At 70.7% G+C, this 55,953-nt stretch carries 52 protein-coding genes and 1 tRNA gene (2 of these 53 only partly in view); 21 read left to right on the plus strand and 32 right to left on the minus strand.

What is annotated here, in order from left to right; translation table 11 throughout:
- Positions 1 to 841, plus strand: the 3' portion of a protein-coding gene (locus tag FB563_RS19580; RefSeq protein ID WP_055709464.1) for a spermidine synthase. 29 nt of this gene lie to the left of the window's left edge; the window shows 841 of its 870 coding nt (coding positions 30-870); its start codon lies beyond the left edge, outside the window; it ends in the stop codon at positions 839 to 841.
- A 24-nt stretch (positions 842 to 865) separates the two neighbouring features.
- Here FB563_RS19580 and FB563_RS19585 read toward each other — a convergent pair whose 3' ends face one another.
- Complete coding sequence (locus FB563_RS19585; protein ID WP_055709463.1) at positions 866 to 1,372, minus strand: superantigen-like protein SSL4; 507 nt, start codon at positions 1,370 to 1,372, stop codon at positions 866 to 868.
- 100 nt (positions 1,373 to 1,472) lie between these two features.
- Here FB563_RS19585 and FB563_RS19590 point away from each other — a divergent pair, with 100 nt between their 5' ends.
- The 3 genes from FB563_RS19590 (at position 1,473) to FB563_RS19600 (ending at position 5,170) form a co-directional block, all read left to right on the plus strand.
- Positions 1,473 to 2,192, plus strand: coding sequence for a response regulator transcription factor (locus tag FB563_RS19590; protein ID WP_055709462.1), 720 nt, complete (start codon positions 1,473 to 1,475; stop codon positions 2,190 to 2,192).
- Entirely contained in the window at positions 2,189 to 3,571 is a 1,383-nt protein-coding gene (locus tag FB563_RS19595) for a sensor histidine kinase (protein WP_055709461.1), read from the plus strand. Before FB563_RS19590 ends, FB563_RS19595 begins: the two co-directional genes overlap by 4 nt.
- 132 nt (positions 3,572 to 3,703) lie before the next feature.
- Entirely contained in the window at positions 3,704 to 5,170 is a 1,467-nt protein-coding gene (locus tag FB563_RS19600) for a glycoside hydrolase family 18 protein (protein ID WP_142218820.1), read from the plus strand.
- 75 nt (positions 5,171 to 5,245) lie between these two features.
- Here FB563_RS19600 and FB563_RS19605 read toward each other — a convergent pair whose 3' ends face one another.
- The 4 genes from FB563_RS19605 to FB563_RS19620 form a co-directional block, all read right to left on the minus strand.
- On the minus strand, positions 5,246 to 6,676 hold the full coding sequence (locus FB563_RS19605; RefSeq protein WP_055706420.1) for a GH1 family beta-glucosidase: 1,431 nt from the start codon (positions 6,674 to 6,676) through the stop codon (positions 5,246 to 5,248).
- A gap of 92 nt (positions 6,677 to 6,768) precedes the next feature.
- The gene (locus FB563_RS19610) at positions 6,769 to 7,662 is read right to left on the minus strand and encodes a carbohydrate ABC transporter permease (RefSeq protein WP_055706421.1); all 894 of its coding nucleotides are present in this window, start codon (positions 7,660 to 7,662) and stop codon (positions 6,769 to 6,771) included.
- The gene (locus FB563_RS19615; protein ID WP_055706422.1) at positions 7,659 to 8,684 is read right to left on the minus strand and encodes a carbohydrate ABC transporter permease; all 1,026 of its coding nucleotides are present in this window, start codon (positions 8,682 to 8,684) and stop codon (positions 7,659 to 7,661) included. Before FB563_RS19615 ends, FB563_RS19610 begins: the two co-directional genes overlap by 4 nt.
- Entirely contained in the window at positions 8,681 to 10,012 is a 1,332-nt protein-coding gene (locus FB563_RS19620; RefSeq protein ID WP_055706423.1) for an ABC transporter substrate-binding protein, read from the minus strand. The genes FB563_RS19615 and FB563_RS19620 overlap by 4 nt, the downstream gene beginning before the upstream one ends.
- A 369-nt stretch (positions 10,013 to 10,381) precedes the next feature.
- Here FB563_RS19620 and FB563_RS19625 point away from each other — a divergent pair, with 369 nt between their 5' ends.
- Positions 10,382 to 11,437, plus strand: a complete 1,056-nt coding sequence (locus tag FB563_RS19625) for a LacI family DNA-binding transcriptional regulator (protein ID WP_055706424.1) — start codon at positions 10,382 to 10,384, stop codon at positions 11,435 to 11,437.
- A gap of 103 nt (positions 11,438 to 11,540) precedes the next feature.
- Here FB563_RS19625 and FB563_RS19630 read toward each other — a convergent pair whose 3' ends face one another.
- A complete protein-coding gene (locus tag FB563_RS19630) occupies positions 11,541 to 11,927 on the minus strand; it encodes a DoxX family protein (protein ID WP_055706425.1) in 387 nt (128 codons plus the stop codon).
- Between the two features lie 119 nt (positions 11,928 to 12,046).
- On the opposite strand from FB563_RS19630, the gene sigJ reads away from it, so the two are divergent.
- Positions 12,047 to 12,994, plus strand: a complete 948-nt coding sequence (sigJ, locus tag FB563_RS19635) for an RNA polymerase sigma factor SigJ (RefSeq protein ID WP_055706426.1) — start codon at positions 12,047 to 12,049, stop codon at positions 12,992 to 12,994.
- Between the two features lie 176 nt (positions 12,995 to 13,170).
- Here sigJ and FB563_RS19640 read toward each other — a convergent pair.
- From FB563_RS19640 to FB563_RS19655, 4 genes are all read right to left on the minus strand, one after another.
- Positions 13,171 to 13,243: transfer RNA gene (locus FB563_RS19640), tRNA-His, on the minus strand.
- A gap of 129 nt (positions 13,244 to 13,372) precedes the next feature.
- Entirely contained in the window at positions 13,373 to 13,975 is a 603-nt protein-coding gene (orn, locus tag FB563_RS19645; RefSeq protein WP_055706427.1) for an oligoribonuclease, read from the minus strand.
- Positions 13,976 to 14,076: 101 nt separating this feature from the next.
- Positions 14,077 to 15,288 carry a helix-turn-helix domain-containing protein gene (locus tag FB563_RS19650; protein WP_055706428.1) on the minus strand — a complete coding sequence of 404 codons (1,212 nt, stop codon included), beginning with the start codon at positions 15,286 to 15,288 and terminating at the stop codon, positions 14,077 to 14,079.
- 379 nt (positions 15,289 to 15,667) lie between these two features.
- Positions 15,668 to 15,958, minus strand: coding sequence for a hypothetical protein (locus FB563_RS19655; protein ID WP_199832826.1), 291 nt, complete (start codon positions 15,956 to 15,958; stop codon positions 15,668 to 15,670).
- Between the two features lie 316 nt (positions 15,959 to 16,274).
- Here FB563_RS19655 and FB563_RS19660 point away from each other — a divergent pair, with 316 nt between their 5' ends.
- A complete protein-coding gene (locus tag FB563_RS19660) occupies positions 16,275 to 16,802 on the plus strand; it encodes a universal stress protein (RefSeq protein ID WP_055706429.1) in 528 nt (175 codons plus the stop codon).
- Between the two features lie 129 nt (positions 16,803 to 16,931).
- A complete protein-coding gene (locus FB563_RS19665) occupies positions 16,932 to 17,474 on the plus strand; it encodes a GPR1/FUN34/YaaH family transporter (RefSeq protein ID WP_055706430.1) in 543 nt (180 codons plus the stop codon).
- A 141-nt stretch (positions 17,475 to 17,615) separates the two neighbouring features.
- Here the strand turns inward: FB563_RS19665 and glmS are convergent, their stop codons facing one another.
- Both glmS and FB563_RS19675 read right to left on the minus strand, forming a co-directional pair.
- A complete protein-coding gene (glmS, locus tag FB563_RS19670; RefSeq protein ID WP_055706431.1) occupies positions 17,616 to 19,433 on the minus strand; it encodes a glutamine--fructose-6-phosphate transaminase (isomerizing) in 1,818 nt (605 codons plus the stop codon).
- Positions 19,434 to 19,445: 12 nt separating this feature from the next.
- Positions 19,446 to 19,703: a hypothetical protein gene (locus tag FB563_RS19675; RefSeq protein WP_055706432.1), complete on the minus strand. Its 258-nt coding sequence runs from the start codon at positions 19,701 to 19,703 to the stop codon at positions 19,446 to 19,448.
- Between the two features lie 165 nt (positions 19,704 to 19,868).
- Here FB563_RS19675 and FB563_RS19680 point away from each other — a divergent pair, with 165 nt between their 5' ends.
- Positions 19,869 to 21,434 (plus strand): purple acid phosphatase family protein, encoded by a 1,566-nt coding sequence (locus FB563_RS19680; RefSeq protein ID WP_055706433.1) that lies wholly within the window; start codon positions 19,869 to 19,871, stop codon positions 21,432 to 21,434.
- A 39-nt stretch (positions 21,435 to 21,473) separates the two neighbouring features.
- On the opposite strand, the gene FB563_RS19685 is transcribed toward FB563_RS19680, so the two are convergent.
- Positions 21,474 to 22,349, minus strand: coding sequence for a DUF4429 domain-containing protein (locus FB563_RS19685; protein WP_055706434.1), 876 nt, complete (start codon positions 22,347 to 22,349; stop codon positions 21,474 to 21,476).
- Positions 22,350 to 22,411: 62 nt separating this feature from the next.
- Between FB563_RS19685 and FB563_RS19690 the strand changes: the two genes are divergently transcribed.
- Positions 22,412 to 24,013 carry a beta-N-acetylhexosaminidase gene (locus FB563_RS19690; protein ID WP_055706435.1) on the plus strand — a complete coding sequence of 534 codons (1,602 nt, stop codon included), beginning with the start codon at positions 22,412 to 22,414 and terminating at the stop codon, positions 24,011 to 24,013.
- A gap of 178 nt (positions 24,014 to 24,191) precedes the next feature.
- Here the strand turns inward: FB563_RS19690 and FB563_RS19695 are convergent, their stop codons facing one another.
- The 11 genes from FB563_RS19695 to FB563_RS19745 all read right to left on the minus strand — a co-directional run bounded on the left by FB563_RS19695 (position 24,192) and on the right by FB563_RS19745 (position 38,015).
- Positions 24,192 to 24,863 carry a LysM peptidoglycan-binding domain-containing protein gene (locus tag FB563_RS19695; RefSeq protein ID WP_055706436.1) on the minus strand — a complete coding sequence of 224 codons (672 nt, stop codon included), beginning with the start codon at positions 24,861 to 24,863 and terminating at the stop codon, positions 24,192 to 24,194.
- 324 nt (positions 24,864 to 25,187) lie between these two features.
- Positions 25,188 to 26,966, minus strand: a complete 1,779-nt coding sequence (locus tag FB563_RS19700; RefSeq protein WP_055706437.1) for an IucA/IucC family protein — start codon at positions 26,964 to 26,966, stop codon at positions 25,188 to 25,190.
- On the minus strand, positions 26,963 to 27,493 hold the full coding sequence (locus FB563_RS19705) for a GNAT family N-acetyltransferase (protein WP_055706438.1): 531 nt from the start codon (positions 27,491 to 27,493) through the stop codon (positions 26,963 to 26,965). The genes FB563_RS19700 and FB563_RS19705 overlap by 4 nt, the downstream gene beginning before the upstream one ends.
- A complete protein-coding gene (locus FB563_RS19710; protein WP_055706439.1) occupies positions 27,490 to 28,767 on the minus strand; it encodes a lysine N(6)-hydroxylase/L-ornithine N(5)-oxygenase family protein in 1,278 nt (425 codons plus the stop codon). Before FB563_RS19710 ends, FB563_RS19705 begins: the two co-directional genes overlap by 4 nt.
- Entirely contained in the window at positions 28,751 to 30,193 is a 1,443-nt protein-coding gene (desA, locus tag FB563_RS19715) for a lysine decarboxylase DesA (protein ID WP_055706440.1), read from the minus strand. The genes FB563_RS19710 and desA overlap by 17 nt, the downstream gene beginning before the upstream one ends.
- A gap of 130 nt (positions 30,194 to 30,323) precedes the next feature.
- Positions 30,324 to 31,145 carry a siderophore-interacting protein gene (locus FB563_RS19720; RefSeq protein WP_055706441.1) on the minus strand — a complete coding sequence of 274 codons (822 nt, stop codon included), beginning with the start codon at positions 31,143 to 31,145 and terminating at the stop codon, positions 30,324 to 30,326.
- A 49-nt stretch (positions 31,146 to 31,194) separates the two neighbouring features.
- Entirely contained in the window at positions 31,195 to 32,241 is a 1,047-nt protein-coding gene (locus FB563_RS19725) for an ABC transporter substrate-binding protein (protein WP_055706442.1), read from the minus strand.
- A 122-nt stretch (positions 32,242 to 32,363) separates the two neighbouring features.
- Complete coding sequence (locus FB563_RS19730; protein ID WP_055706456.1) at positions 32,364 to 33,524, minus strand: acyl-CoA dehydrogenase family protein; 1,161 nt, start codon at positions 33,522 to 33,524, stop codon at positions 32,364 to 32,366.
- Positions 33,525 to 33,529: 5 nt separating this feature from the next.
- Positions 33,530 to 34,474, minus strand: a complete 945-nt coding sequence (locus FB563_RS19735) for a hydroxymethylglutaryl-CoA lyase (protein WP_055706443.1) — start codon at positions 34,472 to 34,474, stop codon at positions 33,530 to 33,532.
- Entirely contained in the window at positions 34,471 to 36,387 is a 1,917-nt protein-coding gene (locus FB563_RS19740; RefSeq protein WP_055706444.1) for an acetyl/propionyl/methylcrotonyl-CoA carboxylase subunit alpha, read from the minus strand. Before FB563_RS19740 ends, FB563_RS19735 begins: the two co-directional genes overlap by 4 nt.
- A gap of 11 nt (positions 36,388 to 36,398) precedes the next feature.
- Positions 36,399 to 38,015, minus strand: coding sequence for a carboxyl transferase domain-containing protein (locus FB563_RS19745; protein ID WP_055706445.1), 1,617 nt, complete (start codon positions 38,013 to 38,015; stop codon positions 36,399 to 36,401).
- A gap of 109 nt (positions 38,016 to 38,124) precedes the next feature.
- Between FB563_RS19745 and FB563_RS19750 the strand changes: the two genes are divergently transcribed.
- Positions 38,125 to 38,724 (plus strand): SACE_7040 family transcriptional regulator, encoded by a 600-nt coding sequence (locus FB563_RS19750; protein WP_055706446.1) that lies wholly within the window; start codon positions 38,125 to 38,127, stop codon positions 38,722 to 38,724.
- A gap of 19 nt (positions 38,725 to 38,743) precedes the next feature.
- Positions 38,744 to 39,154 (plus strand): Uma2 family endonuclease, encoded by a 411-nt coding sequence (locus FB563_RS19755; protein ID WP_341874425.1) that lies wholly within the window; start codon positions 38,744 to 38,746, stop codon positions 39,152 to 39,154.
- 55 nt (positions 39,155 to 39,209) lie between these two features.
- Here FB563_RS19755 and FB563_RS45225 read toward each other — a convergent pair whose 3' ends face one another.
- On the minus strand, positions 39,210 to 39,332 hold the full coding sequence (locus FB563_RS45225; protein WP_324615844.1) for a hypothetical protein: 123 nt from the start codon (positions 39,330 to 39,332) through the stop codon (positions 39,210 to 39,212).
- A gap of 76 nt (positions 39,333 to 39,408) precedes the next feature.
- Here FB563_RS45225 and FB563_RS19760 point away from each other — a divergent pair, with 76 nt between their 5' ends.
- A complete protein-coding gene (locus tag FB563_RS19760; RefSeq protein WP_055706457.1) occupies positions 39,409 to 40,566 on the plus strand; it encodes an acyl-CoA dehydrogenase family protein in 1,158 nt (385 codons plus the stop codon).
- 36 nt (positions 40,567 to 40,602) lie between these two features.
- Positions 40,603 to 41,472, plus strand: coding sequence for an acyl-CoA thioesterase II (gene tesB, locus FB563_RS19765; protein ID WP_055706447.1), 870 nt, complete (start codon positions 40,603 to 40,605; stop codon positions 41,470 to 41,472).
- Between the two features lie 30 nt (positions 41,473 to 41,502).
- Here the strand turns inward: tesB and FB563_RS19770 are convergent, their stop codons facing one another.
- Both FB563_RS19770 and FB563_RS19775 read right to left on the minus strand, forming a co-directional pair.
- Entirely contained in the window at positions 41,503 to 42,291 is a 789-nt protein-coding gene (locus tag FB563_RS19770; protein WP_055706448.1) for a phosphatase, read from the minus strand.
- Between the two features lie 74 nt (positions 42,292 to 42,365).
- Positions 42,366 to 43,844, minus strand: a complete 1,479-nt coding sequence (locus FB563_RS19775; RefSeq protein ID WP_199832827.1) for a PucR family transcriptional regulator — start codon at positions 43,842 to 43,844, stop codon at positions 42,366 to 42,368.
- A gap of 192 nt (positions 43,845 to 44,036) precedes the next feature.
- Between FB563_RS19775 and FB563_RS19780 the strand changes: the two genes are divergently transcribed.
- From FB563_RS19780 to FB563_RS19790, 3 genes are all read left to right on the plus strand, one after another.
- The gene (locus FB563_RS19780) at positions 44,037 to 45,497 is read left to right on the plus strand and encodes a sodium:solute symporter family protein (RefSeq protein ID WP_055706450.1); all 1,461 of its coding nucleotides are present in this window, start codon (positions 44,037 to 44,039) and stop codon (positions 45,495 to 45,497) included.
- A 65-nt stretch (positions 45,498 to 45,562) separates the two neighbouring features.
- The gene (speB, locus tag FB563_RS19785; RefSeq protein WP_055706451.1) at positions 45,563 to 46,531 is read left to right on the plus strand and encodes an agmatinase; all 969 of its coding nucleotides are present in this window, start codon (positions 45,563 to 45,565) and stop codon (positions 46,529 to 46,531) included.
- Positions 46,532 to 46,554: 23 nt separating this feature from the next.
- Positions 46,555 to 48,243 (plus strand): thiamine pyrophosphate-binding protein, encoded by a 1,689-nt coding sequence (locus FB563_RS19790; RefSeq protein WP_055706452.1) that lies wholly within the window; start codon positions 46,555 to 46,557, stop codon positions 48,241 to 48,243.
- 42 nt (positions 48,244 to 48,285) lie between these two features.
- Here FB563_RS19790 and FB563_RS42990 read toward each other — a convergent pair whose 3' ends face one another.
- Positions 48,286 to 48,669, minus strand: a complete 384-nt coding sequence (locus FB563_RS42990) for a hypothetical protein (RefSeq protein ID WP_055706453.1) — start codon at positions 48,667 to 48,669, stop codon at positions 48,286 to 48,288.
- A 347-nt stretch (positions 48,670 to 49,016) separates the two neighbouring features.
- Between FB563_RS42990 and FB563_RS19800 the strand changes: the two genes are divergently transcribed.
- Positions 49,017 to 49,832, plus strand: coding sequence for a peptidoglycan-binding protein (locus tag FB563_RS19800; RefSeq protein ID WP_063797077.1), 816 nt, complete (start codon positions 49,017 to 49,019; stop codon positions 49,830 to 49,832).
- Positions 49,829 to 50,665, plus strand: a complete 837-nt coding sequence (locus FB563_RS19805; RefSeq protein ID WP_167528497.1) for a helix-turn-helix domain-containing protein — start codon at positions 49,829 to 49,831, stop codon at positions 50,663 to 50,665. The genes FB563_RS19800 and FB563_RS19805 overlap by 4 nt, the downstream gene beginning before the upstream one ends.
- Positions 50,666 to 50,692: 27 nt before the next feature.
- Here the strand turns inward: FB563_RS19805 and FB563_RS19810 are convergent, their stop codons facing one another.
- Complete coding sequence (locus FB563_RS19810) at positions 50,693 to 50,908, minus strand: DUF397 domain-containing protein (protein ID WP_055709990.1); 216 nt, start codon at positions 50,906 to 50,908, stop codon at positions 50,693 to 50,695.
- A gap of 8 nt (positions 50,909 to 50,916) precedes the next feature.
- Entirely contained in the window at positions 50,917 to 51,768 is an 852-nt protein-coding gene (locus FB563_RS19815) for a helix-turn-helix domain-containing protein (RefSeq protein ID WP_055709984.1), read from the minus strand.
- Between the two features lie 205 nt (positions 51,769 to 51,973).
- Between FB563_RS19815 and FB563_RS19820 the strand changes: the two genes are divergently transcribed.
- Both FB563_RS19820 and FB563_RS19825 read left to right on the plus strand, forming a co-directional pair.
- The gene (locus FB563_RS19820; protein WP_055709985.1) at positions 51,974 to 52,408 is read left to right on the plus strand and encodes an ATP-binding protein; all 435 of its coding nucleotides are present in this window, start codon (positions 51,974 to 51,976) and stop codon (positions 52,406 to 52,408) included.
- 32 nt (positions 52,409 to 52,440) lie between these two features.
- Positions 52,441 to 53,361: a hypothetical protein gene (locus FB563_RS19825; protein WP_055709986.1), complete on the plus strand. Its 921-nt coding sequence runs from the start codon at positions 52,441 to 52,443 to the stop codon at positions 53,359 to 53,361.
- A 70-nt stretch (positions 53,362 to 53,431) separates the two neighbouring features.
- Here FB563_RS19825 and FB563_RS19830 read toward each other — a convergent pair whose 3' ends face one another.
- Both FB563_RS19830 and FB563_RS19835 read right to left on the minus strand, forming a co-directional pair.
- Entirely contained in the window at positions 53,432 to 55,648 is a 2,217-nt protein-coding gene (locus tag FB563_RS19830) for a glycosyltransferase family 39 protein (RefSeq protein WP_055709987.1), read from the minus strand.
- Positions 55,649 to 55,720: 72 nt separating this feature from the next.
- A protein-coding gene (locus tag FB563_RS19835; RefSeq protein ID WP_142218822.1) for a hypothetical protein crosses the window boundary here: on the minus strand, positions 55,721 to 55,953 show its 3' portion. The gene runs 229 nt beyond the window's last position; 233 of the gene's 462 nt are visible here — the last part of the coding sequence; the start codon falls outside the window, past its right edge — the gene reads right to left on this strand; its stop codon occupies positions 55,721 to 55,723.

The following is a 55,953-nucleotide window of genomic DNA, read 5'->3' on the forward strand; positions in this document are numbered from 1 at the left end:
GCCGGCGGCCGTCGAAGCCGTCGTGGAGGCGGTCGACGGCGGCCTCGCACAGCTCGTACCCGACCCCGACCGGGGCCGCGCCTGGACGCTGCTGATCGACGGCGCGCCCCAGTCCCACGTCGACCTGGACGACCCCGCGTACCTCTCCTTCGAGTACCAGCGCCGCCTCGGCCATGTCATCGACCTCGTCGCCCCGCCCGGCAAGCCCGTGCACGCCGTGCATCTCGGCGGCGGCGCGTTCACCCTCGCCCGGTACACCGCCGCCACCCGACCCCGCTCCACCCAGCAGGTCGTCGAACGCGACGCGGCCCTGGTCCAACTGGTCCGCCGGGAGCTGCCGTTGGACCCGGGCGCCCGGATCCGGGTCAGATCGACGGATGCCCGCGCGGGCCTCGCCAAGGTGCCGGACGGCTGGGCGGACCTGGTCATCGCGGACGTCTTCAGCGGCGCCCGGACCCCGGCCCATCTCACCTCCACCGAGTTCCTGGACGAGGTCCGCCGGGCCCTGACACCCTCCGGGGTCTACGCCGCCAACCTCGCCGACGGCCCGCCGCTCGCCCATCTGCGCGGCCAGATCGCCACCGCCGCCGCCCGGTTCACCGAACTCGCGCTGATCGCCGACCCGGCCGTCCTGCGCGGCAAACGCTTCGGCAACGCCGTCCTGGTCGCCTCCGACGCCCCGCTCCCGGTCGCCGAACTCACCCGCCGCGCCGCCTCCGACCCGCACCCGGGCCGGGTCGAACACGGCAAGCCGCTCACGGACTTCACGGGCGGCGCGGCCCCGGTGACGGACGCGGCGGCCGTGGCCTCCCCGGCCCCGCCGCCGTCGGTGTTCCGCTGATCCGGCTCTTTTCGGGCGCGACCCTCAGTAGTTCCCGATGTCCACATGCGGCGGCCCGTCGTGCCAGGTGCACATCACCGACACCCGGTTCGTGCCGCTGCTGAACTCCACCCGGATCCACGTCTCGGTCTTCCACACCTGCATCGACCAGCCGGTCCCCGGCGTCGCCGAGACGAGCGTGGCACTGGACGGACCCAGGTCGAACACGGCCCGGCCGCCGTCGGTGTCGTACGACTTGACCCGGCCGGACGCGGACGAGGAGGCGGTGGGGGAGGGACTCGAGGTGCGGCTGGGCGTGGGCGCCGGGGCCGGGGTCCGGGTCGACGGGCCGGTGGACGGGGACGGCCGGTGCGTCGGCGAGGGCAGGGCCTTCGAGCCCTGGGCCGTCGCGTCGGCAGCCGTGACCGGCAGGGCGCGCGGCGGGTCGTACGCCGTCCCGGCCATCACCGTGTGCACACCCCACCACGACAGCGTGACCGCCGCTCCCGTCGCGAGCAGCCACGCCAGTACGTGTACGAGTCCTCTGCGCATCGCGGGCCATACTGCCTCAGGACCCACACGGGTTGTCCACAGGGCCGCAGTTGTCCACAGGTCCGGACCGGGTCCGGCCGCATGGCGTACGGTGCGGCGCATGGCAAGTGTGCTCGTGGTCGAGGACGACCAGTTCGTACGCTCGGCGCTCATCCGGCATCTGACCGACGCCGCCCACACCGTGCGCAGCGTCGGTACGGCACTGGAGGCGCTGCGCGAGGTCGCCCATTTCCGCTTCGACGTGGTCATCCTGGACCTCGGACTGCCGGACCTGGACGGCTCCGAGGCGCTGAAGATGCTGCGCGGCATCACGGACGTCCCTGTGATCATCGCCACCGCCCGGGACGACGAGACGGAGATCGTCCGGCTGCTCAACGCTGGTGCGGACGACTACCTGACCAAGCCGTTCTCCGTCGAACACCTCTCCGCGCGGATGGCGGCCGTGCTGCGCCGGGCCCGCTCCGGCGGCGCGGAGGCCGCGCCCTCCGCCGTGCTGCGCGTCGGCGGACTGACCGTCGACCCGCTGCGCCGCCAGGCAGAGCTGGACGGGGTCCGCCTCGACCTGACCCGCCGCGAGTTCGACCTGCTCGCCTTCCTCGCCGGCCGCCCCGGGGTGGTCGTCCCGCGCAGGGAACTCCTCGCCGAGGTCTGGCAGCAGTCCTACGGCGACGACCAGACCATCGACGTCCATCTGTCCTGGTTGCGCCGGAAACTGGGCGAGACGGCCGCCCGGCCCCGGTATCTGCACACGCTCCGGGGGGTCGGCGTGAAGCTCGAACCCCCGGTGGAACCCTCCGCGGACGGGGAGCCGGTGCGATGAGATGGGCCCTGGTCAAGGTCTGCCTGGCGGTCACCACGATGGTGGTGGTCGCCTTCGCGGTCCCGCTCGGCCTGGTCGTCAAGGAGATGGCCCGCGACCGGGCGTTCTCGAACGCCGAGCGGGAGGCCGCCGCCGTCGCGCCCGCGCTGTCCATCACCACCGACCGGGACAAACTGGAGCGGGTCGTGGCCTCGGCCGGCGCCGACTCCGGGATGGCCGTGCACCTGCCGGCAAACGGCGCCCGGTCCGCGCTGGACCTCGGCCGGCAGCGCGCCGCCGGCCGCGACATCCAGGCGGTACGGAAACTGGGCCGGGCCTCCACGACCTCGGTGGCCGGGGGTTCCACACTGCTCCAGCCGGTCGCGCTCGGCTCCGGCGACATCGCGGTCGTCGAGGTGTACGTCCCCGAGTCCGAGGTGACCAACGGCGTCGGCACGGCCTGGGCGGTGCTCGCGGCCGTCGGCCTCGCGCTGATCGTCGGCTCGGTCGCGGTCGCCGACCGGCTCGGCGTGCGCATGGTGCGGCCCGCCCAGCGGCTGGTCGAGGGGGCGCACGACCTGGGTGAGGGCAAGCTGGGGGCGAGAGTGCCGGAGGACGGGCCCACCGAACTCCGCCTGGCCGCCGTCGCGTTCAACTCCATGGCCGACCAGGTCGTCCAACTCCTCGCGAACGAGAGGGAGCTGGCGGCGGACCTCTCGCATCGCCTGCGCACGCCGCTGACCGTGCTGCGGCTCAATGCCGCCTCCCTGGGCGGCGGACCGGCCGCCGAGCAGACCCGGGCCGCGGTCGCCCAGCTGGAGCGCGAGGTCGACACCATCATCCGTACGGCCCGGGAGGCCAAGCCGCAGACGGCCGCCCTCGGCCCGGGCGCCGGGTGCGACGTGGCCGAAGTGGTGCGCGAGCGCATGGAGTTCTGGTCCGCGCTCGCCGAGGACGAGGGCCGCAAGTGGCGCGTGGCCGGTGTGGAGCGGCCGGTGCGCATACCCGTGGCCCGCGCCGATCTGGCCGCCGCGCTCGACGCCCTGCTCGGCAATGTGTTCCGGCACACCGCCGAGGGCACCGCCTTCGCGGTCGACGTGCACAACGGCGAGGACGCGGTGATCGTGCTGGTCTCCGACGCGGGCCCCGGGATACCCGACCCCGAGGCGGCGATGGCCCGCGGGCGCGGTTCCGGAAGCGCCGGTTCGACCGGCCTCGGCCTCGACATCGTGCGCCGGCTCGCCGAGTCCACCGGCGGCGACGTCCGGATCGGCTCCTCGGTGCTGGGCGGCACCGAGGTGCGGATCTGGTTCCAGCTGGACGTGCGGCGGCCGGTGCGGGCGCGGGTGCGAAGACGGCGCCGATCCGGCAGACCGGTCCTCACTGGTCTCGACCATTAATCGTCCCCGATCCCTTCCTTAAGCGAACCCTAAGGTCTGCAACGGCCGTCCGGATCAGGCCGTTTGCCCGATTCCGGATCGCTAGCGTGCTGCCGCACCTCACCCCCGTGAACAGCGAAGGCAGGCACGCGCATGACCACGCACCGGCGCAGGATCAGTGGCAGGAACAAGGCGATAGGCGGTCTGGTCGCCGCGGCCGTGGTCGGCGGTGGCGCGCTCCTGCTCACCGGCACCGCCAACGCGGCCGGGGTGAACGCCGCGTACACCAGGACCAGCGACTGGTCGACCGGCTACACCGCGCAGTACGTCGTCACCAACAACAGCGGTCAGACCGAGAAGACCTGGACCCTGGAATTCGACCTTCCGGCGGGCGCCAGGCTCGGTTCCCTGTGGAACGGCGAGTCGAGCGTCAGTGGTTCGCACGTCACAGTGAAGCCCGCGAAGTGGGACACCGAGGGCCTCGCCGTCGGAAAGTCGGTGACCGTCGGCTTCGTGGTCGAGGGCAAGGGCGACCCGACCGGCTGTCGTATCGACAACGCCCAGTGTTCCGCCGACGGCGGCGCCACGCCGGAGCCGAGCGGCCGCCCCACCCAGTCCCCGTCACCGACACAGAAACCGACCTCCACGCCCACCCCGACCAGGAGCGCCACCCCCACCCCGACCGCCACCCCGACGACGGGCAGCGGCACCGGATCCGGCACCACCGCCTCCGCCGGCTTCGCCCCCTACGTCGACACGAGCCTCTACCCGGCCTTCGACCTGGTCGGCGCGGCCGACGCGACCGGCGTGAAGAACTACAACCTCGCGTTCATCACCGACGGCGGCGGCTGCACCCCCAAGTGGGGCGGAGTCACCGACCTGACCGGCGACGCCGTCGCCGCGCAGATCGGCTCCCTGCGCGCCAAGGGCGGTGACGTCCGGGTCTCCTTCGGCGGCGCCTCCGGCTCCGAACTGGCCACCACCTGCTCCTCGGCGGACGCGCTGGCGGCGGCGTACGGCAAGGCGGTCGACGCGTTCAAGCTGACCAAGGTCGACTTCGACGTCGAGGGCGGCGCGCTGCCGAACACGGCGGCGAACACCCGCCGCGCCCAGGCCATCGCCAAGCTCCAGGCGCAGCACCCCGGCCTGGACGTCTCCTTCACCCTCCCGGTGATGCCCGAGGGCCTCACCCAGGACGGCGTGAACCTGCTGTCCGACGCCAAGTCCAACGGCGTGAAGATCTCCACCGTCAACATCATGGCGATGGACTACGGGCCCTCGTACAACGGCGACATGGGCGACTACGCCCAGCAGGCGGCCACCGCCACCCAGGCCCAGATCAAGAGCGTCCTCGGCCTGTCCGACTCCGCCGCCTGGAAGGCCGTCGCGGTCACCCCGATGATCGGCGTCAACGACGTCTCCGCCGAGACCTTCAAGGTCGACGACGCCACCCAGCTGGTGAACTTCGCCAAGTCCAAGGGCCTGGGCGGCCTGTCGATGTGGTCCGCGGCCCGCGACCAGCAGTGCCCCGGCGGCCCGAAGAACTCCGCCGACGCGACCTGCAGCTCGATCACCCAGGACAAGTTCGCGTTCTCGAAGGCGTTCGCCGCCTTCAACTGACGCACCCATGCCGAAGGGGCGCGGCACTCCGGGGGGATTGCCGCGCCCCTTCGCAGGTGTCGGGCCACGGATGTGTCAGGCGGCGGAGTCCACCGGCGGCAGCACACCCGTCCGCGCCGCCTCTCCGTACCACCGAGCGCTCGACTTCGGGGTGCGTGCCAGGGTCGCGTAGTCGACGTACACCGCGCCGAACCGCTTGCCGTAGCCGTACGCCCACTCGAAGTTGTCCAGCAGGGACCACAGGTAGTAGCCGCGGACGTCGGCCCCGTCGGTGATCGCGCGCCGGACCTCGGAGAGGTGGCCGTGCAGGTAGGCGATGCGCTCGGGGTCGTGGACGCGGCCGTCGGGATCGGGCTTGTCGTCGTAGGCGGCGCCGTTCTCCGTGACGTACAGGGGCAGGCCCGGCGCCTCACGGGTGTAGCGCAGGAGCAGGTCGTACAGGCCGGTCGGATCGATCGTCCAGCCCATCTCGGTGCGCTCACCCGGCGTCTGGTGGAAGACGACGTCGTCGGCGCCCGGCCAGGGGGAGTGCTCGCTGGCGCCGTGGCCGTCCGCCCGGGGGCCCTCGACCTCGCCGGACGCGGCCGAGACCAGGGCCGGGGTGTAGTAGTTCAGGCCCAGCGCGTCCAGCGGGACGTTGATCGTGCGGGTGTCGCCGTCCAGTACGTACGACCAGTCGGTGACCGACGACGTGGCCTCCAGCAACGACGCAGGGTAGGCCCCCTTCAGCATCGGGCCGTGGAAGATCCCGTTGGCCAGGTCGTCGATCCGGCGGGCCGCGGCCAGGTCGGCCGGGTCCTGGGAAAGGGGCCGTACGACGGAGGAGTTGAGGCTGATCGCGACCTCGTTGCGGGCCGGCATCACCGAGCGCAGGGCCAAGGCCCCGAGTCCGTGAGCCAGGTTCAGGTGGTGGGCGGCGCGCAGGGAGGCCGCCGGGTCGGTGCGGCCGGGGGCGTGGACGCCCGAGCCGTAGCCCAGGAAGGCGCTGCACCAGGGCTCGTTGAGGGTGATCCACTGCTCCACCCGGTCGCCCAGCGCCTCGCCGACCAACTGCGCGTACTCGGCGAACCGGAACGCGGTGTCCCGCTGGGGCCAGCCCCCCGCGTCCTCCAGCTCCTGCGGCAGGTCCCAGTGGTAGAGGGTGAGCGCCGGCTTGATGCCGTGGGCGAGGAGCTCGTCCACCAGGCGGCGGTAGAAGTCCAGGCCGCGCTGGACCGCGGGGCCCCGGCCGGTGGGCTGCACACGGGACCAGGAGACCGAGAAGCGGTACGCGGTCAGGCCCAGTTCCGCCATCAGCGCCACGTCCTCGCGGTAGCGGTGGTAGTGGTCGACGGCGGTGTCACCGGTCTCACCGCCGGCCGTCCTGCCCGGCGTATGGCTGAAGGTGTCCCAGATCGAGGGGGTGCGGCCGTCCTCCCGCACCGCCCCCTCGATCTGGTACGCCGAGGTCGCGGCGCCCCAGAGGAAGGCGGGAGGAAAGGTCACGGACGTAACGGGTTCAGGCATGGAAGCGCTCCCATTGGGGTCGTAGGAGACCTGACGTGGTGGAGGGGGAAGGGGCCGGGGCGGCGGTGGCCCGGCCCCCGTGCACAGCGGGGTCAGCCCTTGATCGCGCCCTGCATGATCCCGCCCACGATCTGCTTGCCGAACAGGACGAACGCGATCAGCAGCGGCAGTGTGCCGAGCAGCGCGCCCGCCATGATCACCGCCTGGTCGGGGACGTACCCGGTGCCGAGCGAGTTCAGGGCCACCTGCACGGTCGGGTTCTGCTGGTTCAGGGCGATGATCGGCCACAGGAAGTCGTTCCAGGCGAACACGAACGTCAGCAGGCCGAGCACCGCCATCGCCGGACGCGCCGCCGGGAAGACCACGTGCCAGACGATCCGGATGCTGCTCGCGCCGTCCACCCGGGCCGCCTCGATCAGCTCCGTCGGCAGGGCCTGCACCAGGTACTGCCGCATGAAGAACGTGCCGAAGGCGGTGACGAGACTCGGCAGGATCACCGTCTGCAGCTGGTTCGACCAGCCGAGGTCGGACATCCACAGATACAGCGGTACGACGGCCAGCTGCGGCGGGATCATCATCGTGCCGATGGTCAGCAGGAGCAGCAGGCTGGAGAAGCGGAACCGCAGCTTGGCGAAGGCGAACCCGGCCAGGGTCGAGAACAGCACCGTGCTCACCGTGATCGTGCCCGCCACGATCACCGAGTTGAACATCGCGGTGCCCAGCCCCGCCTGGTCCCAGGCCGTCCGCAGGTTCGTGAACAGGTTGCCGCCGAACCACAGCGGCGGCGGGGTCTGGGCGAGACGCCGGTCGGTGCGGGAGGCGGCGATCGCCGTCCACACCAGCGGGGCGAGGGAGACCAGCGCGAAGACGGTGAGCACGACGTACGTCACCGGGCCCGCGTGCAGCTGTTTGCCGGCGCCCGTCCGGCCCCGGGGCCGCCGCTCCTTCCGGGTCACCTGAGGCAGCGTCAGTTCACTGGTCGTCATTGGGACTTCCTCAGCCGTCGGGTGAGCAGCAGATTGACCGCGGCGATGATCAGCAGGATCAGGAACATCGACCAGGCGATCGCCGACGCCTTGCCGAGGTTGCCGATGATCCAGCCCTGGTCGTACATGTACAGGCCGAGCGTCTGGTACTGGTGCTCGGAGCCGCCCTTGGACCCGCTGACCCCGCCGAACAGCAGCGGCTCGCCGAAGAGCTGGGTCGCACCGATGGTCGAGACCACGACCGTGAAGAGGATCGTCGGCCGCAGCTGCGGGATCGTGACGTGCCGGAACTGCTGCCAGCGGTTCGCTCCGTCGATCGCGGCCGACTCGTACAGATCGGCCGGGATCGCCTGCATGGCGGCGAGGTAGATCAGCGCGTTGTAGCCCGTCCACCGCCAGATCACGATCGACGACACCGCGAACTGCGAACCCCAGTCGGACTCACGCCAGTTGACCGGATCCACCCCGAAGAAGTGCAGGATCCAGTTGACCATTCCGCCGTCCCACGAGTACAGCAGCGTGAACACCAGGGTCGCCGCGGCCACCGAGGTGGCGTACGGGGTCAGCATCACCACACGCCAGACGGTCGAGCCGCGCAGCCGGTAGTTCAGCAGGTGCGCCAGCCCGAGCGCGGCCAGCAGCTGCGGCACGGTCGAGATGACGCCGATGGTCAGGGTGTTCCTCAGGGCGTTCCAGAAGAAATCCGACGACCAGAGGTTCTTGTAGTTGTCCAGGCCCGCCCAGGTCTGGTGGTTCAGCGAGGACAGCTGCACGTCGTGCAGTGAGTACCAGGCCGTGTACAGCAGCGGAACCAGGGTGAAGGCGCCGAACAGGATGAAGAAGGGGGACACGAACGCGTACGGCGACGCCTTCATGTCCCAGCGGTACAGCCGGCTGCGCCAGGAGTCGGCGCCCGCCGGAGCACCGCGACCGTGAGCGCCCCGCGCCGCGCCCGGCGGGGTGCCGGGCGCGGCGTCGGCGCTCGACGCGGGGTGCGCGAGAGCCTGCTTGGGGCTGGTCACTGGCCGAGCACGTCCTTGATCTCCTTGGACGCCGCGTCCCAGCCCTGGGACGGCGACTTGCCCTTCTGCTCGACCTGGAGGATGCCGACGTCGGTGATCGCGGAGTTGATCGGCTGGTCCTTGATGCCGAAGTACTGGACCGGGATGGTCTTCGCCGAGTCGGCGAAGATCTGCGTGATCGGCGCGTTCGAGAAGTACGCCGTGGTGTCCGCGGCCGGCTGCAGGTTCGCGTACGCCGACGGGGTCGACGGGAAGCTGGCCTGCTTGGCGAAGACCTTGGCCTGCTGCTCGGGCGCGGTCAGCCACTTGGCCAGCGCGATGGCCTCCTTCTGGTGCTTGCCCGCGACCGGCACGCCGAGGAAGGAGCCGCCCCAGTTGGCCGCGGTGGGCGCCGCCGCCACGTCCCACTTGCCCTTGCCGGAGTCACCCGACTTCTGCTCGATGTAGCCGATCATCCACGCCGGGCAGGCGACCGTGGCGAAGGTGCCGTTGGCGTAGCCCTGGTCCCAGGTCGGGTCGAACTGCTTCAGCTTCGCCGACATGCCGCTGGTGGCGACGTCCATGGCGGCGTCCCAGGCCTTCTTCACGCCGTCGGACTTGTCCCAGACGACGTTGCCGTCCTTGTCGTAGTACCGCTCGTCGCCGCCGCCGAGGGCCGCGTTGTAGACGGAGGACGCGGAGTCCACGAACTTGGTGCCCTTGGGCGCCTTCTTCATGTACTGCTTGCCGACGTCGACGTACTTGGCCCAGTCGCCCTTCCACATCTGGGCGAGCTTGTCCCGGTCGGTCGGCAGCCCGGCCTTCTGGAACAGGTCCTTGCGGTAACAGATGGCCATCGGCCCGATGTCGGTGCCGAGCCCGATGAGCTTGCCGTCCTTGGTGGTGGCCTGGGCGTTCTTCCAGTCCAGCCACTGGGATTTGTCGACCTCCTTGCCGAGGTCGACGAACTTGCTCGCCTGCGTCTGCACGGCCTCGGTGATGTTGCCGATCTCGATGGCCTGGATGTCGTCGGTGCCGGAGCCGGCCTGGAGGCGGGTGAGCACCTTCGGCCAGTACACGTCGGTGCGGGTGGTGACGTTCTCCTTGATGTTGATGTCCGGATGCAGCTTCATGTACTCGTCGTAGAGGCCGGCCTGCTTGTAGCCGAAGACGCCGAAGGTGCCGATGGTCAGTGTGGTCTTGCCCTTGCCACTGCCGTTTCCGCCGCCGGAGCCGTCCGACGAGCCGTCGTTCGAGTCCTTGGCGCAGCCTGCCAGCAGCCCCGTGGTCAACGCGGCAACGGCCGCGAGGGCCATCAGCCGCTGGGACCGGCGGATGCTCGTGCGCATTGCGTCCTCCTGTTGCCTGACGTGCCGACCCCCCGGCCAACTGCATGGAATTGGGCCCGTTCGTACTCGCTGCGGCTCGGGCGGGGAACGTGCGGGATGTGTAGGTGCCAGGTAGTGTGGGAGCGCTCCCACGAGTGATGTGTTGAAGGGTCGCGGGTCGGGGGCGGGGTGTCAAGGGAGTGGGCACGGGCAACGGCGTTCAGTTATCAGCACGTTAAATTACGAGTAGCCCGTCCGGCGTTTGAGGACGAGGCCGAAGGCCGATGAGCAGGGGTCCGGGGGCGGCAGCCCCTGGGGCGGCAACTGCGGCGAACGGGGCTGTTAGATTCCAGGCCAGCTAGAACGTTCGCGGCGAGAGAGGCGGAGCCCATGGCAAGCCACGGAGCGCGGGGCCGCAGCGGGGGCCGGCCCACGCTCGAGGAGGTCGCCGCCCGGGCCGGGGTCGGCCGGGGCACGGTCTCGCGGGTGATCAACGGCTCGCCCCGGGTCAGCGACGCCACCCGCGCCGCGGTCGAGGCGGCCGTCGCGGAACTCGGCTACGTCCCCAACACGGCGGCCCGGGCCCTCGCCGCCAACCGCACCGACGCCATCGCCCTCGTCGTCCCCGAGCCGGAGACCCGCTTCTTCGCGGAGCCCTACTTCTCGGACATGCTGCGCGGGGTCGGCTCCGAACTGTCCGAGACCGAGATGCAGTTGCTGCTGATCTTCGCGGGCAGCGACCGCGAGCGCCGTCGCCTCGCGCAGTACCTCGCGGCCCACCGGGTGGACGGCGTCCTGCTGGTCTCGGTCCACGCCGACGACCCCCTGCCCGACCTGCTGGCCCAGCTGGAGATCCCGGCCGTGATCAGCGGCCCCCGCTCGGCCGGCGAGACGCTCACCTCGGTGGACTCGGACAACTACGGCGGTGCCCGCTCGGCCGTGGAGCACCTGCTCTCCCGCGACCGCACCCGCATCGCCCACATCACCGGCCGCCTCGACGTCTACGGCGCCCAGCGCCGCCTCGACGGCTATCGTGACGCCCTGCGCGACACGGGCCGGGAGGTGGACGAACTCCTCGTGGAACCGGGGGACTTCACGGAAGAGGGCGGCCGCCGGGCCATGTCCGTGCTCCTCGACCGCCGCCCCGACCTGGACGCGGTGTTCGCCGGCTCGGACGTGATGGCGGCCGGCGCCCGGCAGGTGCTGCGCGAGGCGGGCCGCCGTATCCCGGAGGACGTGGCCCTGGTCGGCTACGACGACTCCGCCATCGCCCGCCACATGGAGCCGCCGCTCACCAGCGTCCGCCAGCCCATCGAGGAGATGGGCCGCGCCATGATCGACCTGCTGCTCACAGAGATCGCCGACCGCCGCCCACCCGCGTCCCGGGGGCTGGAACGGCAGCATGCGGTGCTGCCGACGGAGCTGGTGACGCGGGCGTCGTCGTAGGCGGAGCGGCAGCCCAGCAGTCCGGGTCCGCCGCCGCGTGAGACCGCCCGCGGTCGGTACGCGGGGAACGCCGTCGGCAACCCGTCGCCGCCGTCTCCTCCCGTCAGCGGAGGAAGGACTCCGGGCCGAGCCGGCCCCAGGCCACGAACGCCGACAGGACGATGTAGACGACGTCCACCATCATGAGCGTGACTTCGTGACGCCGCAGGCGGGTGATCGCGGCACCGGTCATGAGAAGGGCCAGGCCGAGGGCCGCCAGCGGCACCAGAACGGGTGCGATGCCGAGCGTGGCGGGCAGGACCAGACCGACGGCGGCCAGCACCTCGAGGGCGCCGATGGCCTTCACTCCGCCGGCGCTGAAGTCGTGGATCCAATGCGCACTGGGCCCGAAGGCGGCGATCTTCTCCTTCGGCACGGCCACCTTGAGGCCGCCGCTGAGCAGATAGGCGACGGCGAGCAGTGCGGTGACGATCCACAGGGCGAGGTTCATACGAGGTCTCCTTCGGTCCCGTCGTTCCTTGTCGTCCCTCTGAGACAGGGCACCCCGGTGATCCGTGACAGGAGCGGATACGCTGCTGGCGTCTTGTGGATCTCCGGAGGGGGGAATCCGTGCCGGGATCGGTTGCGGGGACGGAGGCGGACGGGTACCGGTCGCTGCTGTTCTCCATCGCCTACGGGATGACCGGCTCCGTGGGCGACGCGGAGGACATCGTGCAGGACGCCTTCCTGGGCCTGACCCGGGCGCGCCGGGCCGGGACCCCGGTCGCGAACCTGAAGGCGTATCTGACCACCGCGGTGACCCGGCTGGGCATCAACCACCTGAGCTCGGCGCGGGTACGGCGGGAGACCTATGTGGGCGACTGGCTGCCCGAGCCGGTCGTGGTGTCCGCCGAGCGGCCCGGACCGGCCGAGCACGCCGAGCTGTCGGACTCGCTGTCGATGGCGTTCCTCGTACTGCTGGAGGCGCTTTCCCCGGTGGAGCGGGCGGTGTTCGTGCTGCGGGAGGTCTTCGGGTACGGCTACCCGGAGGTGGCGCGGATCACCGGCAAGACCGAGGCGAACTGCCGGCAGATCTTCGCCCGCGCCAGGAAGCGCCTCGGTCCCGGCGCACAGGTGGCCGGCAGCGCGCCGCCCCCGGCGCGGCGGGCGGAGAGCGAGGAGCTCGCCCGTAAGTTCTTCGCGGCGGCCGAGGGCGGCGACATGGACGCGCTGCTCGACATGCTCGCCCCGGACGTGGTCTTCCACGGGGACGGCGGCGGCAAGGCGCGGGCGCTCGCGAAGTCGATCACCGAGGCGCGCCCCATCGCCCAGCTGCTGGTCGGCGGCCTGCGCCGGGTCGGGAGGCTCGGCGCCCTCCTCAAGGCGGCCCGGGTCAACGGCCGCCCGGGCGGCGTGATCCACGACGCCGAGGGCCGCGTGGCCAGTGTGATCGAGCTCGACATCGCCGACGGCAGGATCCGGGCGATCCGCGCCGTCTCCAACCCCGACAAGCTCGAGCACCTCGGCCCGGTGTCGGACATCGGCCGGCTGCCGCAGCGGCGCCCCGCCGATCACTGAGGGCTCCGCCGATCACCGGCGGCATCGGGAGCGCGGCCGCCGCCAGGGCACGACCGTCAGGGATGCTCCGCGTGCCCGAACCCACGTCGGCGCCCCGCGTGTTCGCCGGGACCGGGGCCGGAAAACGGATCAGCCGGTGGCTCGTCTCTCGACGGAGCCACCGGCTGACCGGTGAGGGTGAGTGACGGGACTCGAACCCGCGACATCCTGGACCACAACCAGGTGCTCTACCAGCTGAGCTACACCCACCACGACCGGCGGTTGAACTCGTCGTTTCCCCGACCGGCCGAGAAGAAGTCTACAGGGTCCGAAGGGGTGCTCGCGCACAGGTTTTCGCGCAGGTCTCCGAGCGGACCCCGAAAGGGCGCAGAGGTGTCGTCACCGCGCGGGCAGGACGTGCTTGGCGGCGATCGCCCTCGCGGTGTCGGAGTCCGGGCCGGGCTGCGGGACGAAGATGGCCTCGCGGTAGTAGCGCAGCTCGGCGATCGACTCGCGGATGTCGGCGAGGGCCCGGTGGTTGCCGTTCTTCTCCGGGCTGTTGAAGTACGCCCTCGGATACCAGCGGCGGGCCAGCTCCTTGATGGAGGACACGTCGACGATCCGGTAGTGGAGGTAGTCCTCCAGGGTCGGCATGTCCCGCAGCAGGAAGCCGCGGTCGGTGCCGACGGAGTTGCCGCACAGCGGGGCCTTGCCGGGCTCCTTCACGTACTCCTTCACATACGCGAGGACCTGCTCCTCGGCGTCCTTCAGGGTCGTGCCGTTCGGGAGCTCGGCGAGCAGACCGGACGCGGTGTGCATCTGACGCACCACCTCCGGCATCGTCTCCAGCGCCTGGTCCGGCGGGCGGATGACGATGTCCACCCCCTCGCCGAGTACGTTCAGCTCGGAGTCGGTGACGAGGGCGGCCACCTCGATGAGAGCGTCGTCGGACAGCGAGAGGCCGGTCATCTCGCAGTCGATCCACACCATGCGATCGTTCATGCGACCACCCTAAAGCTGACGTCGGCTTTTGGGGTCCCCCGTGCTGGTACCGGCCGACGCTGAAAAAAAGGGGGCGAGCCTGTGCTCGCCCCCCCTCTCTCTCAGCTACCGGCTCGCGGCCCCGGCAGCAGTCCCACCGCGCCCGCCGCCGTGCGGCGGCTCTGCATCGGCACCCCGCTGTCGCGGTCCGGGTGCAGTACGGGGGCGTGGCCCACCGGGCCGGGGCCTGTGAGGCCCGTGACCGGCTGGCCGGAGGGCAGCAGCGGCGGCTCGGCGTCGGCCGGCCTGTCGCCCTGCGGCCTGCGGGCCCGGTAGGCGGCCCGGTAGGCGGCGGGGGACGAGCCGAGCTGGCGGCGGAAGTGGCCGCGGAGGGCCACCGGGGAGCGGAAGCCGCAGCGGCCCGCCACCTCGTCCACCGAGTAGTCCGACGTCTCCAGCAGGCGCTGTGCCTGCAGGACCCGCTGAGTGATGAGCCACTGCAGGGGCGCGCTGCCGGTCAGCGAGCGGAACCGGCGGTCGAACGTACGGCGGCTCATGTAGGCGCGTGCCGCCAGGGTCTCCACGTCGAACTGCTCGTGGAGGTGTTCCAGCGCCCAGGCGACGACCTCGGCGAGCGGGTCGGCGCCGATCTCCTCCGGTAAAGACCGATCGAGATAGCGCTCCTGACCGCCCGACCGGCGCGGTGGGACCACCAGGCGGCGGGCCAGCGCGCCGGCCGCCTCGTTGCCGTGGTCCGTCCGCACGATGTGGAGACAGAGATCGATTCCGGCCGCCGTACCGGCCGATGTCAGGACGTCGCCGTCGTCCACGAAGAGTTCGCGTGGATCGACGTGTACCGACGGATAGCGCTTGGCCAGCGTCGGCGCGTACATCCAGTGGGTCGTCGCCGGGCGGCCGTCCAGCAGGCCCGCCGCCGCGAGGACGAAGGCGCCGGTGCACAGCCCGACGATGCGGGCACCCTCCTCGTGCGCCCGGCGCAGCGCGTCGAGCGCCTCCTCCGGTGGCGGCGCGGTGATCGACCGCCAGGCCGGTACGACGACCGTCCCGGCGCGGGTGATCGCCTCCAGTCCATGCGGCGCGGTGAGTTCCAGGCCCCCTGTGGTCCGCAGCGGGCCCTCCTCGCCGGCGCAGACCAGCAGTCGGTAGCGCGGCACGCCGGCGTCCTGGCGGTCTATGCCGAACACCGACAGCGGTATGGAACTCTCGAAGATGGGGCCGCCGCTGAACAGCAGCACCGCGACGATCTCCTTGCGGCGTCGCCCGGAGAGTTTCCGGGCCGCGGCTTCCGGCGCGGCAGTGGAGTCGTGGCTCATACTGCTAAGCCCCCCTCGGTGGTCGCGGCTCCTCGGTTGTGTCGCTCCTGCACGTTTCCCCTCGGTCCTGCACGAGTCCCCCGCCGTAAAGACAGTCAAGATCGAATCTACTGGTTCCCGCGGTCTGACGGTGACCAGTTCCACACGCCCGAGATTGTCGACATGACAACTTGGCGTGAAGCATTCGATCACGAAGCGTTGCACTCGCGGAGCGCGCAGGGAAGTGCGCCTTGTCGCAGTGGCCAAACCGCGTAGGGTGCGCATCCGCCCGTGGACCCTTTCCGTGCAGGTCGAACGGGGGTTGGAGGGTGGTCGGGGCCCCTCTTCGCCGATATTCAGAAGTTGGCTGAAAAGAAGCGTTCGGGGGTGCGAAAACAGGTCAGTCGACCGGTGTCCGCCGACGGGTGTGACGTCCTCGTCTTTGCTTCGGGCAACGCTCGCCGTCCCACCCGTACCGCTGGGCACACCACTCCGACCGGCGCAGCAGGAAGCGGCACACGGCCGTGACGGCGGCCAGGCTCAGCGCAGCGCCCGCCGCGCCGGCCAGCGAGGTGCCGTACCAGACCAGGACCAGGGGGACGAGTACGCAGCTGAAGGCGGCCCAGCGGATCAGATCGCTCACGGTGTCCGGCGCGGGGTGCGGCTCGGGGGCGGATCGGCGTCCGGACATCACTCGTACTCCCTGTGGCGGTGGCTCACGGGGATCAACGCGTGTTCGAGCGGTCGGTCACCGGCCGTCACATCTGTTCATCCTGTGCAAACAGCCTGTACGTGGCAGCAACCATTGCGTTACGGGCGCCGCTCGTGCATGCTCCGGTGAACCCCTACGGACGTCGGGGGACCGCTTACGGAGCGTGCGCGGGATCTGGGCTCGGGAGGCGTGCCGCCGTACCCTTGAGGGTATGGGGTTGGGAAGATGTTTCCCGGACACAGCTCCGCCGCACACTGTCGTCCCACCCATAAAGGATCACAACGCCGAGACAGCCATGGCCGGTCACGAATTCTTCGAACCCGCGGACCGCAAGCGGCCGGTCGCCGACCCCACGGCGGCCGATCCCCTGGCGGCGGAAGAGCCACGCCCCGTCTGCGACCCAGCCTTCCGGCACGGAGTCGTCGTCGGCTTCGACGGTTCCACCTCCAGTGAGCGTGCCCTCGCCTACGCCATCGGCATGGCCCACCGCTCGCACTCGGGCCTGATCATCGTCCATGTCGCCAACCGGCTGCCCACCACCGTGTGGGCCGGCTGCGAGCCGCCCGTCTTCGTGGACGTGCCGGACCATCGCACCGAGGTCCTCGGCCTCGAACTGGCGTGCGCGGACTACCTGGCCGAGGTGCCGTGGATCCTGGTCGAGCGGGGCGGTGACATCTGCCACGAACTCGAAGAGGTGGGGCGGGAGTACGAGGCGGACGCGATCGTCGTCGGCTCCACGCACGGCATCGTCGGCCGCATCTTCGGCTCCGTCGCGGGACGGCTCGCCAAGCGGGCGCGGCGGCCCGTGATCGTCATTCCCTGACCGTCGTCCCCGGCGTATCCCAACTCCCTTTGTGCAGCGCGAAACTACTCGCGCGTAGAGGTGGTTTGTGCCCTTGTGAAGGGCATATATCGGTCACCGCGCAACAGCACAGCATGAAGGGAGCCCGCCGTGGACAACGGAAGTACTACGGTGGTCGGCCGACTCGCCCTGGGAATCACCCTGTTGGCGTTCGGTCTCGGTACGACAGGCGTGATCCACGGTGTGGCCGCGTCCGATGCCGTGTCAGTGGCCCACTACGTGGGTGGAGTTGCTCTGTTCCTGGTCGGCCTGCTGGCCTTCCGCGGCGGCGACGGCGTTTCCGGCACGGGCTTCGCGGCCCTCGGCGCGCTGTGGTTCACCTGGGCGGTGGGCGGTCACTCCTCCGCCAACGCGGCCGGGCTCTTCCTGCTCCTCTTCGCCCTGGTGGCGCTCACCCTGACCGTCGCCGGCGGGGACAGCCTCGGTCAGGTCATGCACGGGCTGCTGTTCCTGGCGATGCTGGTGCTGGCCGTCGCGGCCTTCGCCGACAGTTCCTCTTTGGCCAAGGTCGGCGGCTGGGTGGCTGCTGTGTCCGGCGCGGTGGCTTGGTACGCCGCGACGGCCGCGCTCGCGCACTGGCCGACGGCGCTTCCTGGTCGTGCTGCGGGCCGGGGGGTGACGGCCGCCGGCTGATCCGAGCAGCACTGAAGGGACCCCCACGTGTTTGGTGGCACACGTGGGGTCCCCTTTTTGTGCCTGAACCGGCGCCGCTCTCGCGGACGTGGTTGCTCGCCGCGGGGGTTGCTCAATTGTCGCTTCGGCGGTCGCGTGAACCTACTCCACCGTCACCGATTTGGCGAGGTTGCGGGGCTTGTCGATGTCCCGGCCCAGGGCCTTCGCCGTGTGGTACGCGAGGAGCTGGAGCGGGATGCCCATCAGGATGGGGTCGAGTTCGTCCTCGTTCTTCGGCACGACGATCGTCTGGTCGGCCTTCTCCTGGTGCTGGTGGGCCACCGCGAGGATCTTGCCGCTGCGGGCCTTGATCTCCTCCAGTGCCGCGCGGTTCTTCTCCAGCAGGTCGTCGTCGGGGACGATCGCGACCGTGGGCAGGGCCGGCTCGATCAGGGCCAGCGGGCCGTGCTTCAGCTCGGAGGCCGGGTAGGCCTCGGCGTGGATGTAGGAGACCTCCTTGAGCTTCAGGGAGGCCTCGCGGGCCACCGGATAGCCCCGCACGCGGCCGATGAAGAGCATCGAGCGGGCGTCGGCGTACAGCTCCGCCAGCTCCTTGATCTGCTCCTCCTGCTTGAGGATCTCGGTGATCTGCTCGGGCAGCTTGCGCAGGCCCTCGATGATCCGCTTGCCGTCGCGGACCGAGAGGTCACGGGTGCGGCCCAGGTGCAGGGCGAGCAGCGCGAAGGCGACCGTCATGTTGGTGAAGCACTTGGTCGACACCACGCAGACCTCGGGGCCGGCGTGCACGTAGATGCCGGCGTCCGCCTCGCGGGCGATCGCGGAGCCGACCACGTTGACGACGCCGAAGACCTTGGCGCCCTTGCGCTTCAGCTCCTGGACGGCGGCGAGGACGTCGTACGTCTCACCGGACTGGGAGACGGCCACGTACAGGGTGTCGGGGTCCACGACCGCGTTGCGGTAGCGGAACTCGGAGGCCGGCTCGGCGTCGGCGGGGATACGGGCCAGCTCCTCGATCATCTGGGCGCCGATCATGCCCGCGTGGTACGAGGTGCCGCAGCCGAGGATCTTCACCCGGCGGATCTGCCGGGCCTCGCGGGCGTCCAGGTTGAGGCCGCCGAGGTGCACGGTGGAGAAGCGGTCGTCGATGCGGCCGCGCAGCACGCGGTCCACGGCGTCGGCCTGCTCGAAGATCTCCTTGTGCATGTAGGTGTCGTGGCCGCCCATGTCGTACGACTCGGCCTCCCACTCCACCGTGGTGGGCTCGGCGGTGGTGCGCGTGCCCTCGGTGGTGTAGGTGCGGAAGTCGTCGGCCTTGAGGGTGGCCATCTCGCCGTCGTCGAGGGTCACTATCTGGCGGGTGTGGGCGACCAGGGCGGCGATGTCGGAGGCGACGAACATCTCCTTGTCGCCGATGCCGAGGACGACCGGGGAGCCGTTGCGGGCCACCACGATCCGGTCGGGGAAGTCGGCGTGCAGCACGGCGATGCCGTAGGTGCCCTCGATCACGCGGACCGCCTGGCGGACCTTGTCCTCCAGCTTCTCGGCCGAGGAGCGGGCGATCAGGTGGGTGAGGACCTCGGTGTCGGTCTCGGAGAGGAACTCGACGCCGTCCGCCTCCAGCTTGCGGCGCAGGTCGGCGGCGTTGTCGATGATGCCGTTGTGCACGACGGCGACCTTGTTGTCGGCCGACATGTGCGGGTGGGCGTTGACGTCGGAGGGGGCGCCGTGGGTGGCCCAGCGGGTGTGGGCGATACCGGTCGTGCCCTTGAAGCGCGCCGGGACCTTGGCCTCCAGGTCGCGCACCCGGCCCTTGGCCTTGACCATCTTCAGGCCGGGCGTCTTCGGGGAGGTGACGACGATGCCCGCGGAGTCGTAGCCGCGGTATTCCAGCCGCTGCAGGCCCTCCAGGAGGAGAGGGGCGACGTCACGCTTCCCGATGTATCCGACAATTCCGCACATATATGGGTATTCCTAGCCGTAGACGATGCGGCGCAGCTGCCTGAGCGTCAGCTCGGGCGGTGCCACCGCTCGATACCTGAGGTCCGCCGCGATCTGTTCGAAGATCTCCGCGTTCACCAGGCCCTGGGCCTGGAGCTCGCGGTGGCGGCGCCGGACGTAGTCCTCCGTCGACTCGTCGAAGAAGGCGAGCACGTCCTGGATCACCCGCAGCGCCTCGCCCCTGCTCAGGGGTGTGGACCGCGTCAGGTGATCAACGAGTTCGTCGTGCACCCGGTAGATCCTGGAGTAAGGCAGCCGGTTTCGCAAGAATCGTGCCCGATTTCGGGCAGAGGTCCGGTGCGGGGCTGTTGGATCTCTGTTCGTACGACGTCCATGCTGTGTCCTGCGTCTCGTTGCCCGGACCCACGAGTTTCGGACGCCATGGACATTCCTCGTATGGGAGTACCGGAGAAGCTGGCCGCGCGCATGAGCATGGCCGAGCAGCACGAGTACCTGCGCGCCAGATTCTCCCGGCGCACCATGATCAGAGGCGGCGCCGTCACGCTCGGCGCCGTCGCGGGTGGCGCGTTCGTGCCGGGCGCCACCGCCCAGGCGGCGGTGCCGACGCAGGCCACCGCCCCCGCCGCCGAGACGGTCGACGGCGCCCTCGTCGCCCCCTTCGGCCGCCACCTCGCCTACGGCAACGACCCGCGCACCGAGATGACGGTCTCCTGGCAGGTCCCGGTCGCAGTGAAGAAGCCGTTCATCCGCATCGGCGCCCACCCCTGGGACCTCTCCCGCAAGATCGAGGCCGAGGTCCGCAGCCTCTACACCCCGGCCGGCGTCGGCGCGAGCGGCGACCACACGCAGTACTACCTGCACGCCAGGCTCACCCACCTGCGCCCCGGGCGGACCTACTACTACGGCGTCGGCCACGAGGGCTTCGACCCGGCCGAGCGGCACCTGCTCGGCACCCTGGGCACCTTCACCACCGCCCCCGCCCACAAGGCGCCGTTCACCTTCACCGCCTTCGGTGACGAGGGTGTGGGCTACCACGGCCTGGCCAACAACGCCCTGATCCTCGGCCAGAACCCGGCCTTCCACCTGCACGCCGGCGACATCGCGTACGGCGACCCGGCCGGCCAGGGCAAGACCACCGACACGGGCTTCGACTCGCGCACCTGGGACCAGTTCCTCTACCAGACCGAGTCGGTCGCCAAGCAGGTCCCGTGGATGGTCAGTTACGGCAACCACGACATGGAGGCCTGGTACTCGCCCAACGGCTACGGCGGCGAGGAGGCCCGCTGGACCCTCCCGGACAACGGCCCGGACGCGAAGAACCTGCCGGGTGTGTACTCCTTCGTGTACGGCAACACCGCGGTCATCTCGCTGGACCCCAACGACGTCTCCTTCGAGATCCCGGCGAACCTGGGCATATCCGGAGGAACGCAGACCAAATGGTTCGAGGCCCAGCTGAAGACGTTCCGGGACCGTGACGACATCGACTTCGTCATCGTGTTCTTCCACCACTGCGCGTACTGCACGTCCACGGCGCACGCCTCGGAGGGGGGCGTGCGCCAGGAGTGGGTGCCGCTGTTCGAGAAGTACCAGGTGGACCTGGTCATCAACGGCCACAACCACCAGTACGAGCGTACCGACGTGATCAAGGGCAACCAGGTCACCAAGAAGCTCCCGATCGGCGGCACCGCCTACCCCGAGACGGAGGGCGTGGTCTACGTCACCGCCGGCGCGGCGGGCCGCAGCCTGTACGCGTTCAGCGCCCCGGACTCCTACGAGGGCCACGAGCACGAGGTGGACTCCGTCGCCTCCTTCGTCAACACCAAGGACGGCAAGGTCAACGAGACCGTCACCTGGTCCCGGGTGCGCTACCTCAACTACTCCTTCCTGCGTGTGGACGTGTGCCCCGCGCCGAAGGGCCGCCAGACCACGCTGAAGGTGTCGGGCATCGCCGAGAGCGGCGACCGCATCGACCACTTCACGGTGTCCCGCACGGCCAAGTGACACCCTGAGCCGGACGGCGGGCGGTCCTCGCACGCGCTCTCATATGCGCTTGAGGACCGCCTGCTTGGCCAGGGTGAACTCCTCGTCCGTCAGCACCCCGTCGCGGTGCAGCTCACCCAGCTCGCGCAGGCGCCGCAGCAGGGCGTCGTGCTCGCTCTCGGCGGGCTCCGGCTCCCCGGTGAGCCGCGAGGGCTCCTTCCGCACGCCCGCCCCCGCCGCAGGGTGCGGCAGCCGCGCCTGTACGGCGGCGGCCACCAGGGCCATCAGCGGGTCCTTCTTGAAGCCCCACAGCTCGACCGCGTTCGGGTCGTACTTGGCCGTCGCCGTCACCGGGGCACCGCGCACCAGGAAGCGCAGATACCCGTTCTCCAGTCCGGCCGCCGGCTGCCACTCCACACCGAGGACGTCCGCGAGCGGTATGGTCCGGGTACCGACGTTCGCCTTGGCGTTCTCGGTCTTCCAGTTCCACTCCAGCCGCACCCGCTCCCCGTCGAAGGCCGCCGTGCCGTCCCCGGCCGAGGCGGACACCGGCAGCGGTGGTCCCGGCAGCAGGTACTCGGCGACCGGGTCCGGTGAAACCCCGTCCAGCAGGAGCGCGTTGCGCACCTCGTCCGCGAAGTACTCGGCGACGCCGTACCGGTCGGACTCCACCGTCAGCTGGTACGGGTCGTTCGGCTCGGCGAGCCGGCCGCCGGTGGCCTGCGTCAGCGGATCGGCGCCGTCGCGCAGCCGCAGCCTGAGCCGTCCCGACTTCCGCCCCTGCTCGAAGGAGACACCGGCCAACGCCCCCAGTGGTACGACGAGTTCGCCCAGCTCCCGGCGGAGCAGGCTCACGTTCTTGTCCCGTCCCGGGGTGAGCCGCAGGGCATCGCCGTCGAAGGCCCAGGTGCCGTCCTTCTGGATGATTTCCGCCATGGGGGGATTGTTTCACCGGATCTGCGGGAGAGTGGTCTCGACCACATCTGAAGGGAGCGCATGTGAGACGCAACCACAGCACGACTCCCCGGACGACCCGCATCCTCGGATCACTGCTGCTTCTGGCGGCCGCCGGGGGCTTCTCCCTCGGCGCGGCGCCCGCGGCACAGGCGGCCGCCCCGACACCGCTGGACCGGGTGGTCCCCGCGCCCGCCTCGGTCGAGCCCGGCGGTGCCCCGTACCGCATCACCTGGGCGACCGGCGTGCGCGTCGACGACTCCGCCGAGGTCCGCCGGATCGGCGCGTATCTCACCGGCATCCTGCGGCCCTCCACCGGCTACCGGCTGCCGCTCACCGACCACGGCACAGGGGGCATCCGGCTGCACCTGGCCCAGGGTGACTTCGGTGCCGAGGGCTACCGGCTGCACAGCGGCCCGGCCGGCGTCACCATCACCGCGAGCGCGCCCGCCGGCCTCTTCCACGGCGTCCAGACGCTGCGTCAGCTGCTCCCGGCCGCCGTCGAGAAGAAGACCGTGCAGAAGGGCCCCTGGCAGATCGCCGGCGGCACCGTGGAGGACCGCCCCCGCTACTCCTACCGGGGCGCCATGCTGGACGTCTCCCGGCACTTCTTCACCGTCGCCCAGGTCAAGCGCTACATCGACCAGCTCGCCCTCTACAAGATCAACGAACTGCATCTGCACCTCAGCGACGACCAGGGCTGGCGCATCGCCGTCGACTCCTGGCCGCGCCTCGCGGCCTACGGCGGCTCCACCGAGGTCGGCGGCGGCAAGGGCGGCTCCTACACCAAGGACCAGTACCGGGACATCGTCTCCTACGCCGCCTCCCGCTATCTGGAGGTCGTGCCCGAGATCGACATGCCCGGCCACACCAACGCGGCCCTCGCCTCCTACGCCGACCTCAACTGCGACGGCGTGGCACCCCCGCTGTACACCGGCACCCAGGTCGGCTTCAGCTCGCTGTGCGTGCCGAAGGAGGTCACCTACACCTTCGCGGACGACGTGATCAGGGAGCTGGCCGCGCTCACCCCCGGCCGCTACCTCCACATCGGCGGCGACGAGGCCCACTCCACCAGCCACCCCGACTACGTGAAGTTCATGGACCGCGTGCAGCCGATCGTCGCCAAGTACGGCAAGACGGTCATCGGCTGGCACCAGCTCACCGGCGCCCACCCCGCCAAGGGCGCCCTCGCCCAGTACTGGGGCCTGGACAGCACCAGCGCGGCCGAGAAGGCACAGGTCGCCCAGGCCGCCCAGAACGGCACCGGGCTGATCCTGTCCCCGGCGGACCGGGTCTACCTGGACATGAAGTACACCAGCGGCACCGTGCTGGGCACCAAGTGGGCCGGTTACGTCGAGGTGCAGCGGTCGTACGACTGGAACCCGGGCGGCTACCTTCCCGGCGTCCCGGCCTCGGCCGTCCGGGGAGTGGAGGCCCCGCTGTGGTCGGAGACCCTGAAGACCGACGCCGACATCGAGTACATGGCGTTCCCCCGCCTCCCGGGGGCGGCCGAACTGGGCTGGTCCCCGGCCGCCACGCACGACTGGAACACCTACAGACTCCGCCTGGCCGCCCAGGCCCCCCGCTGGGACGCCCTCGGCATCACGTACTACCGCTCACCGCAGGTCCCCTGGCCGGCGAACTGAGCGGAGAACGCACCGGTGAACGCAACCGGTGAACGCACGCGCCCGGGCCGCTGCGTGGAGCGGCCCGGGCGCGCTGGGCGAACAGCCGGGACAACAGCCCGACATGCCTTGCCAGTGCAATTCAGAGGCAGGTACCCGCCCTCTTGAATTGCCGATCCGGCCATGGGGGAATCGGCCGTCAGTACGCGCTGAACACGTTGTCGATCGAGCCGTAGCGGTGGTACGCGTAGTTGCACGCGGCGGTGATGTTGGCGACCGGGTCGTAGATGTTCGTCGAGGTGCCCGGCACGTGGTAGGCGTCGAACGTCGGCTGGATCACCTGGAGCAGGCCCTTGGACGGGGTGCCCTTGGCGGCGTTGGAGTCCCAGTTGTTGATGGCGTTCGGGTTGCCGGAGGACTCCCGGATGATGTTGCGGTAGATGCCGTTGTAGGTGCCCGGGATGTGGTTCTGCGCCATGATCGCCAGCGCCTGCTTGATCCAGCCGTCCAGGTTGTTGGCGTAGCCGGTGGCGGACGAGGTGCTCGCCGGTGCGGCCTTGGTCGTGGCCGCCTTGGCCGGGGCCGCCGAGCCGGCGGGCAGGGTGAGGACCTGGCCCGGCAGGAGCGAGTAGGGGCTGCTGAGGTGGTTGGCGGACGCGATGGCCGGCCAGCCGCCCGGCACCTTGAGGGCGCGGGCGATCGAGGCCAGGTGGTCGCCGGCCTTGACGGTGTAGCTGGGCGCGGCGGCGGTGGCGGCCTGGGCGCTGCCCGTCGCGGCCGTGCAGGCCATGACGAGGGTGCCGACGCTGATGGCGCCGCCGGTGAGGAACCGGCGCGTCCGGGGAGAGCGCTTGCGGGCATGACGGGGCATGGAGCGGTCCTTTTCCGAGAATTGGATCACCCGCAGTTGCCGGTCCCCCTCGGCAAACTGCACCACGTTCGTTTAGCGGTGCGCTGCGGCGGGGATATTCATAGCCGCCGGGAATAAGTTTCGGCAATTACTCCTTTTACTAACCCGCTTAGTTCTCCGGGTCGCCGGCATCCGCCCGGATAGTGGTATTCCCGGAAGCAAATGGCCGTCCGCGATCCTAGGGAGCTTCGTAAGTGAATTGAGTCACGTGTCGCAGGTTAAGCGACTCAACTGCTTAAATGGGGAAATAAGCGGACCTCACGACAGAGTGGCTCAATTCGGACATTAGGCACTCAAAAGGCCGGCGAGCGGGTTCTTCAGGGTGCCCACCAGCTGCAGCGCGCCCGAGGGGTCGGCGAGGTCCACCATCTGGCGGTTGTCGCGCAGCTGGAGGCGGTTCAGGCAGGACAGGGCGAACTCGGGGGCGAACAGGTCGTACTGCCGGAACCGGTCGGACAGTTCGGGGTTCGCCTCCTGGTACTCGCGGGTGACCTCCGCGACCGTGCGCCAGAAGGCGTCCTCCGCCAGGACCCCCTCGGTGGCCAGGTTCGCGGCGAGGAAGCGGAAGAAGCAGTCGAAGACGTCGGTGAAGATCGACAGCAGCTTCTTGTCGTCCGGGACGTCGACGCGGATGCGCCGCACCTGCGGGGGCAGGGCGGCGTCCGGGTCCATCACCGCTATCTCCTCGGCGATGTCCTTGTAGACCGCCCGCCGCACGACCCCGTCCTCCAGCACCAGGATCACGTTCTCGCCGTGCGGCATGAAGACGAGGTCGTAGGCGTAGAAGCTGTGCAGGAGCGGGGTGTAGTAGGCGCGGAGGTAGCGGCGCAGCCACCCCGTCGGCGTCAGGCCCGAGCGGGCGATCAGCGCCCCGGCGAAGGAGGCGCCCTCGTGGTCGACGTGCAGCAGTGAGGCCATGGTCGCGAGCGACTCGCCGCCTCGCAGCGAGGGCACCGGGCTCTCCCGCCACAGCGCGGCCAGCATCTTGCGGTACGGCGAGTAGCGGTCGGTGGCCTGCTCGTACTCCAGATGCCGGTAGCCGACGGCCGCCCGCTCGCGGATGATGCTCAGGCCCGTGGACTTCAGTACCGGGTCGTTCTCGATCAGCTGGGCCAGCCAGTCGTTGATCGCCGGGGTGGCCTCCATGTAGGCGGCCGACAGCCCGCGCATGAAGCCCATGTTGAGGACCGACAGCGCCGTCTTCACATAGTGCTTCTCCGGGTGGGAGGTGTTGAAGAAGGTCCGGATGGATTGCTGGGCCAGGTACTCGTCGTCGCCCTCGCCGAGGCAGACCAGGTGCCGGCGCGCCACCTCGGCGGCGAAGGTGACGGAGAGCTTGTTCCACCACTGCCAGGGGTGGACGGGGATGAGCAGGTAGTCGGCGGGGTCCAGGCCCTGGTCGGTGAGGGTGGCGTGGAAGCGGGCCAGCGCGCCCTCGCCCAGCTCCTCCCGCAGGAAGGACTCGTACTCGATCCCCGCACCGGCCGTGAACGCGGCCCGCGAGCGGTGTGCGGCCAGCCACACCAGCCGGACGGGGCTCGCGGTCTCGGGCGCGTACGACAGGTACTCGTGGATGCCGAACCCGAGCCGCCCGTTGTTCGCGACGAAGCAGGGGTGGCCCTCGGTCATCCCGGTCTCGATGGCCTGGAAGCCCCGGCGGGCCAGCTCGGCGGAGGTCACCTTCGGTTTGGTGAGCTTGTAGCAGGTGCCGGAGAGGGTGGAGGAGATCTCCTCCAGGTAGACCGGCAGGATCTCGTCGCTCAGGCCCAGGGACTCCTTCAGCTCGATGAAGAAGTCCAGGGCGGCGAGCGGGAGTTCCCTCCCCGCGCGGTGCCGGGTGATCGAGTCCGTGTCGACCTGCCAGTGGTCGAGGGCGCGGCGCGTGGCGGTGAAGCGGTAGTGGGTCAGATGGTCGTCGCTGTGTACGACGTACTGCTCGCCGTCCTCCTCGGGAGTGATCAGCCGCTCGTGCGCGAACTCGGCGAGAGCCTTGCGGAGCAGGAGGCGGTTGGCCTGCTCCCAGCGTTCGGGGGAGAGGTGCGCCACGGCGTCGGACAGGGTCATGCCGCCGCTCCTCGGGCCGCCAGGAACTGTTCTCGGGTGCAGAAGCTGAGCAATGCCCTCTTCTCCGGCTTCTGGATCTCGCGCACGGGCACGAAGCCCACCGCTTCGTTCAGGGCGTGCACCGCCGTGTTGCGCACGTCCGGCTCGACCACGACGCGCCGGGTGCGCGGGTCGGCGAACAGCTCGTCCAGCACGGCGGTGATGACGGCCCGGGTGAAACCGTGGATCGGCCGGTCGGCCGGCGCGACCAGGAAGTGCATGCCGACGTCGCCGGGCTCCGGGTCGTACAGGCCGGCCAGCTCGACGTACCGGGGGTCGTACCTCTCCATCAGGAAGGCGGGCTCGCCCTCGTGCAGGCCGAGGTGGGCATGGTGGTGCTCGTGGGCCGCGATCCGCAGGTACTCGCGCTCGACGTCCTGGAGTCCGGCGTCCTGCATCATCCAGAAGGCCGCCTTGGGATGGGTGACCCAGCGGTGCAGCAGCTCGGCGTCCCGCAGGGGGTCGAGGGGGCGGAAGGTGAACCTCATACGGCGAACTCCTGGAAGGCGATCGTCTTCTCGACCGGGTAGTACTCGGTGCCGAGCAGCTCGCGGAGGATGTACGCGTTGCGGTACGCGCCCATGCCCAGGTCGGGACTGGTGATGCTGTGGGTGTGGACGCCGGCGTTCTGCAGGAAGACGCCGCGGCCGGTGACGTCGATGGCGTAGTTGCGGGCGACGTCGAAGCGGCCGTGGCCGTCGAAGCGGAGGCGGTCGCGGATCGGCGCGAGGAAGGCCGGGGGCTCGTAGTGGTAGCCGGTGGCCAGCAGCAGGCCCTCGGTGCGGATCTCGAAGTCCTTGTCCTGCTCGTCCTGGTGGAAGCCGAGGGTGTACTCGCCGTCCGCGTAGGTGGCGCTGCGCAGGCTGGAGTTGGTGAGCAACCGGGTCGGCACGGGTCCGGTGAGGTTCTTCTGGTAGAGCAGGTCGAAGATCGAGTCGATCAGATCCGAGTTGATGCCCTTGAACAGGCCCTTCTGCTGCTTCTCCAGCCGGTAGCGGGTCTCCTCGGGCAGCGCCCGGAAGTAGTCGATGTAGTCCGGGGAGGTCATCTCCAGGGTCAGCTTGGTGTACTCCAGCGGGAAGAACCGCGGTGAGCGGGTGACCCAGTTGAGCTGGTAGCCGTGGACGTCGATCTCGGCGAGCAGCTCGTGGTAGATCTCGGCCGCGCTCTGGCCGCTGCCGACGATCGTGATGGACTCCTTCGCCTGCAGCTCCGCCTTGCGGTGCATGTACTGGGAGTTGTGCAGGAAGTCCCCGGCCAGGTCGCGGCAGGCCGGCGGGAGGTAGGGGGTCGTTCCCGTGCCGAGGACCAGGTGACGGCAGCGGAACGTTTCGCCGCGCTCGGTGCGGACGACGTACACCTCGTCCTCGTACGTCACCTCGGTGACCGTCGTGCCGAAGCGCACGCTGCCGAGCCTGGCCGCCGCCCAGCGGCAGTAGTCGTCGTACTCCACCCGCAGCGGATAGAAGTTCTCGCGGATGTAGAACGAGTACAGTCTGCCCTTCTCCTTCAGGTAGTTGAGGAAGGAGTACGGCGACGTCGGGTCGGCGAGGGTGACCAGGTCCGACAGGAACGGGGTCTGGAGGTGGGCGCCGTCCAGGAACATCCCGGCGTGCCACTCGAAGTCCGGCTTGGACTCCAGGAAGACCCCGTCCAGGCCGGCGATGGGCTCGGTGAGGCAGGCGAGGCCGAGGTTGAAGGGGCCGAGCCCGATCCCGACGAAGTCGTACGTCTTTTCCAGGGCTTCAGGACGCGCGGTCAAGGGACTCTCCCAGGTACTGCTCGGCGTGGCCGGCGATCAGGTCGAGGACGGCGGCGATGTCGGCCGGCGTCGTCTCGGGGTTGAGCAGGGTGAACTTCAGGTAGTGGCGGCCGCCCACCCTGGTGCCCGCGACCACGGCGTCACCGGAGGCGAACAGGGCCTTGCGGGCGTGGAGGTTGGCACGGTCGATCTCGGCCGGGTCGGTGACCGCCGCCGGGATGTAGCGGAAGACGAGGGTGGACAGGGCGGGCTCGACGACGACGTCGAAGCGGGGGTCGGCGGCGAGCAGCTTCCAGCCCTCGGCCGCGAGGTCGCAGATCTCGTCGAAGAGCTGCCCGACGCCGTCCGCGCCCATGGTGCGCAGGGTCATCCACAGCTTGAGGGCGTCGAAGCGGCGGGTGGTCTGCAGGGACTTGTCGACCTGGTTGGGGATGCGTTCCTGCACCATGCGGCGGGGGTTGAGGTAGTCCGCGTGGTAGGTGGCGTGGCGCAGGGTCGCCGCGTCCCGCACCAGCAGGGCGGACGAACTCACCGGCTGGAAGAAGGACTTGTGGTAGTCGACGGTGACGGAATCGGCGCGCTCGATGCCGTCGATACGGCTCCGGTGCTTGAGGGAGGCGAGCAGCCCGCAGCCGTAGGCCGCGTCGACGTGCATCCACACGCCGTACTGGGAGCACAGCCCGGCGATCTCCGGGAGCGGGTCGATGGAGCCGAAGTCGGTGGTGCCGGCGGTGGCGACGACCGCCATCGGCACCAGCCCGTCGCGCCGGCAGCGCTCCAGCTCGCGGGCGAGGGCGACGGTCTGCAGCCGCTTGTCGTGGTCGACGGGGACGGGGACGACCGCGTCCTGGCCGAGCCCGAGCAGCTTGGCGGACTTCTGCACGCTGAAGTGGCTGACCTCGGAGGCGAAGATCCGCAGGTCGGCGAGGCCGTCGGTCTTGGCCTCCTCCCGCGCCAGCAGCAGCGCCTGGAGGTTGGACTGGGTGCCGCCGGAGGTGAACACGCCGTCGGCGGCGGGTCCGAGGCCGATCCGGGCGGCCGTCCAGTCGATGAGCTTGCGCTCGATGAGGGTGCCGCCGGCCGACTGGTCCCAGGTGTCGAGGGAGGAGTTGACCGCCGAGAGCACGGCCTCGCCGAGCACCGCCGGGATGACGACCGGGCAGTTGAGGTGGGCGAGGTAGCGGGGGTGGTGGAAGTAGACCGCGTCGCGGAGGTAGACGTCCTCCAGCTCGTCCAGGACGGCGGCGGTGTCGCCGAGCGGGCGGTCCAGGTCGATGGCGTCGACCCGGGGGAAGAGGGCGTCGACGGTGACGCCGGTGAACGGACGGTCGGTGGTGGCGAGTTTGGCCGCCACCCGCTCGACTCCTTCGGTCACGGAGCTTCGGTAGTGCTCCGCGGTGAGGCCATTGAGCAGGTGCGAGCGCATGTGGAGGTCCTCCGGGGGGACAGTCCGTTGGGGGTCTGAACGGGAGTCCGTTTCTCGACTTAGGTTAGCCTAACCTAAGTTTTTTGGATCAAGGCATGCCTCATCCGTGACCGGCGTCACGCGCAGGGGGTTACTCCGCGACGCGCAGCTCTTCCTCGGTCATCCCCTGCCGCCAGTACCCGACGAAGGTCACCCGCCGCCGGTCCGCCCCGCGCTCGCCGACGAAGTGCCGCCGCAGCGCCTTGACCCGGCCCGACTCGCCCGCGAGCCACACGTACGGCCGCTCGGCCCGGGGGAGTCGGGCGGCCCGTACGGCGTCGACGGCCATGGGGGACCCGTCGTGCCGTACGAGCCACGTGATCTCCGCGTCGGCCTCCGTGCGCACGTCCTGGATGTCACCGGCGTGCGGCACCTCCAGCCAGGCCTGGACCCGGATGCCGGCCGGGAGGGACTCGAGGATCGCGGTCGCGGCCGGTACGGCGGTCTCGTCACCCCACAGGACGACGAGATCGGTGTCCTCGGGCGGGCGGAAGCGGATCGCCCGGTTGTCGGCGACGGCGGGTCCGAGCAGCAGCACACGGTCGCCGGGGGTGGCACGGGAGGCCCAGCGGGAGGCGGGGCCCGCCGGGGTGTGCAGAACGAAGTCGATGTCGATCTCGTCGGGGTTCCGGCGCAGGGCACGCAGGGTGTACGACCGCATCACCGCCCGCACGTCATCGGGCAGTTCCCGCCAGGCCTGCCACCAGCCGTCACCCAGGTCCAGGGGGACGACGGGCTCCGGCTGACCCGGGTGCGGCAGGAAGAGGGACAGGGACTGGTCGCGCCCGAGGGAGTGGAAGGCGTGCAGATCGGGCCCGCCGAAGGTGACGCGGACCAGCGACGGCCCCAGCCGCCGGGTCCGTACAACGTGCAGAGAAAAGAAACGGAACGGGGCGGCCACGGCCGTCGTCATGTGATGCTCCTGAGGGTCGGATTCAGGGCTTTGTCAGGGGTTCTGCCGGTCAGGCGACCTTCTTCGCCTTCTCCAGGGCCTCGGCCAGACTCGTGAGCAGCGGTACGCACTTGTCGTACGACAGGATCGGCTCCGGAGACCGCGCGATGACCTGCCCCGCCTTCACCGCGGGCAGCTTCTTCCACGTCGGCTTGGTGATGTCGGCCGGCTGGAGGGCCGAGGACCGGTCGTCCATCATGATCATGTCGGCCTTGTACTTGTCGACGTTCTCCCAGCTCAGCGACTCGTACCAGCCGCCGCCCTGCTTCTTCGCGCTCTCCGGCGGCTCGACGAAGTTCACGCCGAGGGCCTTGAAGTACTCCAGGTCGATGGAGAGGTTGGTGCCGGAGACGTAGAACAGCTGGTCGCTGGCGCTGCCGGCCATCACCCTGATCTCGGGCTTGGCCTTGGCCGCGGCCCGCAGCCGGGCCGCCGCGGCCTCGAACCGCTTCTTGGCGTCGGTCACCTTCGCGGCCTTCATGTCCGCCCCGAGCGATGCGGCCAGGTACCACATGCGCTGCAGCGGCTGGGTGAGCTGTCGGTCGTAGACGGAGATGCCGATGGTGGGGGCCAGTTGGGCGATCTCCTTCTTCGACTCCTCGGGGACGTACCAGAGGGTGCCGGCGTCGTCGAACATCGTCGTGATCAGCACGTCCGGCGCGAGCGAGGCGTACTTCTCGATGCTGAACTGGCCCCAGGCGTTGCCGAGGACCGTCACCTTGCTGACGTCCATGTCGCCGGCCTGGACGTCGGCCTTGCCGTCCTTGGTCGTCGTCGGGCCGAAGACGCCCTTGACCTGGATGCCGTAGTCGTGGAGCGCGGCGCCGACACCGGTGAAGGCGACGATGTTCGCGGGGACCTTGTCCAGGTTCACGGTCGTGCCGCGGTCGTCCTTGAAGGACCAGGGTCCGGACCTGGCGGCCGTCGTGCCCTTGCCGGAGCCGCTGTCTTTGCCTTTGCCGTCCCCGCAGGCGGCGAGCGCGGCACCGAGTCCGACGGCGCCGCCGGCGGCGAGGAGGCCGCGGCGAGTGAGCTGGGGGGCACGGGCACGGGGCATGGGTATGACTGCTTTCGAACGGGGCGAAGCGCCCGCCGGACAGGTTCGAAGAAAGGTTAGCCTAACCTTCCTTGGTGTCCAGTGGTCGGTGTTGTTCCCCGCCGATCCGGCCGCCCTGGCGCCTAGCTCACCAGCCCCAACTCCCGGGCGATGAGCATCCGCTGGACCTCGCTCGTGCCCTCGCCGATCTCCAGGATCTTGGAGTCGCGCCACATGCGGGCCACCGGGTACTCGTTCATGAAGCCGTAGCCGCCGTGGATCTGGGTGGCGTCGCGGGCGTTGTCGACGGCGACGGTGGAGGAGTACAGCTTGGCCAGCGCCGCCTCCTTCTTGAAGGGTTCGCCGGCGACCAGGCGGCTCGCCGCGTCGCGCCAGGCGAGGCGGGCCGTGTGGGCCTTCATCTCCATGTCGGCGATCTTGAACTGGATGGCCTGGTTGGCGCCGATGGGACGGCCGAAGGCGTGGCGTTCCTTCGCGTACTTCACCGACTCGTCCACGCAGCCCTGGGCCAGACCGGTGGCGAGGGCCGCGATGGCGATGCGGCCCTCGTCCAGAATCCGCAGGAACTGGGCGTAGCCCCGGCCCTCCTCGCCGAGCAGGTTGGCGGCCGGCACACGCACGTCCTGGAAGGACAGCTCGCGGGTGTCGGAGGCGTTCCAGCCGACCTTCGAGTAGGGAGCCGCCACTGTGAAACCGGGGGTGCCGGACGGGACGATGATCGCCGAGATCCGCGGCCTGCCGTCCGGCTTGCGGCCGGTGACGGCGGTGACCGTCACCAACCCCGTGATGTCCGTGCCCGAGTTGGTGATGAAGCACTTCGTGCCGTTGATCACCCATTGGTTCGTGTCCGGGTCCAGGCGGGCCGTCGTCCGGGTCGCGCCCGCGTCGCTGCCGCCGTCCGGCTCGGTCAGGCCGAACGCGCCCAGCATCTCGCCCGAGCACAGGCGGGGCAGCCACTGGCGCTTCTGCGCCTCGGTGCCGAACAGGTGCAGCGGCATCGCGCCCAGCGAGACACCCGCCTCCAGAGTGATCGCCACGGACGAGTCCACCCGCGCCAGTTCCTCCAGGGCGATGCCGAGCGCCAGGTAGTCGCCGCCCATGCCGCCGTACTCCTCCGGGAACGGCAGCCCGAACAGGCCCATGCGGCCCATCTCGCGGACGATCTCGTACGGGAACTCGTGCCGCTCGTAGAAGTCGCCGATCTTCGGCGCCACGACGTCGTGCGCGAACGCCTCCACCGTACGGCGGAGTTCCTCCAGCTCGGGGCTGAGACGGTGGTCCATGCTGATCACTGGTCCTTGTGGGAGAGAGCGCGGACGGTACGGGACGGGCTGGGCCGGTCCAGATGGGCGGCCATCCACACGCTCGTGGCGGTCAGACGGCCGAGGTCGACCCCGGTCTCGATACCGAGGCCCTGCAGCATCCACACGAGGTCCTCGGTGGCGAGGTTGCCGGTGGCGGACTTCGCGTACGGGCAGCCGCCGAGGCCTCCGGCGGACGCGTCGATCGTCGTCACGCCGTGTTCCAGCGCCGCGTAGGTGTTCGCGAGCGCCTGGCCGTAGGTGTCGTGGAAGTGCACGCCGATCATGTCGGTCGGCACGCCCTCCTCGTTGAGCAGGTTGAGCAGTTCCAGCACATGGCCGGGCGTGGCCACGCCGATCGTGTCGCCGAGGCTCAGTTCGTCGCAGCCCATGTCCTTGAGGGCCGTGCAGACCCGGGCGACCTGGTGCAGCGGGACGGCGCCCTCCCACGGGTCGCCGAAGCACATCGACACATAGCCGCGCACGTGCACGCCCCGGTCCTTCGCCAGCCGCACCACCGGCTCGAACACCGCCAGCGACTCGTCCACGGTGCGGTTGAGGTTGGCCTTCGCGAAGGACTCGGTGGCGCTGGCGAAGACGGCGACCCGGTCGGCGCCGAGCGCCAGCGCCCGGTCCAGGCCTCGCCGGTTGGGGACCAGCACGGGCAGCGCGACCTCCGTGAGGTCGCTGACCATCGGGAACAGCTCCTCGGCGTCGGCCAGTTGGGGCACCCACCTGGGGTGCACGAAGCTCGTCGCCTCGATGGTCGTCAGGCCTGCGTCGGCCAGCCGGCGGATGAACTCCGCCTTGATCTCGGCCGGTACGGTCCGCTGCTCGTTCTGCAGGCCGTCGCGGGCGCCGACCTCGTGGATGCGCACCCGGGCGGGCAGGTCCGTTGCCGGTACGACCATGGGCAGTCCCTCGGCGGTCACTGCGCCACCTCCTCGTGCGGTGCGATGACGGCCAGCACCTGGTCCATCGCGACCGTCGTGCCCGCGGTCACGTCCAGCTCGGCGACCGTGCCGGCGTGCGGGGCGGAGATGACGTGCTCCATCTTCATCGCCTCCACCACCAGCAGGCTCTGCCCGGCGGCCACCTCGTCGCCGACGGCCACCTTGACCACGGTCACCGTGCCGGGCATCGGCGCGGTGAGCGAGTCGGCACCGGCGTGCGCGGACCGGCTGAGGGACGCGGCCACCGGGTCGTGGTCCCGCACCTGCCAGGCGTCGCCGTCGCGGCCCACCCAGTCGGCGGCATGGTGGAAGGTGTGCCGGACGCCGTCGAGCGTGACGGTCACCCGGTCGCCGGTGAGCGTGTGGGTGCCCCGGGGGGTGTACGTCAGGGGTTCCTGCACCCGGAGGTGGAAGGCGGGCGGCTTCGGGGTGCCGCCGAGCCGCCAGCCGCTCGGCACCGAGAAGGGGTCGGTCCAGCCCTCCGCGCGGGGCTTCAGCGCCTCCAGCCGTACGGCGGCCGCCGCCTCGTACACCTCGTCCGGTACGTCCGTGGCGACCAGCTCGTCCACCACGCGCTCCACCAGCCCGGTGTCCAGGTCCCCCGCCACGACCGCCGGATGGGCCAGCAGCCGCCGCAGGAAGCCCGCGTTGGTCTGCACGCCCAGCGTGACCGTCTCCGCGAGGGCCGCCCGCAGCTTCCTGAGCGCGCTCTCCCGGTCCGGTCCGTACGCGATCACCTTGGACAGCATCGGGTCGTAGAGGCTGCCGACCTCGGTGCCCTCGCTGAGCCCGGAGTCGGTGCGGACGCCGTCGCCCTGGGGCTCGTTCAGCAGCAGGACCGTGCCGCCGGAGGGCAGGAAGCCGCGCGCGGGGTCCTCGGCGCAGATCCGGGCCTCGACCGCGTGCCCGGTGAGCGTGATGTCCTCCTGCCCGAAGCCCAGCTTCTCCCCGGCCGCCACCCGCAGCTGCCACTCCACCAGGTCGAGCCCGGTGATCAGCTCGGTGACCGGGTGCTCCACCTGGAGACGGGTGTTCATCTCCATGAAGTAGTACTGCGAGGGATCCCCGCCCGGCACGATGAACTCCACCGTGCCCGCGCCCCGGTAGCCGCAGCTGCGGGCCGCCTGTACGGCCGCCTCGCCCATCGCCGCGCGCGTGGCCTCGTCGAGGAGCACGCTGGGCGCCTCCTCGATGATCTTCTGGTGCCGCCGCTGGAGCGAGCACTCGCGCTCACCGAGGTGGACGACGCCCCCGTGGCCGTCGGCCAGCACCTGGATCTCGATGTGCCGGGGCCGGTCGATCCACCGCTCCACCAGCAGGGTGTCGTCGCCGAAGGAGGCGCGGGCCTCGCGGCGGGCGGCGGCGATCTCCTCCTCCAGCACGGTCATGTCCCGCACCAGCCGCATGCCCTTGCCGCCGCCTCCCGCGGACGGCTTGAGCAGCACGGGCGCGCCGAGTTCGCGGGCCGCCTCGGCGAGGCCGGGGTCCCGGCCGCCCGGTACGACCGGCACCCCGGCCGCCTGGACGGTCTCCTTGGCGCGGATCTTGTCGCCCATGAGCGCGATGGCGTCGGCCGGCGGGCCGATGAAGACCAGCCCCGCCTCCTCGCACGCGCGCGCGAACCGCGCGTTCTCCGCGAGGAAGCCGTACCCGGGGTGGACGGCCTGCGCTCCGGTGCGGGCGGCGGCCGCCAGCAGCCGCTCCACCGACAGATAGCTCTCGGCGGCCGGCGCCGGACCGATCCGGACCGCCGTGTCGGCCTCCCGGACGTGCCGCGCGTCGGCGTCGGCGTCGGAGAAGACCGCCACCGAGCGCACGCCCAGCGAGCGGAGCGTACGGATGACGCGTACGGCGATCTCGCCCCGGTTGGCGACCAGCACTGTGTCGAACACGGTTCCCCTCCTCACATCCGGAAGACGCCGAACTGGGGCTCTCCCAGAGGCGCGTTGGCACAGGCCGTCAGGGCGAGGCCCAGCACCTGACGGGTTTCCAGCGGGTCGATCACGCCGTCGTCCCAGAGCCGGGCGGTGGCGTAGTAGGCGTTGCCCTGGCGCTCGTACTGCGCGCGGATCGGCGCCTTGAAGGACTCCTCGTCCTCGGCCGGCCACTCCTCGCCGCGCGCCTGAAGCTGGTCCCGCTTGACGGTCGCCAGCACGGACGCGGCCTGCTCGCCGCCCATCACGGAGATCTTGGCGTTGGGCCACATCCACAGGAAGCGGGGGGAGTAGGCCCGGCCGCACATCGAGTAGTTGCCCGCGCCGTACGAGCCGCCGACCACCACCGTCAGCTTCGGCACGCGCGTGCAGGCCACCGCCGTCACCATCTTGGCGCCGTGCTTGGCGATACCGCCCGCCTCGTAGTCCCTGCCGACCATGAACCCCGAGATGTTCTGGAGGAACACCAGCGGGATGCCGCGCTGGTCGCACAGCTCGATGAAGTGGGCGCCCTTCTGGGCGGACTCGGAGAACAGGATGCCGTTGTTCGCGACGATCCCGACCGGGTGGCCGTGGATACGCGCGAAACCGGTGACGAGGGTCGGCCCGAACTCGGCCTTGAACTCGGCGAAGCGGGAGCCGTCGGTGATACGGGCGATGATCTCGCGTACGTCGTAGGGGGTACGGGAGTCGACCGGGACGGCGCCGTACAGCCCGTACGGGTCGACCTTCGGCTCCACCGCCGGCTGGACCTCCCAGGGCAGGGACTGCCGGGCGGGCAGGGTGGCGACGATGTTCCGGACGATCCTGAGCGCGTGGGCGTCGTCCTCGGCGAGGTGGTCGGTGACACCGGACACGCGCGAGTGGACCTCGCCGCCGCCCAGCTCCTCCGCCGTGACGACCTCGCCGGTGGCGGCCTTCACCAGGGGCGGCCCGCCGAGGAAGATCGTCCCCTGGTTGCGGACGATCACCGCCTCGTCGCTCATCGCGGGCACGTAGGCGCCCCCGGCGGTGCAGGAGCCGAGGACGGCCGCGATCTGCGGGATGCCGGCGCCGGACATCCGGGCCTGGTTGTAGAAGATCCGCCCGAAGTGGTCGCGGTCGGGGAACACCTCGTCCTGCATCGGCAGGAAGGCGCCGCCGGAGTCCACGAGGTAGACGCACGGCAGGCGGTTGTCGAGGGCCACCTCCTGGGCGCGCAGGTGCTTCTTCACGGTCATCGGGTAGTACGTGCCGCCCTTGACCGTGGCGTCGTTGGCGACGATCACGCACTCGCGCCCGCTGACCCGCCCGATCCCGGCGATCACCCCGGCGGCCGGGGCCTGCCCGTCGTACATCCCGTCGGCCGCGAGCGGAGCCAGTTCCAGGAACGGCGACCCGGGGTCGAGCAGCGTGTCCACCCTGTCCCTCGGCAGCAGCTTGCCCCGCGCGGTGTGCCGGGCCCGCGCCTTCTCGCCGCCGCCGAGGGCCGCCGCGGCCAGCTTGCCGCGCAGCTCCTCGACGAGCGCGAGATGCGCCTGTTCATTGGCCCGCCAGGCCTCCGACGCGGGATCTGCCGCGCTCCGGAGCTCCGGTGCCTCCTGCATCCTGCGGTCCCCTCACCGGTGATCGAACCTGTAGGTCGAACGTGTTAATGAGCGTTAACCATTTCCTTCAGGTTAACGACCGCTAACCTCGCTGTCTAGAATTACCTGCATGGTCACCAGAACCGACGCCCCGACCCGCCGCGAGCAGATCCTCAAGGAAGCCGCCCGGCTCTTCGCCGAGCGCGGTTTCCACGGGGTCGGCGTCGACGAGATAGGCGCCGCGGTGGGCATCAGCGGCCCCGGGCTGTACCGGCACTTCCCGGGCAAGGACGCGATGCTCGCCGAGCTGCTGGTCGGCATCAGCGGCCAGCTGCTCACCGGTGCCAAGCGCCGTCTGGCGGAGACCGACGGGGACACCCGGCCGGGCGCGGTCCTGGACTCCCTGATCGAGGGCCACATCGACTTCGCCCTGGACGACCGTCCCCTCATCACCCTGCACGACCGCGAGCTGGACCGCCTCCGCGACAGCGACCGCAAGCTGGTCCGCCAGCTCCAGCGGCAGTACGTCGAGCTGTGGGTGGAGGTGGTCCGCGAGGTCTACCCGGCCCTGTCCGAGCCCTCGGCCCGCTCGGCCGTCCACTCGGTCTTCGGCCTGCTGAACTCCACGCCTCACCTGGGCCGCGCGGGGACCCTGCCGGGGCGCGGGGCGACGGCCGCGCTGCTGCACCGGATGGCGCGGGGGGCGTTCGCGGCGGCGGGGGAGGGCTGACGCTCGTTAGCCTCACGGTGTGGAGTACGGGAAGATGCGCGCCGTCGCCGAGGAGCTCGATGCCTTCGCCGGGCAGCTGGAAGGGGCCTGGAGCGTCGAGATCGGACCGTCGGGTCCGGTCCTGGCGATGAGGCGGGCGCCGGTGCGCCACCAGGGGACGGTCCGCCGCATCCGTGAGCAGCTCGACGGGCAACTGCCCGCCACTCACCCCGGCCACATCTGTGCGAGCGGCCCGCAGATCGAGTGCCCGGCGATCGGCCGCATGCGCCGCCCGGACGCGGTGGTTCTGCCGGAGGCGGCCCTCGACGAGGAAGGGTTCGCCGTTGACGCGGCACAGGTGCCCGCGGTCATCGAGGTCGTTCCGCTGCACCCCTACCCGGGCCTCGGCGAAAAGCTCGCCGATTACCCCGCCATATCAGCCGCTGTCTGATCGTCGACCCTCGCGCCGGCACCGTCCAGGTCCACTCCGACCCGTGCAAGGGCCGTTACGTCTGCACCGAGACGTACATCTTCGGGGACTCGGTCGGGTTCGGGCCCTGGGTGCTGGAGACCTCCGGATTCCGCCGGTACGGGAAGGCGTGCTGACCGGCGGGCGTGGTCAAGCTCACCCTGGACGCCTCACCGTACTCGCCGGTATCTTCGACTCTGAGCAAGCGCTTAGACAGGTACCTGGAGGTGGGCGGCGTGCGCCGTACGGTGTTCAACGAGGATCACGAGGCGTTCCGGGAGACCCTGCGCGCCTTCATCGAGGCCGAGGTCGTCCCGGTCTACGACGAGTGGTTCGCGGCCGGCCAGGCGCCGCGCGACTTCTACTACAAGCTCGGTGAGCTGGGCATCTTCGGCATCAGCGTGCCGGAGGAGTTCGGCGGCGCGGGCCTGGACACCCACAAGTTCGAGGCCGTGATCTACGAGGAGACCGCCCGCGCGGGCGTGAGCTTCGGCGGCTCCGGCGTGCACGTGCTGCTCGCCCTGCCCTACATCAAGATGCTGGCGACGGACGAGCAGAAGAAGCGCTACCTGCCGAAGTTCGTCACCGGCGAGGAGATGTGGGCCATCGCCATGACCGAGCCGGGGACGGGTTCCGACCTCGCCGGCATGAAGACCACCGCCAAGCTCAGCGAGGACGGCACGCACTACGTCCTCAACGGCGCCAAGACCTTCATCACCGGCGGCGTCCACGCCGACAAGGTGATCGTCTGCGCCCGTACCGCCGCGCCGACCGCCGAGGACCGCCGCCACGGCATCTCCCTGTTCGCCGTGGACACCAAGTCCGAGGGCTACTCCGTCGGCCGCAAGCTGGACAAGCTGGGCCTGCGCACCTCCGACACCGCCGAGCTGGCCTTCGTCGACGTCAAGGTCCCGGTCGAGGACCTGCTCGGCGAGGAGAACAAGGGCTTCTACTACCTCGGCCACAACCTCGCCTCCGAGCGCTGGGGCATCGCCTTCGGCGCCTACGCGCAGGCCAAGGCCGCCGTCCGGTTCGCCAAGCAGTACGTGCAGGAGCGCACCGTCTTCGGCAAGCCGGTCGCCCACTTCCAGAACACCAAGTTCGAGCTGGCCGCCTGCCAGGCCGAGGTCGACGCCGCCGAGGCCGTCGCCGACCGCGCCACGGAGGCCCTGGACGCCGGCGAGCTGACCCCCGCCGAGGCCGCCTCCGCCAAGCTGTTCTGCACCGAGGTCGCCCACCGCGTGATCGACCGCTGCCTGCAGCTGCACGGCGGCTACGGCTACATGAACGAGTACCCGATCGCCCGCCTGTACGCGGACAACCGCGTCAACCGCATCTACGGCGGCACCAGCGAGATCATGAAGACGATCATCGCGAAGGACATGGGGCTGTAGGACGCCGGTAATCACTGGCCGGTACAACTACTACTCATGAGCCAGGCACTCCAGGATCTCCTCGATCTGCTCGACCTCGAGCAGATCGAGGAGAACATCTTCCGCGGCCAGTCCCGCTCCGCCGTCGTACCCCGCGTCTTCGGCGGGCAGGTCGCGGCGCAGGCGCTGGTCGCCGCCGGGCGCACGGTGCCCGCCGACCGCCCCGCCCACTCCCTCCACGCGTACTTCCTGCGCCCGGGCGACCCCGGCGCGCCGATCGTCTACACGGTGGACCGCATCCGCGACGGCCGGTCCTTCACCACCCGCCGCGTGGTCGCCGTCCAGCACGGCAAGCCGATCTTCCATCTCTCGGCGTCCTTCCAGACGTACGAGGAGGGCCTGGAGCACCAGGCGCCCATGCCCGCCTCGCCCGACCCGGCGACCCTGCCCACCTCGCAGGAGCGGCTGCGCGGCTACGGCCACCTCGCCCCCGAGGTCGTCGAGAAGTTCCTCGAAGCCCGCGAGGCGATCGACCTCAGGTACGTGGACGAGCCGCCGTACGGGCAGTTCGGCGCCCCGCGCGAGCCGCACTCGCAGGTGTGGTTCCGCACCAACGGCAAGCTGGACGACGACCCGTTGTTGCATGTCGTCCTCGCCACCTACGTGTCCGACATGACCCTCCTCGACTCCGTGCTGCTCGCGCACGGCCGCGGCGGCTGGGCGGTCGGGGACGTCGTGGGCGCCTCGCTGGACCACGCGATGTGGTTCCACCGTCCCTTCCGCGCCGACGAGTGGCTGCTGTACGACCAGGAGTCGCCGTCCGCGCACGGCGGCCGCGGCCTCGGCCAGGCGCGGATCTACACCCAGGACGGGCGTCTCGCCATCACCGTCATCCAGGAGGGTGTCGTCCGCGTGCCGCGCGACTGACGCGCGCGGCGGTGCCGCGCGTCGGATCCGTCAGGAAAGCCCCGCCTCCGCCAGCAGATACGCCGTCATGGGGTCGTAGTGGCGCGGGCTGACCACATGGTCGTCGAGCGGTACGACGACCTGGAGGGTGCCCTCGGCCTCGGCGAGGAACAGCGCCGGGTCGTTGCAGTCGGCGTACCCGACGGAGTCCAGCCCGTGCTGCCCGGCGTACCCCGCCCACCCGTGGTCGGCGACGACCAGGTCCGGCAGCGGGCGGCCCGCGCGCTCAAGTCCGTTGAGAATGGCCCGCATCGGTTCGCCGGAGTGGGTGTGCCACAGCGTCGCCCCGTGCTCCAGCACCGCGACGTCCGCGAACTGCATGACGTACCCCTCGTCCGTCTGCAGCCCGTCCGGAATGACCACGATCTCGCAGCCGGCGGCGCGCAGCGCGGCGGCCGTGGCCCGGTGCACGTCCAGCAGGCCGCCCGGGTGGCCGGTCGCGAACAGCACCCGCTGCCGGTCCTCGGCCGCCTTGCGCAGCCGCGCCGCCATCCGCTCCAGCGCGTCCACGGTCAGCTCGGGGTCGATGGTGTCCTGTCCGTACCGGTACTCGGGATCGTCGTTGACGCCGACCCGCTCGGCCATCACCGCGAGCACGTCCTGCTCGTCCGTCCAGCGGTCGCCCAGTTCCAGGCCGAGCCAGAAGTTACGGACACCGTTGGCGAGCTGACGGTAGTGGGAGAGGTTGTTCTCGCGGGGTGTGGCGACGTCCCCCGCGATACGGGTCCTCACCAGGTGGTCGACGAGCTGGGCGCGGCTGGGTGTCCCGGGTATCGGCATGCCTCCATTGTGAGGCAGGGCGGCACGGCCGTCCTCGGCATATCGCCCGCTGGGACGTGGCTCACGCGCCCCGGTCAGCTGTGCCGCAGCGCGAACCACAGCTCCATCCGCACGTCCGGGTCGTCCAGGTCGGTGTCCAACAGGGCGGCGCAGCGGGCGATCCGCTGCCGCACGGTGTTGCGGTGCACCTCAAGCGCCACCGCCGTACGGTCCCAACTGCCGTGCAATGCCAGCCAGTTGCGCAAGGTCTCGGTGAGCTCGGGCCGGCCGGCCAGCGGGGCGAGCAGGGCACGGGCGTGCGCCTCGGCGTCGGCGCGCGGCACCAGATCCTCCAGGCCCGGGCGGGCACCGTGCCGCACCAGCGGGGTCCGGGTGGCACGGGCCCGCGCCAGCGCCCGCCCCGCCTGGGCGTCGGCCGCCGCCCACTCCCGCGCCTCCACGGCGGCGCTCACCCCGAGCGTCCACCCGGCCTGCGGCTCCGGCACCCGCCCGCCCGGCACCAGCACCCGTACGACATCACGCCCGAGATCGACCAGCGGCGACCCCAGCGCGGCCCCGAGCGCGGAGGCGGCGACCGCGTCGGGCGGCTGGGTCTCCTGCCGGGCGTGCACGACCAGCCATGTTCCCGCGCCGAGCAGCTGGGCCACCTCCTCGGGCGGCGAGCCCAGCAACAGCCGCACCAGAGCGGAGGAACGGGCGGCACCGGCGCCGCTGTGGTGCTCGCCGGTCAGCAGGGCCAGCAGTACGGCGGCGACGGAGGCGATGGTGTGATCGCCGGGTTCGCGCCGGGCAGTGGCCACACCGAGCACGAAGCCTTCGCCCGCGCCGAGGGCGTAGACGGCCAGGTGGGTGTCGCCGACGGTGTCGGTGGCGGAGGTGGCCCTGGGCGCCGTACCCCCCGTGGGCCGCACCACGCCCGAGAGCTCCGCGAGTGGCCCCCGCACCCCCTCCGCCGGTGTCCGGCCCGCCGTGGCGACGGCCGTGCCGTCGGGGCCGTAGAGCACCGCGTGGCCGGAGAGGTGCTGGGCCAGGCGGCGCAGCACCGAGGGCACCGGATCCGGGCGGGAGGCGGCCGCGGCCAGGCTCTGCTGGGCCTCCGTGACGCGGCGGAGTTCGGCCAGGCGGGCCTGGGCCATCAGCTGCCACACCGCGCGGGCGACCCCCGAGAAGGTGGTCTGCGGCGGGACCTCCAGCAAGGGCAGGCCGTAGGTGTCGCAGGCGGCGACCAGGGCCCGCGGGACCGTGTCGTGCACCGGGGCCAGACCGAAGCCGAGGGCCGCGCCGCCCGCCTCGACGATCCGGGAGACGTAGTCGTCGAAGTAGGTGCCCGAACCCGCCGCCTCCGGGACGTGCACCCCGGCCGTGAGCAGCAGCTCGCCGCCCAGCAGATACGGGTACGGGTCGGCCATCTCCGAGGTGTGCGCCCAGTGGATCACGATCGAGGGGTCGGAGGGGCCCGCGATCTGGCGCAGGGCCAGGTCCTCGCGGGCCAGCAGGGCCGAGAGCGGTACCGGTGGGGTCGGTGGGACCGCTGGGGCGCTCGTCTCCGGCATGGTGTGCGTTCCCTCCATCCAACCCCGTCTGTATGGATGAAACGTACACTTCGCAGTCGCTTTCCGGCCACCTAGTGTCAAGTCAGACCGGCGGCCGCGGGTACGGGCGGATGTCCCCGCGATCTGCTGCCGGCACGTCCCCACGCATCTGCACGACACGCCACCGGAGAAGTGCGCGAAGGAGGGCCCCACATGGCCGTCGACTACACAGTGATCGTCGTCTATCTGGCCGGCATGCTGGCCATGGGCTGGTGGGGCATGCGCCGCGCCAGGTCGAAGAGCGAGTTCCTGGTGGCGGGCCGCCGCCTGGGACCCGCCATGTACTCCGGCACCATGGCGGCGATCGTCCTCGGCGGCGCCTCCACCATCGGCGGCGTGGGCCTCGGCTACCAGTACGGCCTCTCGGGCGCCTGGATGGTCTTCACCATCGGCCTCGGCCTGCTGGCGCTCTCGGTCTTCTTCTCCGCCCGCATCGCCCGCCTGAAGGTCTACACCGTCTCCGAGATGCTGGACCTGCGCTACGGCGGCCGGGCCGGACTGATCTCCGGCGTGGTGATGTGGGCGTACACCCTGATGCTGGCCGTCACCTCGACCATCGCCTACGCCACGATCTTCGACGTCCTCTTCGACATGAACCGGACCGTCGCGATCATCCTCGGCGGCTCGATCGTCGTCGCCTACTCGACCCTCGGCGGCATGTGGTCCATCACGCTGACGGACATGGTCCAGTTCGTGGTGAAGACCATCGGCGTGCTCCTGCTCCTGCTGCCCATCGCCGTCGTCAAGGCGGGCGGCTTCTCAGAGATGAAGGCCAAGCTGCCGACCTCGTACTTCGACCCGCTGGGCATCGGCGGCGAGACGATCTTCACCTACGTCCTGATCTACACCTTCGGCATGCTGATCGGCCAGGACATCTGGCAGCGCGTGTTCACCGCCCGCAGCGACCGGACCGCCAAGTGGGGCGGCACGGTGGCCGGAACCTACTGTCTGGCCTACGCCCTCGCCGGCGCGGTGATCGGCACCGCCGCCAAGGTGCTCTACCCCAAGCTCGGCAGCCCCGACGACGCCTTCGCCACCATCGTCAAGGACGAACTCCCCGTCGGCGTGCGCGGCCTGGTGCTGGCCGCCGCCCTGGCCGCCGTCATGTCCACCTCCTCCGGCGCCCTGATCGCCTGCGCCACGGTCGCCAACAACGACATCTGGTCGCGCCTGAAGGGTGCCGTACGGCCGGGCGGCGACGCGCACGACGAGGTCAGGGGCAACCGCGCCTTCATCCTGATCATGGGCGTGGCGGTGATCGGCACCGCGATCGCGCTGAACAACGTGGTCGAGGCGCTGACGGTCGCCTACAACCTCCTCGTCGGCGGCCTGCTCGTGCCGATCCTCGGCGGCCTGCTGTGGAAGCGCGGCACCGTCCAGGGCGCCCTCGCGTCCGTGATCGTCGGCGGCCTCGCGGTCATCGGCCTGATGGCGACCTACGGCATCCTCGCCAACGAGCCCGTCTACTACGGCCTGCTCGCCTCCCTCGCCGCCTACGTCGTCACCTCCCTGGCGACCAGGCCCACCGACGAGACGGTCCTCGCCACCTGGCGCGAACGGCTCGCCGGACGGAATCCCGAACTCGCGTCCGAACCGGTCCCGGCTCCCCAGTAGAGTCGTATGACAAGCAGTACAAGCAGTACATGCGCGACGAAGCGTAAGAAAGAAGGCAATTGACCATGAGCAGCAACGAGACGCCCCGCGGCCCCGTCGACTCCTCCCGCATCCCGCGGTACGCCGGCCCCGCGACCTTCGCCCGGCTGCCCCGCCTGGACGAGGTCGGCACCGCCGACGTCGCCGTGGTGGGCGTGCCGTTCGACTCCGGCGTCTCGTACCGGCCGGGCGCCCGTTTCGGCGGCAACGCCATCCGCGAGGCGTCCCGGCTGCTGCGCCCGTACAACCCCGCGCAGGACGCCTCTCCCTTCGCGCTGGCGCAGGTCGCGGACGGCGGCGACATCGCCGTGAACCCGTTCAACATCAACGAGGCCGTCGAGACGATCGAGGCCGCGGCGGACGAGCTGCTCGGCACGGGCGCCCGCCTGATGACCCTGGGCGGCGACCACACCATCGCGCTGCCGCTGCTGAGGAGCGTGGCGAAGAAGCACGGCCCGGTGGCGCTGCTCCACTTCGACGCCCACCTGGACACCTGGGACACCTACTTCGGCGCCGAGTACACGCACGGCACCCCGTTCCGCCGCGCGGTGGAGGAGGGCATCCTCGACACCTCCGCCCTCTCCCACGTCGGCACCCGCGGCCCGCTCTACGGCAAGCAGGACCTCACCGACGACGAGAAGATGGGCTTCGGCATCGTCACCTCGGCCGACATCTACCGCCGGGGCGCCGACGAGGTGGCCGACCAGCTGCGCCAGCGCATCGGCGACCGCCCGCTGTACATCTCCATCGACATCGACTGCCTCGACCCGGCGCACGCGCCCGGCACCGGCACCCCGGAGGCCGGCGGCATGACCTCCCGCGAGCTGCTGGAGATCCTGCGCGGCCTGGCATCCTGCAACCTGGTCTCGGCGGACGTGGTCGAGGTGGCGCCGGCCTACGACCACGCGGAGATCACGTCGGTCGCGGCCTCCCACACGGCCTACGAACTGACCACCATCATGAGCCGCCAGATCGCGGCGGCCCGCAACGCCTGATTCTCCTTAGGGGACCGAGAGCAGTGACTCACGACCACGACCTGGTACTCCGCCCGACCGACCAGCAGACGGAGGCCGCCCTGAATCCCCCTCCGGGCCGCAACGGCGGGGACCTGGTCGTGGAGACACTGGCCGGGCTCGGCGCCACCACGGTCTTCGGACTGCCCGGCCAGCACGCGCTCGGCATGTTCGACGCCCTGCGCAGGTCCGCTCTTCGCTATGTGGGCCTGCGGGTGGAGAACAACGCGGGCTTCGCGGCGGACGCGTACGGCCGGATCACCGGCGAGGCAGCGCCTCTGCTGCTCTCGACCGGCCCCGGCGCGCTCACCTCGCTGGCCGCTCTGCAGGAGGCGGCGGCGGCCTCGGCCCCCGTGCTGGCGATCAGCAGCCAGATCCCGACGGCCGGCCTGGGCGGCGGCCGCCACGGCTATCTGCATGAACTCCCCGACCAGGCGGCCTCGTTCCGGGGCGTGGTGAAGTCGGTTCACACGGTCCGCACGCAGTCCCAGATCCCGTCCGCGATCGCGGCGGCCTGGAAGTCGGCGCTGACCGCGCCGCACGGCCCGGTGTGGGTGGAGATCCCGCAGGACGTCCTGCTCGCCGAGACCACCCTGCCGGTGGTGACGGCACCGGACGCGACCCCGGAGGACCTGGCCCCCCGGCCCGAACTGACCGCGGTGGCGGCACACTTGCTGTCCCGGGCCTCCCGCCCGGCGATCATCGCGGGCGGCGGGGTCGTACGGTCGGACGCCTCGGGCAAGCTGCGCCTGCTGGCCGAGAGGCTCCAGGCGCCGGTGGTGACGACGTTCGGCGGCAAGGGCGCGTTCCCGTGGGAGCACCCGCTGTCCCTCCAGTCCTGGCTGGAGGACCGCCATACGACCGACTTCCTGGAGGACGCGGACGTCCTGCTGGTGGTGGGCTCGGGCCTCGGCGAACTCTCCTCCAACTACCACACGTTCAAGCCGCGCGGCCGGGTCATCCAGATCGAGGCCGACCTCGGCAAGCTGGAGTCCAACCACCCCGCCCTCGGCATCCACGCGGACGCGCGCCTGGTGTTGCAGGCGCTGCTGGAGACGGTGGAGGAGCGGACGGACGACTCGGCGCCGGAGCGGGTGCGGGAGCTGCTGGCGAAGGTGGCTTCCCGTATCGCGTCCCAGGAACTCACCCTGGAGCAGGAGGTGCTGGCCGCCGTCCGCCGCGCCCTGCCCGCCGCGTCCCCCTCCTTCTGGGACATGACGATCCTGGCGTACTGGGCGTGGTCGGCCTTCGACCCGCGGGGCACGAACCTCATGCACTCCGCGCAGGGCGCCGGAGGCCTCGGCTACGGCTTCCCGGCGGCGCTCGGCGCGGCGGCGGCCGACCCGACGCGCCCGGTGCTGGCGGTGTCGGGCGACGGAGGCGCCCTGTACTCGATCGCGGAACTGGCGACGGCCCGGCAGTACGACCTGCCGGTCACCTGGCTGATCGTCGACGACGGCGGCTACGGCATCCTCCGCGAGTACATGACGGACGCCTTCGGCCAGGCGACGGCGACGGAACTGACCCGCCCCGACTACGTGGCCCTGGCGGAGTCCTTCGGCGTGCCCGGGGTCCGTACGACCCCGCAGACCCTGGAGGAGGACCTGGCGAAGGCGCTGGCCGCGCCCGGCCCGTCGGTGGTCGTGCTCCCGGCGGTGCTGCGGATGTTCGCGCCGACGCACCTCACGGCCTGACCTGCCCGCCGCGCTCCGTGCGGCGGGCAGATCCGAGTCCCCTCAGTGGCACGTGCTCGACTTGCTGATGTACACGTACGTGGGGTGCGCCGAGCCGAAGGCCCATCCCTCGCCCGGCTTCATGCAGATCGTGTGGTAGTTGGAGAACCGCACGTAGGCCACGTCGTCGTGCCGCGTGTTGACCGCGCCCTTCGCGTTGCGGCTCGCGCCGAGCTTCTGCCAGTACCCGGTGTCCTTGAACTTCCCCGTCATCGTGTTGCCGTTGTAGAAGCAGACGTACGGATACGGACACGACGGGCGGGCGGCGGCGGACGCGCCGGTCGCGGTACGGGTGTCGGCCGAGGCGGACGGTGCGGTGAGGGCGAGACCGCTGCCGGCCATGGCGCACGCGGTCAGGACGGCTGCGGTCGCGATACGGAATCGCATGGATGCTCCTTGGTGTGGTCTGCCTTGCGGCGGCCCCGCCCCACCCCCGTGGAGGCGGGCCGCCGAGTGCCTGGGGCGGTGCGGGGTGGACCGCACCGCCCGCCGTGCACCACCGACTGTGCGGGCCGGGTCCAGGCCGGGGCCAGGGATGCCCGAAGGTTGCCGCAAGTGAGGGACGTCCCACCCTCCGACCTGCGGAAACACCCCGCGGGCTGAGGCGCCGGCGGGACGCCCGGACGCCGGTCGGGCTGGCCGAAACCGCGTGCCCGGAAGGCAGTTCGCGGGAACCGCGGGCATCTGGTGGGGCATCCTCGTCCGGGGGAGTCGCAACAGACATGGGGTGGAACATGTCTCGTTGGAAGCAGTTGCCGGACTCGCTCGACCCGCGCGTGCGACGACTGGCCGTACAGATGCGCCGTGTCAAGGACCACAGCGGTCTGGGTCTGCAGGCCCTGGCCGCCCGCACGGGGTACAGCCGTGCCTCCTGGGACCGCTACCTCAACGGCCGTTCGTTCCCGCCGCAGGAGGCGGTGGCGGCACTGGCCCGCGCCTGCGACATCGACCCGGCCCGGCTGCTGGCCATGCACGAGGTGGCGGTGGCGGCGGGGCGGGGCGGAGAGAGCGGTGCCGGTCCGGCCGCGGAGACGGAATCGGGGGCGGACTCCGTGCCGGGCGGGCAGAAGCCGGCGGCGGGAGGCGGGGGACGGCGGACACGCACCGCCGTACTGGCCTCGGCCGTGCTCGTGGCGGCGGCCGTGATCGCCCTGCTGGTGGCCGCGCCCTGGGACGGCGGCCGGAGACGGACCACCGACCGGCCGGTCTCCGCGGACGCCTCCGCACCGGCCTCCGGTACCGGGACGGGGAAGGGGGCGTTCGTGTACCGGGCAGGCAAGGACTACCCGTGCCGGGTGCACCGCGCCCAGGACGGGCTGCTGTACGCGGGGTACAGCACCACCCGTGTCGCCCTGATCGGCATGGGATCCGCGCAGTGGTCCGTCGTGGAGGCGCAGTGCCTGCTGCGCCACCACGGCCTCTCGCCGGGGATCGCCGACGGGGCGTTCGGCTCCCGCACCGAGCGCGCCGTGGAGCGGTTGCAGGAGCGGGCCCACCTCCGCGTGGACGGGGTGGTCGGCGAGGACACCTGGGGGGTGCTGCGGAAGTGACGTCCGGGGACCGGCCGTTGGAGTGCGAGCGCCTGGCGGAGACCCTGCGCGGGCTGCGGGCCCGGACCGGGCTGAGCCTGGCCGCGCTGGCCGCGAAGACGCCGTACAGCAAGTCGTCCTGGGACCGCTATCTGCACGGCCGTACCGTCCCGCCCCGGCAGGCGGTCGCCGGACTGTGCGAGCTGGCGGGCGAGGATCCCGGGCGGGTGCTGGCCCTGTGGGAGCTGGCCGACGCGGTGGCCGGCGGACGGGCGGCCGGAGGCGGGCGCCCCGGCGTGGCCGAGCCGGCTTCCGCCCCGGCCGAGCCGCCTCCGGCCGAGAACGCCGACGGCTCGTCCCACCGCGGCCTGCTCGCCGCAGTCGGCGGCGGGCTCACGGTCCTCGCGGTCGTCGGGGCGCTCGCGGCCACCGGCGCCTTCACCCGGCCCACCCCGAACGCGTCCCCTTCCCCGTCCCCCTCCGCACCCGCGCCGGTGCAGGGATGCCACGGCAGCGGCTGCACGGGCAAGGACCCCGAGACGTACGGCTGCGGAGCCGACCCCGTGCCGGTGACCCTGGGCCGGCGGAGCTTCCCCGGGCCCACGGTGGTGAAGATCCGGCACAGTACGGCCTGCGGCGCGGTGTGGGCGCGGATCGACCTCGGGAAGGTGGGGGACCGCGCGGAGATCCTCGTACCGCACCACGCCCCGTGGCGGACCGAGGTCAAGGACCGGTACGACGCCAAGGACTCCCTGTCGACCCCGATGGTCGCCGCCACCCGGCCCGAACTGAACGGCGTACGAGCCTGCCTGGTCCGTGACGGCGAGCGGCACTGCTTCGGCCCGGAGGAGTAGCCGGCCGGAGTTCTGCCAGGCAGTACTTCACCGGGGGGTGAGGTTTGACTTCGTGGTGTGGGTCGCCTTCAGGTCCCTGATGAAGTGGGCGAAGGCACCGACCGGGACGGTGAGAGTGGCTCGGGCGGGGGCCTTGGAGTCGCGGATGGCTATGTGGGTGTCCAGGTCGGCGACTTCGACACAGTCGTTCCCCTCGCCTCCGCCGGAGAAGGACGACTTCTTCCATGAGGTGGGGATGATCATGCCGGTCCTCACAGCTCCTTCGTCATCTGGTGGATGAGATCACGCGACTGCTCAGGGGACAGCGCCTGTTCCTTCACCTTACGGAAGAGCGTTCGAAAGTGCTCCAGCTGGGCTTCGGAGTCGAGGAAGGCCGTGCCGTGTGGAGCGTCCCGTACGACGGTGTCCAGGCGAGGGACTGTTCCACCGAGGTGCACCATGGTGCTTCCGGCTCCCGCGAAGTCGTGCAACGCGAAGGGGATGACCCGCACGGTGACGTGGTCGGCCTCGGACACTTCCAGGATGCGGCTCAACTGGGCCCGGGACGCGGCCTGCCCGGCCACCTGGATGCGGAGTGCCGCCTCATGGATCACGGTCTCGTACGGGATGGGCTCGGGCCCGTCGATGACGACCTGACGTTTCATCCGGTGCTCCACGCGAAGGTCCACTTCGCTGTCCGGGAACTCGGGATTCATGTAGGCGAAGAGGGCTCGGGCGTAGTCCTCCGTCTGGAAGAGCCCCGGTACATGGATGACTGCTACGTCATTGCGGAACGTCGCGTGGTGGTCCAACTCGGCGAGATCTTGGTAGGCGGCGGGAAGGACGCCCCGGTAGTCCTCCCACCACCCCCGCGTACGGTCGGTCGCCATGCCGACGAGCGCTTCGATCAACTTCGTGTCGGCGCAAGCGTAGTTGGCGGCAAGCCGACGCACTCGCTGCTCGCTGACACCGGCGATCCCGGATTCGATCTGACTCATCTGGACGGAGTTCGCCCCCAACAGGCTCGCGGCCTCGGTCGCCTTGAGCCCGGCGGCCTCTCGCAGCCTGCGTAGCTCGGTGCCCAGGCGTACCTGGCGTGCAGTGGGGTGCCGTCGTGCTGGCACGGCGTCCTTCTTTCCTCAACAGCCTGGGGGAGGTGCCACGTTCGGGGGTCAGATTACGCGACTCGCTTGCAGCGAATGAAATTTATGACCTACCGTCAGTGACGTACCGCACACGCAGCGGAAGCGCACCGCGCCGTCCTGCCATGACGGCTACGGCAGGCCACCGCACGCGAAATCCCCGATCACGTACCGGAGTTGATGACGCATGCCCGAAAACGAGCCCTCCGAGTCTCCTGAGTCCTGGGACTACACCCTCTACGTCCCGAACGACCTCAGAGCGGTGACGGTGTGCCGCCGCACTCTGCGCCTGATCCTGACCCTGCACGGTCTGATCGGCCTGGTCGACACGGCGGAGCTGTTGGCGGCGGAGCTGGTGTCGAACGCCGTGCGGCACACGAAGGGGCCGGCCGCGCTGAGGGTTCGCCGTACCCCGGAGGGCATGGTGTGGATCGGGGCGTGGGACACGGACCCGGCCCCACCGGACCCTCCGCGCCCGCTGGAGCAGGTGGCGGACCTGGAGCTGGAGGACGGGCGGGGGTTGGGGCTGGTCAAGGCGTGCGCGGAGTACTGGGGGTGGCAGCCGACGGCCCGGTTCGGGGACCGGGGGAAGTTCGTGTGGTGCGAACTTGCGGCGGCGTAGCTCGTTGATCACCGCGATGGAAAGGAGAGCTGATGGTCGGCTCGTCGCATGAGGCGTTGCACCGGATCTTCCAGAAGGATCCGACGCTGCTGACGAAGGCGTTACAGAAGGTCCTGCACGTGCCGTTCCCAGAGCCCAGGGAGATCGCGGCGCTGAACATCGACCTGACCGAGATCGAACCGGTCGAGCGCCGGGTGGACACGCTGCTGCGAGCAGAGACGGACGAGGGCACGTATCTGCTGGTGGTGGAGTCGCAGGGGAAGGTGGACGAGCGCAAGCGGGGCAGCTGGCCGTACTACCTGAGCTACCTGTACGAGAAGTACCGCTGCGAGCCGGTGCTCATCGTCATCACCCAGAGCAGCCGCACGGCGGAGTGGGCCTCACGCCCGATCCGGCTCGGTTTCAGGGACTGGCACTCGCTGACCGTACGACCCCTTGTGCTGGGCCCGGACAACGTGCCGGCCATCGCGGACGAGCGACAGGCCGAGAAGGACGTCCCCCTTGCGGTGCTGTCGGCCATGACACACGGGCGTGGACCGCAGGCTCCGGCCATACTGGAATCGCTGGCCGCTGCCCTGCGGACCATCGACCCAGACAGTGCCGCAGTCTTCGTGCAGTTCGTCGACTCCTGCCTGGCCGACCCCCAGGCGAAGCAAATGTGGAGGGACCTGATGACGGCGATCCAGTACTTCTGGCGACACCCGCTGGCCGAGCAGGTACGCGCGGAAGGCAGGGAACAAGGCCTGGAGCAGGGCCTGGAGCAGGGCCTGGAGCAAGGCCGGATCCAGGACCGCCAAGAGATGACCCTGCGCATCCTGGAATGGCGCGGCGTCTCTGTTCCCGACTCCCTCCGTGAGCGCGTGCTGGCCTGCACCGATCTGGATCAGCTGGAGGTCTGGGCTCAGCGAGCCGTGCATGCCACGGACGCGGCGGAGTTGTTCGCCGACGAGTGAGCAAGTGACTGACGACGCGGCGCGCCCAAGGGGTGTCCCAGGCCCTTGGCGCGCCGTGCCGACGGTTGGCTCAGCCCGCGTCCGACGGGTCCAGTCGGTAGATCGTGGACCGGTTGGCGGAAGAGGAAGAGCTCGAACTCTTGCTGTACGCGCTCTCCTTCACCAGCGTCCCGTGCCTCTTCACCCAGGCCGTGACCTGGGACGACACGCTGTTGTTGGTGCCTCCGGGGCCGCCGCCCATCATGCCGCCGCCGAGCTGGACGTAGTGCAGTTCGCCCTTCTCGACCAGGTCCTTGAGCTTGGCGACGGTCATCGCAGCGTCGGTGCCGGTGAAGCCCCACATGGAGATGACCGGGACCCTGGCGCTCAGCTCGATCTGGGCCGCGCTCTGGGAGTTGGAGACCGCGAGCAGCCAGGTGGCGCCGTCCTGGTGCTTCTTCAGGTAGGCGATCAGCTCGCTGTTCGCGCCGCCACCCATACCGCCGGGGCCGCCGGTCATCCCGCCGCCCATACGGCCGCGCTCCCCACCGGTGCCGCCCGGTGCCGTACCGCCCGATGTGCCCTGGCCGCCGGGGAGTTCACCGTTCTGTCCGCCGCCCGGGAAGCCACCGGCCTGTCCGCCGCCGGGCATCTCCCCGCCGGGTGCGCCACCGGGCGCGGTTCCGCCGCCGGGGACGCCGCCCGCCTCCGCGTTCCCGGCGCCCTGGCCGCCGTTCCGCCCGGGTATCTCGCCGCCACCGGGGAAGCCGCCCCGGCCGCCGCTCCTGCCAGGGCCCCCGCCGAAGCCGCCGCCCGTCGACGGGCCGGCCGTCGGGTTCACCCCGCTCATGCCGCCGCCGGAACCGGAGGGCACCGACCAGGCGTACGCCGCCGGGCCCGCGAGTGCCGCGACGATCGCCGCAGCCACGGAGGCCGCCAGCAGCCGTACCCGGCTCCCGGAGCGGAAGACGAGCAGCCCGGCGATCGCCGCCGCCATGACCACACCCACGGTCGGCCACAGCCAGGTGTGCCAGCCGGAGGTCCGGCGCAACAGCACGACGGCCCAGATCGCCGTGACGGCGAGACCCGCCGGCAGGACCCACACCCAGCGCTTGTCGGTGCGGAAGGCGCGGAGCAGCAGGACGCCTCCGCCGCCGCACAGCGCCGCGATGCCGGGTGCGAGAGCCGTCGTGTAGTACGGGTGCATCGTGCCCTCGGCGGTCGCGAAGGTGACGTAGTGCAGCACCGTCCAGCCGCCCCAGAGGGTGAGCGCGGCCCGGGTGAGGTCGGTGCGCGGGGCGCGGCCGCACAGGATCAGGCCGGAGACCAATGCCACGGCGGAGAAGGGGAGCAGCCAGGAGATCTGGCCGCCGAGGATGTCGTTGAACATCCGGCCGAGACCCGCGGAGCCGGAGAAGCCGCCTCCACCGCCCCCGCCGCCGTTGCCCTGGCCGCCGAGGATCCGGCCCAGGCCGTTGTAGCCCGTGATCAGGTTCCAGGCGGTGCCGTCCGTCGAACCGCCGATGTACGGCCGATCGGAGCCGGGGACGAGGGACACCGCGACCGCCCACCAGAAGCTGGAGCCGGCGAGGACCACGCCGGCGATCAGCAGGTTCACGATCCGCCGTACGAGCTTCGGGCGCGCGGCGAGCAGGTAGACCGCGAAGACGGCGGGCAGCGCGATGTAGCCCGCCAGCATCTTCGTGTTGAAGGCGAGGCCGAAGCACATCGCCGAGCCGAGGAGCGGGAGCAGGCGGCCGTTCCGCACCGCGCGCAGGGCCAGGGCCGCGCCGCCGACCATCAGCAGGACGAGGATCGTGTCGGGGTTGTTGTCCCGGTTGATCGCGACCGTGATCGGGGTCAGCGCGAGGACCAGTGCGGCCACTGCCGCCGCCGCGTGCCCGAAGGCCCGCTTCACGCAGGAGTGCAGGATCCAGATCGTGGCGAGCCCGGCCGCGACCTCCGGCAGCATCATCTGCCAGGTGCCGAAGCCGAAGATCCGGCACGACAGGCTCATGACCATGTCGGCGAACGGCGGTTTGTCGACGGTGAGGAAGTTCCCGGCGTCGAGCGAGCCGAAGAACCATGCCTTCCAGTTCTGCGTGCCGCTGTAGATGGCCGCGCTGTAGAAGCTGTTCAGGCCGGAGCCCGACAGGTTCCAGGTGTACAGCACGGCCGCCAGCAGCAGGATCGCGAGCAGCGCGGGCAGCGACCAGCGGGGGGCGCGCTCCGGCGGTACGGCGTCCGAAGCCGGTGGCAGCGCGGTCTCGGTCGTCGTGCGGGGGAGGGGATCGGTGGCAGATGTCACCACTGCACCATGCAGAGCGGCGATGGGTGCGGGCTGTGGTGCACCTGGGCGGGAGCTGTGGGGCGGTGAGAGTCAGGTGAGCAGCCTTGGCGATTTGTCACGGAATACGGCGATCTGGGCTTCGTAGCCCGCCTTGAACGCGGCGAACTCCGGGTCGTTCAAGCTGCCGTGAGGCACGTTTCCGCCCTCCAGGAAGTCCGGTATCGACCGGAATGCCGCGGCTGCCGCTTCCCAGTGCTCGCCGCCCTTGTCGCGAGCCGTCGTGAGGAGCTCGTACAAGTCCCGTTGCACATCGTTGATGCGGC

Origin of the sequence: Streptomyces puniciscabiei (assembly GCF_006715785.1) — a bacterium.
Lineage (GTDB): Bacteria > Actinomycetota > Actinomycetes > Streptomycetales > Streptomycetaceae > Streptomyces > Streptomyces puniciscabiei.

Coding starts and splice junctions, on each gene's coding strand:
- FB563_RS19800 (WP_063797077.1), top strand. CDS start 49,017: ATGTCTCGTTGGAAGCAGTTGCCGGACTCGCTCGACCCGCGCGTGCGA.
- FB563_RS42990 (WP_055706453.1), bottom strand. CDS start 48,669: ATGCGATTCCGTATCGCGACCGCAGCCGTCCTGACCGCGTGCGCCATG.
- FB563_RS19680 (WP_055706433.1), top strand. CDS start 19,869: ATGGGAGTACCGGAGAAGCTGGCCGCGCGCATGAGCATGGCCGAGCAG.
- FB563_RS19605 (WP_055706420.1), bottom strand. CDS start 6,676: ATGCCTGAACCCGTTACGTCCGTGACCTTTCCTCCCGCCTTCCTCTGG.
- FB563_RS19820 (WP_055709985.1), top strand. CDS start 51,974: ATGCCCGAAAACGAGCCCTCCGAGTCTCCTGAGTCCTGGGACTACACC.
- FB563_RS19695 (WP_055706436.1), bottom strand. CDS start 24,863: ATGCCCCGTCATGCCCGCAAGCGCTCTCCCCGGACGCGCCGGTTCCTC.
- FB563_RS19780 (WP_055706450.1), top strand. CDS start 44,037: ATGGCCGTCGACTACACAGTGATCGTCGTCTATCTGGCCGGCATGCTG.
- speB (WP_055706451.1), top strand. CDS start 45,563: ATGAGCAGCAACGAGACGCCCCGCGGCCCCGTCGACTCCTCCCGCATC.
- FB563_RS19585 (WP_055709463.1), bottom strand. CDS start 1,372: ATGCGCAGAGGACTCGTACACGTACTGGCGTGGCTGCTCGCGACGGGA.
- FB563_RS19610 (WP_055706421.1), bottom strand. CDS start 7,662: ATGACGACCAGTGAACTGACGCTGCCTCAGGTGACCCGGAAGGAGCGG.
- FB563_RS19775 (WP_199832827.1), bottom strand. CDS start 43,844: ATGCCGGAGACGAGCGCCCCAGCGGTCCCACCGACCCCACCGGTACCG.
- FB563_RS19650 (WP_055706428.1), bottom strand. CDS start 15,288: ATGAGCCACGACTCCACTGCCGCGCCGGAAGCCGCGGCCCGGAAACTC.
- FB563_RS19705 (WP_055706438.1), bottom strand. CDS start 27,493: ATGAGGTTCACCTTCCGCCCCCTCGACCCCCTGCGGGACGCCGAGCTG.
- FB563_RS19655 (WP_199832826.1), bottom strand. CDS start 15,958: ATGTCCGGACGCCGATCCGCCCCCGAGCCGCACCCCGCGCCGGACACC.
- FB563_RS19725 (WP_055706442.1), bottom strand. CDS start 32,241: ATGCCCCGTGCCCGTGCCCCCCAGCTCACTCGCCGCGGCCTCCTCGCC.
- FB563_RS19700 (WP_055706437.1), bottom strand. CDS start 26,966: ATGACCCTGTCCGACGCCGTGGCGCACCTCTCCCCCGAACGCTGGGAG.
- tesB (WP_055706447.1), top strand. CDS start 40,603: ATGAGCCAGGCACTCCAGGATCTCCTCGATCTGCTCGACCTCGAGCAG.
- FB563_RS19810 (WP_055709990.1), bottom strand. CDS start 50,908: ATGATCATCCCCACCTCATGGAAGAAGTCGTCCTTCTCCGGCGGAGGC.
- glmS (WP_055706431.1), bottom strand. CDS start 19,433: ATGTGCGGAATTGTCGGATACATCGGGAAGCGTGACGTCGCCCCTCTC.
- FB563_RS19745 (WP_055706445.1), bottom strand. CDS start 38,015: ATGCAGGAGGCACCGGAGCTCCGGAGCGCGGCAGATCCCGCGTCGGAG.
- desA (WP_055706440.1), bottom strand. CDS start 30,193: ATGCGCTCGCACCTGCTCAATGGCCTCACCGCGGAGCACTACCGAAGC.
- FB563_RS19600 (WP_142218820.1), top strand. CDS start 3,704: ATGACCACGCACCGGCGCAGGATCAGTGGCAGGAACAAGGCGATAGGC.
- FB563_RS19590 (WP_055709462.1), top strand. CDS start 1,473: ATGGCAAGTGTGCTCGTGGTCGAGGACGACCAGTTCGTACGCTCGGCG.
- FB563_RS19660 (WP_055706429.1), top strand. CDS start 16,275: ATGGCCGGTCACGAATTCTTCGAACCCGCGGACCGCAAGCGGCCGGTC.
- FB563_RS19825 (WP_055709986.1), top strand. CDS start 52,441: ATGGTCGGCTCGTCGCATGAGGCGTTGCACCGGATCTTCCAGAAGGAT.
- FB563_RS19720 (WP_055706441.1), bottom strand. CDS start 31,145: ATGACGACGGCCGTGGCCGCCCCGTTCCGTTTCTTTTCTCTGCACGTT.
- FB563_RS19630 (WP_055706425.1), bottom strand. CDS start 11,927: ATGAACCTCGCCCTGTGGATCGTCACCGCACTGCTCGCCGTCGCCTAT.
- FB563_RS19750 (WP_055706446.1), top strand. CDS start 38,125: ATGGTCACCAGAACCGACGCCCCGACCCGCCGCGAGCAGATCCTCAAG.
- FB563_RS19770 (WP_055706448.1), bottom strand. CDS start 42,291: ATGCCGATACCCGGGACACCCAGCCGCGCCCAGCTCGTCGACCACCTG.
- FB563_RS19595 (WP_055709461.1), top strand. CDS start 2,189: ATGAGATGGGCCCTGGTCAAGGTCTGCCTGGCGGTCACCACGATGGTG.
- FB563_RS19685 (WP_055706434.1), bottom strand. CDS start 22,349: ATGGCGGAAATCATCCAGAAGGACGGCACCTGGGCCTTCGACGGCGAT.
- FB563_RS19625 (WP_055706424.1), top strand. CDS start 10,382: ATGGCAAGCCACGGAGCGCGGGGCCGCAGCGGGGGCCGGCCCACGCTC.
- FB563_RS19620 (WP_055706423.1), bottom strand. CDS start 10,012: ATGCGCACGAGCATCCGCCGGTCCCAGCGGCTGATGGCCCTCGCGGCC.
- FB563_RS19730 (WP_055706456.1), bottom strand. CDS start 33,524: ATGGACCACCGTCTCAGCCCCGAGCTGGAGGAACTCCGCCGTACGGTG.
- orn (WP_055706427.1), bottom strand. CDS start 13,975: ATGAACGATCGCATGGTGTGGATCGACTGCGAGATGACCGGCCTCTCG.